At 36.4% G+C, this 57,148-nt stretch carries 63 protein-coding genes and 1 tRNA gene (1 of these 64 cut by a window edge); 44 read left to right on the forward strand and 20 right to left on the reverse strand.

The annotated features are described in order from the left end of the window. Positions 1–154 precede the first annotated feature (154 nt). From M2306_RS13045 to M2306_RS13070, 6 genes are all read left to right on the forward strand, one after another. A complete protein-coding gene (locus M2306_RS13045; RefSeq protein ID WP_259187639.1) occupies positions 155–610 on the forward strand; it encodes a hypothetical protein in 456 nt (151 codons plus the stop codon). 197 nt (positions 611–807) lie between these two features. Then, positions 808–1,329, forward strand: coding sequence for a 30S ribosomal protein S16 (locus tag M2306_RS13050; RefSeq protein ID WP_002989422.1), 522 nt, complete (start codon positions 808–810; stop codon positions 1,327–1,329). A gap of 12 nt (positions 1,330–1,341) precedes the next feature. Next, positions 1,342–1,872, forward strand: coding sequence for a ribosome maturation factor RimM (gene rimM, locus M2306_RS13055; protein WP_259187638.1), 531 nt, complete (start codon positions 1,342–1,344; stop codon positions 1,870–1,872). 280 nt (positions 1,873–2,152) lie between these two features. After that, the gene (locus M2306_RS13060) at positions 2,153–2,848 is read left to right on the forward strand and encodes a DUF1003 domain-containing protein (protein WP_115092306.1); all 696 of its coding nucleotides are present in this window, start codon (positions 2,153–2,155) and stop codon (positions 2,846–2,848) included. A 113-nt stretch (positions 2,849–2,961) separates the two neighbouring features. After that, entirely contained in the window at positions 2,962–3,501 is a 540-nt protein-coding gene (locus M2306_RS13065; protein ID WP_115092305.1) for a P-loop NTPase family protein, read from the forward strand. Positions 3,502–3,877: 376 nt separating this feature from the next. Then, on the forward strand, positions 3,878–4,807 hold the full coding sequence (locus M2306_RS13070; RefSeq protein ID WP_115092304.1) for a hypothetical protein: 930 nt from the start codon (positions 3,878–3,880) through the stop codon (positions 4,805–4,807). Between the two features lie 55 nt (positions 4,808–4,862). Here the strand turns inward: M2306_RS13070 and M2306_RS13075 are convergent, their stop codons facing one another. Both M2306_RS13075 and M2306_RS13080 read right to left on the reverse strand, forming a co-directional pair. Next, positions 4,863–5,063, reverse strand: a complete 201-nt coding sequence (locus M2306_RS13075) for a helix-turn-helix transcriptional regulator (protein ID WP_115092303.1) — start codon at positions 5,061–5,063, stop codon at positions 4,863–4,865. 3 nt (positions 5,064–5,066) lie between these two features. Further along, positions 5,067–5,531, reverse strand: a complete 465-nt coding sequence (locus tag M2306_RS13080) for a hypothetical protein (protein WP_115092808.1) — start codon at positions 5,529–5,531, stop codon at positions 5,067–5,069. Between the two features lie 216 nt (positions 5,532–5,747). Between M2306_RS13080 and M2306_RS13085 the strand changes: the two genes are divergently transcribed. The 14 genes from M2306_RS13085 to M2306_RS13150 all read left to right on the forward strand — a co-directional run bounded on the left by M2306_RS13085 (position 5,748) and on the right by M2306_RS13150 (position 19,373). Then, positions 5,748–6,455 carry a tRNA1(Val) (adenine(37)-N6)-methyltransferase gene (locus tag M2306_RS13085; RefSeq protein WP_002989411.1) on the forward strand — a complete coding sequence of 236 codons (708 nt, stop codon included), beginning with the start codon at positions 5,748–5,750 and terminating at the stop codon, positions 6,453–6,455. A 306-nt stretch (positions 6,456–6,761) separates the two neighbouring features. Continuing rightward, the gene (locus M2306_RS13090) at positions 6,762–8,039 is read left to right on the forward strand and encodes an O-acetylhomoserine aminocarboxypropyltransferase/cysteine synthase family protein (protein ID WP_259187637.1); all 1,278 of its coding nucleotides are present in this window, start codon (positions 6,762–6,764) and stop codon (positions 8,037–8,039) included. Positions 8,040–8,071: 32 nt separating this feature from the next. Next, positions 8,072–9,037 (forward strand): alpha/beta fold hydrolase, encoded by a 966-nt coding sequence (locus M2306_RS13095; protein ID WP_259187636.1) that lies wholly within the window; start codon positions 8,072–8,074, stop codon positions 9,035–9,037. 12 nt (positions 9,038–9,049) lie between these two features. Further along, on the forward strand, positions 9,050–11,452 hold the full coding sequence (gene thrA, locus M2306_RS13100) for a bifunctional aspartate kinase/homoserine dehydrogenase I (protein ID WP_259187635.1): 2,403 nt from the start codon (positions 9,050–9,052) through the stop codon (positions 11,450–11,452). A gap of 270 nt (positions 11,453–11,722) precedes the next feature. Beyond that, complete coding sequence (locus M2306_RS13105; protein ID WP_259187634.1) at positions 11,723–12,538, forward strand: DUF4349 domain-containing protein; 816 nt, start codon at positions 11,723–11,725, stop codon at positions 12,536–12,538. A 138-nt stretch (positions 12,539–12,676) separates the two neighbouring features. Further along, a complete protein-coding gene (locus M2306_RS13110) occupies positions 12,677–12,817 on the forward strand; it encodes a hypothetical protein (RefSeq protein ID WP_498882880.1) in 141 nt (46 codons plus the stop codon). A 243-nt stretch (positions 12,818–13,060) separates the two neighbouring features. Further along, positions 13,061–14,239, forward strand: a complete 1,179-nt coding sequence (locus tag M2306_RS13115) for an acyl-CoA dehydrogenase family protein (RefSeq protein WP_115092300.1) — start codon at positions 13,061–13,063, stop codon at positions 14,237–14,239. Positions 14,240–14,329: 90 nt separating this feature from the next. Then, positions 14,330–15,100, forward strand: a complete 771-nt coding sequence (locus tag M2306_RS13120) for a DUF3050 domain-containing protein (protein WP_115092299.1) — start codon at positions 14,330–14,332, stop codon at positions 15,098–15,100. 28 nt (positions 15,101–15,128) lie between these two features. Beyond that, entirely contained in the window at positions 15,129–15,848 is a 720-nt protein-coding gene (locus tag M2306_RS13125; RefSeq protein WP_002989395.1) for a 3-ketoacyl-ACP reductase, read from the forward strand. Positions 15,849–15,967: 119 nt separating this feature from the next. Continuing rightward, on the forward strand, positions 15,968–16,666 hold the full coding sequence (mtgA, locus tag M2306_RS13130; RefSeq protein WP_259187632.1) for a monofunctional biosynthetic peptidoglycan transglycosylase: 699 nt from the start codon (positions 15,968–15,970) through the stop codon (positions 16,664–16,666). An 81-nt stretch (positions 16,667–16,747) separates the two neighbouring features. Further along, complete coding sequence (locus tag M2306_RS13135; protein WP_115092297.1) at positions 16,748–17,215, forward strand: hypothetical protein; 468 nt, start codon at positions 16,748–16,750, stop codon at positions 17,213–17,215. 161 nt (positions 17,216–17,376) lie between these two features. Then, positions 17,377–17,850, forward strand: a complete 474-nt coding sequence (locus tag M2306_RS13140; protein WP_259187631.1) for a Dps family protein — start codon at positions 17,377–17,379, stop codon at positions 17,848–17,850. 88 nt (positions 17,851–17,938) lie between these two features. Beyond that, positions 17,939–18,544 carry a DUF1684 domain-containing protein gene (locus M2306_RS13145; protein ID WP_259187630.1) on the forward strand — a complete coding sequence of 202 codons (606 nt, stop codon included), beginning with the start codon at positions 17,939–17,941 and terminating at the stop codon, positions 18,542–18,544. Between the two features lie 73 nt (positions 18,545–18,617). Next, a complete protein-coding gene (locus M2306_RS13150) occupies positions 18,618–19,373 on the forward strand; it encodes an SDR family oxidoreductase (RefSeq protein ID WP_259187629.1) in 756 nt (251 codons plus the stop codon). A gap of 82 nt (positions 19,374–19,455) precedes the next feature. Here M2306_RS13150 and M2306_RS13155 read toward each other — a convergent pair whose 3' ends face one another. The 5 genes from M2306_RS13155 to M2306_RS13175 form a co-directional block, all read right to left on the reverse strand. Continuing rightward, positions 19,456–21,576, reverse strand: a complete 2,121-nt coding sequence (locus M2306_RS13155) for a prolyl oligopeptidase family serine peptidase (RefSeq protein ID WP_259187628.1) — start codon at positions 21,574–21,576, stop codon at positions 19,456–19,458. 112 nt (positions 21,577–21,688) lie between these two features. Then, positions 21,689–22,225: a DUF4625 domain-containing protein gene (locus tag M2306_RS13160; protein ID WP_259187627.1), complete on the reverse strand. Its 537-nt coding sequence runs from the start codon at positions 22,223–22,225 to the stop codon at positions 21,689–21,691. Between the two features lie 67 nt (positions 22,226–22,292). Next, positions 22,293–22,616 (reverse strand): hypothetical protein, encoded by a 324-nt coding sequence (locus M2306_RS13165; protein WP_115092294.1) that lies wholly within the window; start codon positions 22,614–22,616, stop codon positions 22,293–22,295. Continuing rightward, positions 22,616–24,982 carry a TonB-dependent receptor gene (locus M2306_RS13170; protein WP_259187626.1) on the reverse strand — a complete coding sequence of 789 codons (2,367 nt, stop codon included), beginning with the start codon at positions 24,980–24,982 and terminating at the stop codon, positions 22,616–22,618. Before M2306_RS13170 ends, M2306_RS13165 begins: the two co-directional genes overlap by 1 nt. 69 nt (positions 24,983–25,051) lie before the next feature. After that, on the reverse strand, positions 25,052–25,408 hold the full coding sequence (locus tag M2306_RS13175; RefSeq protein WP_259187625.1) for a DUF2946 family protein: 357 nt from the start codon (positions 25,406–25,408) through the stop codon (positions 25,052–25,054). Positions 25,409–25,955: 547 nt separating this feature from the next. On the opposite strand from M2306_RS13175, the gene M2306_RS13180 reads away from it, so the two are divergent. Genes M2306_RS13180 through M2306_RS13195 form a run of 4 tightly spaced genes read left to right on the forward strand, consistent with a single transcriptional unit; the run spans position 25,956 to position 31,036 of the window. After that, positions 25,956–27,149, forward strand: a complete 1,194-nt coding sequence (locus M2306_RS13180) for an aromatic amino acid transporter (RefSeq protein ID WP_259187624.1) — start codon at positions 25,956–25,958, stop codon at positions 27,147–27,149. Between the two features lie 36 nt (positions 27,150–27,185). Continuing rightward, positions 27,186–28,334 (forward strand): BamA/TamA family outer membrane protein, encoded by a 1,149-nt coding sequence (locus M2306_RS13185; protein WP_259187623.1) that lies wholly within the window; start codon positions 27,186–27,188, stop codon positions 28,332–28,334. A gap of 10 nt (positions 28,335–28,344) precedes the next feature. Further along, on the forward strand, positions 28,345–30,066 hold the full coding sequence (locus tag M2306_RS13190) for a phosphoethanolamine transferase family protein (RefSeq protein ID WP_259187622.1): 1,722 nt from the start codon (positions 28,345–28,347) through the stop codon (positions 30,064–30,066). A 4-nt stretch (positions 30,067–30,070) separates the two neighbouring features. Next, a complete protein-coding gene (locus tag M2306_RS13195) occupies positions 30,071–31,036 on the forward strand; it encodes a PCMD domain-containing protein (protein WP_259187621.1) in 966 nt (321 codons plus the stop codon). A 112-nt stretch (positions 31,037–31,148) separates the two neighbouring features. On the opposite strand, the gene M2306_RS13200 is transcribed toward M2306_RS13195, so the two are convergent. From M2306_RS13200 to M2306_RS13215, 4 genes are all read right to left on the reverse strand, one after another. Next, positions 31,149–31,532, reverse strand: coding sequence for a DUF805 domain-containing protein (locus tag M2306_RS13200; RefSeq protein ID WP_259187620.1), 384 nt, complete (start codon positions 31,530–31,532; stop codon positions 31,149–31,151). Positions 31,533–31,718: 186 nt separating this feature from the next. Beyond that, entirely contained in the window at positions 31,719–32,333 is a 615-nt protein-coding gene (locus M2306_RS13205; protein ID WP_259187619.1) for an FAD-dependent oxidoreductase, read from the reverse strand. An 8-nt stretch (positions 32,334–32,341) separates the two neighbouring features. Beyond that, on the reverse strand, positions 32,342–32,536 hold the full coding sequence (locus tag M2306_RS13210; RefSeq protein ID WP_002989350.1) for a hypothetical protein: 195 nt from the start codon (positions 32,534–32,536) through the stop codon (positions 32,342–32,344). 375 nt (positions 32,537–32,911) lie between these two features. Next, a complete protein-coding gene (locus M2306_RS13215; protein ID WP_259187618.1) occupies positions 32,912–33,916 on the reverse strand; it encodes an OmpA family protein in 1,005 nt (334 codons plus the stop codon). Between the two features lie 309 nt (positions 33,917–34,225). On the opposite strand from M2306_RS13215, the gene M2306_RS13220 reads away from it, so the two are divergent. Beyond that, complete coding sequence (locus M2306_RS13220; protein WP_002989345.1) at positions 34,226–34,795, forward strand: DUF3109 family protein; 570 nt, start codon at positions 34,226–34,228, stop codon at positions 34,793–34,795. A gap of 2 nt (positions 34,796–34,797) precedes the next feature. On the opposite strand, the gene M2306_RS13225 is transcribed toward M2306_RS13220, so the two are convergent. Further along, a complete protein-coding gene (locus M2306_RS13225) occupies positions 34,798–35,235 on the reverse strand; it encodes a retropepsin-like aspartic protease (protein ID WP_002989342.1) in 438 nt (145 codons plus the stop codon). A gap of 80 nt (positions 35,236–35,315) precedes the next feature. Here M2306_RS13225 and M2306_RS13230 point away from each other — a divergent pair, with 80 nt between their 5' ends. The 4 genes from M2306_RS13230 (at position 35,316) to M2306_RS13245 (ending at position 38,383) form a co-directional block, all read left to right on the forward strand. Continuing rightward, positions 35,316–36,086, forward strand: coding sequence for a TatD family hydrolase (locus M2306_RS13230; RefSeq protein WP_259187617.1), 771 nt, complete (start codon positions 35,316–35,318; stop codon positions 36,084–36,086). A gap of 53 nt (positions 36,087–36,139) precedes the next feature. After that, positions 36,140–37,276 (forward strand): 1-acyl-sn-glycerol-3-phosphate acyltransferase, encoded by a 1,137-nt coding sequence (locus M2306_RS13235; protein WP_115092284.1) that lies wholly within the window; start codon positions 36,140–36,142, stop codon positions 37,274–37,276. Continuing rightward, the gene (locus M2306_RS13240; protein WP_259187616.1) at positions 37,266–38,294 is read left to right on the forward strand and encodes an asparaginase; all 1,029 of its coding nucleotides are present in this window, start codon (positions 37,266–37,268) and stop codon (positions 38,292–38,294) included. The genes M2306_RS13235 and M2306_RS13240 overlap by 11 nt, the downstream gene beginning before the upstream one ends. A gap of 4 nt (positions 38,295–38,298) precedes the next feature. Then, positions 38,299–38,383 (forward strand) — tRNA-Ser (locus tag M2306_RS13245). Positions 38,384–38,703: 320 nt separating this feature from the next. Here the strand turns inward: M2306_RS13245 and M2306_RS13250 are convergent. After that, on the reverse strand, positions 38,704–39,042 hold the full coding sequence (locus M2306_RS13250) for a hypothetical protein (RefSeq protein WP_259187615.1): 339 nt from the start codon (positions 39,040–39,042) through the stop codon (positions 38,704–38,706). A 530-nt stretch (positions 39,043–39,572) separates the two neighbouring features. Here M2306_RS13250 and M2306_RS13255 point away from each other — a divergent pair. Beyond that, positions 39,573–40,109 (forward strand): hypothetical protein, encoded by a 537-nt coding sequence (locus tag M2306_RS13255; protein WP_115092281.1) that lies wholly within the window; start codon positions 39,573–39,575, stop codon positions 40,107–40,109. A gap of 16 nt (positions 40,110–40,125) precedes the next feature. Here the strand turns inward: M2306_RS13255 and M2306_RS13260 are convergent, their stop codons facing one another. Next, positions 40,126–40,332 (reverse strand): hypothetical protein, encoded by a 207-nt coding sequence (locus M2306_RS13260; protein WP_236594079.1) that lies wholly within the window; start codon positions 40,330–40,332, stop codon positions 40,126–40,128. A 290-nt stretch (positions 40,333–40,622) separates the two neighbouring features. Next, entirely contained in the window at positions 40,623–41,171 is a 549-nt protein-coding gene (locus M2306_RS13265) for a GNAT family N-acetyltransferase (protein ID WP_115092280.1), read from the reverse strand. Between the two features lie 303 nt (positions 41,172–41,474). Here M2306_RS13265 and M2306_RS13270 point away from each other — a divergent pair, with 303 nt between their 5' ends. The 9 genes from M2306_RS13270 (at position 41,475) to M2306_RS13310 (ending at position 49,269) form a co-directional block, all read left to right on the forward strand. Beyond that, positions 41,475–42,146 (forward strand): 4'-phosphopantetheinyl transferase family protein, encoded by a 672-nt coding sequence (locus M2306_RS13270; RefSeq protein ID WP_115092279.1) that lies wholly within the window; start codon positions 41,475–41,477, stop codon positions 42,144–42,146. Between the two features lie 307 nt (positions 42,147–42,453). Next, complete coding sequence (locus M2306_RS13275) at positions 42,454–42,585, forward strand: hypothetical protein (protein WP_498882882.1); 132 nt, start codon at positions 42,454–42,456, stop codon at positions 42,583–42,585. After that, positions 42,554–45,568, forward strand: a complete 3,015-nt coding sequence (locus M2306_RS13280) for an amino acid adenylation domain-containing protein (RefSeq protein WP_498882883.1) — start codon at positions 42,554–42,556, stop codon at positions 45,566–45,568. The genes M2306_RS13275 and M2306_RS13280 overlap by 32 nt, the downstream gene beginning before the upstream one ends. 112 nt (positions 45,569–45,680) lie before the next feature. After that, positions 45,681–46,256: a hypothetical protein gene (locus M2306_RS13285; protein ID WP_259187613.1), complete on the forward strand. Its 576-nt coding sequence runs from the start codon at positions 45,681–45,683 to the stop codon at positions 46,254–46,256. 11 nt (positions 46,257–46,267) lie between these two features. Then, on the forward strand, positions 46,268–46,903 hold the full coding sequence (locus tag M2306_RS13290; RefSeq protein ID WP_259187612.1) for a hypothetical protein: 636 nt from the start codon (positions 46,268–46,270) through the stop codon (positions 46,901–46,903). 54 nt (positions 46,904–46,957) lie between these two features. Beyond that, positions 46,958–47,644 (forward strand): DUF4919 domain-containing protein, encoded by a 687-nt coding sequence (locus tag M2306_RS13295; RefSeq protein ID WP_259187611.1) that lies wholly within the window; start codon positions 46,958–46,960, stop codon positions 47,642–47,644. A 38-nt stretch (positions 47,645–47,682) separates the two neighbouring features. Continuing rightward, entirely contained in the window at positions 47,683–48,243 is a 561-nt protein-coding gene (locus M2306_RS13300; RefSeq protein ID WP_259187610.1) for a DUF4240 domain-containing protein, read from the forward strand. 138 nt (positions 48,244–48,381) lie between these two features. After that, complete coding sequence (locus tag M2306_RS13305; protein ID WP_259187609.1) at positions 48,382–48,633, forward strand: hypothetical protein; 252 nt, start codon at positions 48,382–48,384, stop codon at positions 48,631–48,633. A 234-nt stretch (positions 48,634–48,867) separates the two neighbouring features. Next, complete coding sequence (locus M2306_RS13310; protein WP_259187608.1) at positions 48,868–49,269, forward strand: hypothetical protein; 402 nt, start codon at positions 48,868–48,870, stop codon at positions 49,267–49,269. 332 nt (positions 49,270–49,601) lie between these two features. Here M2306_RS13310 and M2306_RS13315 read toward each other — a convergent pair whose 3' ends face one another. Beyond that, positions 49,602–49,724 carry a hypothetical protein gene (locus M2306_RS13315; RefSeq protein ID WP_498882884.1) on the reverse strand — a complete coding sequence of 41 codons (123 nt, stop codon included), beginning with the start codon at positions 49,722–49,724 and terminating at the stop codon, positions 49,602–49,604. Positions 49,725–49,796: 72 nt separating this feature from the next. Between M2306_RS13315 and M2306_RS13320 the strand changes: the two genes are divergently transcribed. Genes M2306_RS13320 through M2306_RS13330 form a run of 3 tightly spaced genes read left to right on the forward strand, consistent with a single transcriptional unit; the run spans position 49,797 to position 52,147 of the window. Further along, a complete protein-coding gene (locus M2306_RS13320) occupies positions 49,797–50,555 on the forward strand; it encodes a hypothetical protein (protein ID WP_259187607.1) in 759 nt (252 codons plus the stop codon). 16 nt (positions 50,556–50,571) lie between these two features. Continuing rightward, positions 50,572–51,285, forward strand: a complete 714-nt coding sequence (locus tag M2306_RS13325; protein WP_259187876.1) for a hypothetical protein — start codon at positions 50,572–50,574, stop codon at positions 51,283–51,285. Between the two features lies 1 nt (position 51,286). Next, the gene (locus tag M2306_RS13330; RefSeq protein ID WP_259187606.1) at positions 51,287–52,147 is read left to right on the forward strand and encodes a hypothetical protein; all 861 of its coding nucleotides are present in this window, start codon (positions 51,287–51,289) and stop codon (positions 52,145–52,147) included. Between the two features lie 20 nt (positions 52,148–52,167). Here the strand turns inward: M2306_RS13330 and M2306_RS13335 are convergent, their stop codons facing one another. Beyond that, entirely contained in the window at positions 52,168–52,821 is a 654-nt protein-coding gene (locus M2306_RS13335; protein ID WP_115092270.1) for a carboxylesterase family protein, read from the reverse strand. Positions 52,822–53,100: 279 nt separating this feature from the next. Here M2306_RS13335 and M2306_RS13340 point away from each other — a divergent pair, with 279 nt between their 5' ends. Continuing rightward, positions 53,101–53,973 (forward strand): hypothetical protein, encoded by an 873-nt coding sequence (locus M2306_RS13340; protein WP_259187605.1) that lies wholly within the window; start codon positions 53,101–53,103, stop codon positions 53,971–53,973. Between the two features lie 43 nt (positions 53,974–54,016). Here the strand turns inward: M2306_RS13340 and M2306_RS13345 are convergent, their stop codons facing one another. Together M2306_RS13345 and M2306_RS13350 are read right to left on the reverse strand one after the other, a co-directional pair. Further along, positions 54,017–54,514: a DNA-deoxyinosine glycosylase gene (locus M2306_RS13345; protein WP_115092268.1), complete on the reverse strand. Its 498-nt coding sequence runs from the start codon at positions 54,512–54,514 to the stop codon at positions 54,017–54,019. 17 nt (positions 54,515–54,531) lie between these two features. Continuing rightward, complete coding sequence (locus M2306_RS13350; RefSeq protein WP_259187604.1) at positions 54,532–55,341, reverse strand: helix-turn-helix domain-containing protein; 810 nt, start codon at positions 55,339–55,341, stop codon at positions 54,532–54,534. 110 nt (positions 55,342–55,451) lie between these two features. Between M2306_RS13350 and M2306_RS13355 the strand changes: the two genes are divergently transcribed. Continuing rightward, positions 55,452–56,363, forward strand: a complete 912-nt coding sequence (locus M2306_RS13355; RefSeq protein WP_259187603.1) for a GNAT family N-acetyltransferase — start codon at positions 55,452–55,454, stop codon at positions 56,361–56,363. Positions 56,364–56,393: 30 nt separating this feature from the next. Here the strand turns inward: M2306_RS13355 and M2306_RS13360 are convergent, their stop codons facing one another. Beyond that, on the reverse strand, positions 56,394–57,148 hold the 3' portion of the coding sequence (locus M2306_RS13360; protein ID WP_259187602.1) for an SDR family oxidoreductase. Its footprint extends 316 nt past the window's final position; only the last 755 of its 1,071 coding nucleotides appear in the window; its start codon lies off the right edge, out of view; the stop codon is at positions 56,394–56,396.

Consider the following 57,148-nt stretch of genomic DNA (forward strand, 5'->3'; position numbering starts at 1 on the left):
ATTCCTACCCTAACTTCAACTAATCTCCCAAAAACAAATAATACTTCTATTTTTATTCTTAGAAACAAATGCTGTAAAATAAAGATAATTAAAATTCACATTTGCCAATATACTTTGTTTTAACTTTATTTGCTTTTTTTTAACAAAAAGAATTATGAAGAAACCTTTACTTCTCCTTTGCCTTATTGCAAGCATGTTAACGATAAACAGTTGTAATTCAACTGATGATAATGATGGCCCACCAGCAACAAAAGAAGCCTTGAAAAAAAAATTACAAGGTCGATGGGAACGCTACAAAGTTGTAAATATATACACCCAGCAAGAACTAAGTGTTGAGGAATACGATTTTAATTCACTTTTTTTTCTTGATTTTGGTACCCTAAATACCATTTTTTTTAAATGGGACACGGGTATATATAACGAAGAACATCCCATTGAATCAGGTCGTTACACTATTTGGACTTCTGGTTCATTTTATATCAATCCAAAAGATTCAAAAGAAGAAGAAGAAATTCAATATATAATTGTGAAAATAACGAAAAATAATCTTGTTCTTTATAGAAGTCCAAATGAAACAGGCATTGCAGAACACTTTAAACGTGTCAAATAATTTCTTTTTTCTTGCATTGCGTCGTTGATTCACATCAAAAAGACCTCATCATTTTGAGTTATCAGCGGTAATTCACTTAGAATCAAGGAGATTAAAAGACATATTTTTCCACCTAAATACGGTGTTGCATTAAAAAAGTTAGTATCTTTGCGCAAATTTTTAACCGAGGTCGGGTACCTCAAACAAAACAAATTATTATGTCTGTAAAAATTAGATTACAAAGACACGGTAAAAAAGGAAAACCTTTTTACTGGGTAGTAGCTGCTGATTCACGCGCTAAAAGAGATGGTAAATACTTAGAGAAAATCGGTACTTACAATCCTAACACTAACCCTGCAACTGTTGAAATCAATGTTGATTCAGCTGTTAAATGGTTATTCAACGGTGCACAACCAACGGATACTGCTAGAACATTACTTTCTTACAAAGGTGCTTTATTGAAACACCACTTACAAGGTGGAGTGAACAAAGGTGCTTTAACTCAAGAACAAGCAGATGCTAAATTCACTGCTTGGTTAGAAGAGAAAGCAAACAAAATCAACGCTAAAAAAGATGGTTTAACATCTTCTAAAGCGAATGAGAAAGCTCAAAAGCTTGCTGCTGAAAAAGAAGCAAACGCTAAACGTGCTGCTGCTCAAGTTGCTAAAGTTGCTGCTGAATCTGCACCTGCAGAAACAGAAGAAGTAGCTGAAGAAAACAACGAAGAAACTCAAGCATAATTTCTGAGCGATATGCGTAAACAAGATTGTTTCTATTTAGGCAAAGTCGCAAAAAAATTTAGCTTCAAAGGGGAAGTTTTGGTCTATTTAGATACAGATGAACCTGAGTTATACGAAAATTTGGAATCAGTGTTCGTTGACTTTAACGGACAACTGGTTCCTTTTTTTATTGAAGCCGCTTTTTTGCACAAAAATGATTTCTTAAGAGTCAAATTTGAAGACTGCCAATCCGAAGAGGATGCAGACCGTATTATTGGTTCGGAATTATATTTGCCCTTAAATTTATTACCTCCATTGAAAGGGAATAAATTCTATTATCACGAAGTGGAAGGTTTTGAAGTAATTGATACAACCCTAGGTTCTGTTGGAACTTTAATCCGTATTAATGACAGCAACTACCAAGTCCTATTCGAAATTGATCACAACGGAACTCAAATCTTAGTTCCAATGATTGACCAATTCATCGAACAAGTTGATCGCGAAAACAAAAAATTAATCCTTCATATTCCTGCTGGTTTAGTAGATTTATATTTAGATAATTAATTTTTAACGTTGATAATTTAAAAAAAACGCCAAGAGGTTTCCTCTTGGCGTTTTTTTTAGTTGAGGAGGTGATGAGACGATGAGGAGGTGAGGCGATGAGATACCTCACCAAACTCACCAATCTCACCAAACTCACCAATCTCACCAATCACACCCTCTATCTCATGGGCTTATATTTGTTTTCGTATTCGATGAATCTACACTGCGTTCCGATTTCACCTCCCCAAAAAAACAATTCCGCATTTTCACAAAAAATTCTCTATTTTTAATAGAAAAAAAGATGAAGATCAGTGCTATAAGTAAAACAACCATCAATCTAGGCGAAGACATTCGAGCCAAAGATATTAGGAAAGGGATTTTTGAGCTCATTCAGCGAGATTACCCTGCTATTACCAAGGAGGATTTTATCACGTTAAGTGAACTCAACCGATACAGACGTTTGTATCTAACCGAATTAATGATGCAGGAAAAAGGCGAATTGGCTCTGTTGGATCGGGATGTCATGAATGCGATACAGAACAATGCAATCTTATCTGAGAATATCCAAGATGATATCGAAACGAAGTTAACACTTGGCCAGAAGATTGCAGACAAGGTGGCTGCTTTTGGGGGTAGTTGGACTTTTATCATCACCTTCTTTACCTTCCTCATTATTTGGATGGCTATTAATATCTGGGTGTTTACCGCCAAGCCGTTTGATCCTTATCCTTTTATTTTACTCAACCTAATTCTGTCTTGCTTAGCTGCTATTCAAGCACCTATTATCATGATGAGCCAGAATAGACAGGAACAAAAAGACCGCCAACGAGGGGAACACGATTATAAAATCAACCTCAAAGCGGAATTGGAAATCAAATTACTCAGTGAAAAAATAGATCATTTATTAGTTCACCAAAATAAAAAGTTACTAGACATTCAAGAAGTTCAAGTGGATTATTTAGAAGATTTAATGAAGGAAATTAAAAAGAGTAAATAGGCTTTTTTGTTTCTTCGCTTTTTTGTTTTTTTGCGCATTTCTAGGTTTAAAGAAAGTCCTTCTCATTTTTAGAAAAAACATCAACAACCAACAACAATCATAAATCAATAAAAATGATCCCACTAGAAGCTTTAGGAACCCGTATCTGCATTATTGGCAATAGTGCTGCTGGAAAATCGACTTTAGCGCAACACCTAGCGAATCACCTCAACATAGCCGTTTGTCATTTAGATCAACTTGCGCATGTCCCTCATACCAATTGGCAACCGAGGGATCGTGAACTCATGCGATTGGACCATCATTTTTTTTTAATTCAGCACGAATCATGGGTGATAGAAGGAAATTACAGCTATTTAATGCCTGAACGATTTCAACAAGCAACAACTATCATTTGGTTGGATTTCTCGCGTTGGGGATCAGCGTATCGCTTTATCAAACGGAGTATTCAAAACAACGAGAACCGAGCTGGTAACCTTGAAGGAGCACGCCAACAATTCAACTTTAAAATGCTCAAACACATTTTATTTACCGTTCCCAAGAACAAAGTCAAATACCAGCAATTAATCGAAGCAAGTGGTGTTCCTTGTATTCGAATTCAATCGTTTAAAGCTTTGCTGGATTTTTATAAAAAAATGGAGTTATATACGAAGTAATTCCAAAACCCTACTCTTCCCCCTACCTACTATTGAAGAGAAGAAAAATATATCCTTTTCTCTTCTTTTACTCTTATTTTCGTGTATCTTCCTTCGACAATCCTTGGACAATGCTAGGAGTTTCCTTGGAAAAAAGGCCTTTTTGTCGAAGGAAACTCCAACCAAACTCCAACCAAACTCCAAGAAAGCTAGTATCAATCATGGATTGAAACAAGTAGTCTTTCGTACATTCAAATTACATCTTTTCGCGATTTGAAGCAATAGTATAAAACTTGGGAATCATAATTTTACGTTCTATCTCTTACTTTCAAAAAATATCAAAATGCAAACAAAAAAACACATTATATTTATAGCCAATAATCAACCTAACTAATCTATGTTATTTCCTAAAGCTAAAAAAATAGCAAAACAGCAGAACTGGTTTGCAACAAACCAGCTTGTGTTTGGTTTATATAAAAAATACCTCTTTCAAATTGGCGACGCTAGTTTACTAACAACACCATCTTCTAAGTTCGTTATTTCTGATATAACTTTAATTTCAGAGGAACAACGTAACATGGTTGAACAAACACTAACAGCAAATAAAAAGGCTTTGAAATTTTCAACTTATGCCTTTCAAAATAACACAATTGTATTCACTTTCAACGAACATCTAGCTTTAACTAAAATAACAACAATCTACGCCCTCCTCGATTTCTTAACCGATTTATATACGCGTATTGATTTGCCTATTTCCAATTATTGTCAAAACTGTAAAGAAACCAGTCCTATTAACTTCTACAATTTAAATGAAAAGGGCATTCAGCTCTGTTCTCTTTGTACGAGTGATTTTAAAAAGCGATTCTATCGCCATGAAAGTGATGAAAGAAGAATGAATTCAACGTATAGCAAAGGAGTTATTGGAGCATTACTATTTTCTATTCCAGGAATTATAATGTGGATTATTGTTGCTTGTTACTTTAATACGATCTATTCCGCTTTAGCATTAGTACTAGCTGTATTAGGCTATTTAGGCTATATTAAATTCAACGGAAAAAAAGGTTCAAAAACATTATTTGTCCTATCTATAACGAATTTTACAACGGTTATCCTTGCAAATCTCATTGTCTTTTTAATAGAACTAAATTCCGCAGGTTACTCCTTAAGTGAATCTTTTCATGCCTTATTATCAAAAGAACTCTTCATAGAATATACGCGTTTGCCTTTATTTCTATCCACCATCTTTTGTATTGTAGCCACATTATTTTTGGTAGGTTTAGTAAAAAAAGGTCCAAGTATCACGCCAGCCGTTAAAATTAAAGGCTAATTTCACACTATTGGTCGAAATGCTACTGTACGATGCAGTAGCATTTGCATACTTCCTAATCCGTTCCCTCCAACATAAATAAATCTTCAACAGTTACCTCGAAATAGCGCGCCAATTTTAATGCTAACACGGTTGACGGCACATACTTATTTTTCTCCATTGCATTAATGGTTTGTCTAGTTACTGAAATAATAGTAGCTAACTCTTCTTGTGTTACATTTTTTATTGCACGATGTATCTTTAGTGTATTCTTCATGATTTATTTTTTATGGAGCAGTAATAAATAGTGAAAACGGAAAATAAACAAAATCAACATAGTAAACATATTGTAAATCATAACATAAAAAAATTCCATTCCATAGATCAATACAAAGGTAAAAAACAATAAAATGTAATTAATAAGAAAGGCCCATTGAAAAGATTGTAAACGCAATTTGGCTATAAATTCATCTTCGATTCTTTCCTTTGAAAACACAACGAGTAATCCACCTATTAAAAATAAACTTCCGACTAAGGTTGAAGTAATATTTGCTCTAATAACAGTAAAAAAAGCGGCATCATCTGTCAAAAAATAACTTCCTGCAACAGTAAATACAGGGGTTTCCAGAAAAGACAATTCATCTTGACCTGTTAATGTCAAATAGAGCCATAGTAGCGTACTGCAAGTCAAAATAACCCAGCCTACTTTCTTGTAGCTGTAGGGTAATAAAAATTTTGTGTCCATCGTTTTTTGATTATAAGGTTCAATCAAATGTAATAAAAACTTTTCATTATGTATGAAATTCTTTACATTTTGATTAGTATTTTTTACATTATAAAAATAGACCAACTAACTATAAGGAAGCTAAATATCTTCAAAAAGCAGGCGCTTAAAGGAAGATCAACACTAGAACACCTGCATTTTTTTGTACTTTTGCCGTTCAAAATTATACATATCCCTATGTTTCAATTCAAACAATTCACGATAGAACAAGATAAATGTGCCATGAAAGTAGGTACAGATGGCGTGCTTTTAGGTGCTTGGACCCCCGTTGACCATTATCCTACAAAGATATTAGACATTGGTACAGGTACAGGATTAATCGCTTTGATGCTTGCACAACGCACCGATGCAGAACAAATTGATGCGGTTGAAATTGATGCGGATGCCCATGAACAAGCCATTGAAAATTTTGAAAATAGCCCTTGGGGCGATCGTTTATTCTGTTACCATGCGGGTTTAGAAGATTTTGCCAATGGTATGGATGAGGAATATGATTTAATTGTTTCCAATCCTCCTTTTTATAGTGAAGATTACCGTACCCAAGACGAGAAAAGAGACCAAGCGCGTTTTCAAGACTCACTTCCCTTTGATTTACTCATGGAGGCTGTTGAATACTTTTTATCCGAAAAGGGAGTATTTAGTATCATCGTTCCTGCTAAAGAAGAAGAACGCATCATGTACCTCGCTGCCGAGTTTGACATCTACCCGCTACAGGTTACACGTGTAAAAGGAACGCCTACTAGTGAGATTAAACGCAGTTTACTTGCCTTTTCCAGAACACGCATAGAGAAAATTCCTCTAAATGAACTGGTAATTGAAGAAAAAAGACACTGTTACACCCCTGAATTCACCACCCTTGTTCAGAATTTTTATCTAAAATTATAGTATTTCAAGTTTTTATAACTGCTATTCAAAATATTTTACAGAAATTTGCTCTACAATCAATCCAAAAAAGGAAGCTGAAAAAATAATCTTTTTTACATTGATTCAGTAAAAAAACCAAACCATGATTTTAAAAGTTAACCAAATGATGATGCCTATGAATATGAACATGATGATGTTCATATCTCGTCATGGCCGAAAGTCAGCAAGTTAACCTCTTTTGTAATAGGATAAATTAGTTGAAGTCTCATCGGTCTGCCGGTGGGGCTTTTTTTTATTTCATTTTTTCCATTCTTTAATACTAATCTTATGAGCAATTTTCATTTTTCAACCCAAGCTTTACACGCTGGACATCAAGTAAATCAAACCGCAGGATCGAGAGCCGTTCCTATTTACCAAACTTCTTCGTATGTATTTGACAATGCAGATCATGCAGCAGGAGCTTTTAATCTATCCATTCCTGCGTTTATCTATACCCGATTAAACAATCCAACCAATGATATCTTAGAGCAGCGCTTAGCTGCACTTGAGGGCGGAATCGGCGCAGTCGTAACCGCTTCAGGTGCTTCGGCAATTAGCACAACCCTATTAACCTTATTAAAAGCAGGAGATCACCTTGTGGCATCGAATAGTTTATACGGAGGGACGTATAATTTACTCAATGTTACATTACCTCGATTGGGCATTCACACGACGTTTGTCGATCCAACTGACTTGGCGAATTTCAGTCAGAATATCCAACAAAACACCAAAGCTATTTTTGTTGAGAGTCTCGGTAATCCCAAGTTAGATGTAATTGATCTAAAAGGTGTTGCTCAAATTGCTCAAGCCCATCATATTCCTTTTATTGTGGACAATACTGTCCCTTCTCCTGCTTTACTCAGACCCATTGAACACGGAGCAAATATTGTAATTCACTCCCTAACTAAATATATTTCAGGCAATGGTACGGCCTTAGGTGGTGCTATCATTGATGCCGGTACTTTCGATTGGAGCAATGGAAAGTTTCCGGAATTCACTGAGCCCGCAGCCGGTTACCATGGGTTATTTTACCATGAAGCCCTTGGAAAAGCAGCCTTTATTGGCAAGATACGTTTAGAGGGTTTACGCGATTTAGGAGCAGCTTTGAGTCCCTTTAATGCTTTTCAAATTATCCAAGGCTTAGAAACCTTAGCTATACGTTTAAAAAAACACAGCGAAAATGCATTAGCCCTAGCGGAATGGCTAAGCAAACAAGATGCAGTTGCATGGGTAAATTACCCTGGGTTATCCTCAAGTCCGTATCACAAACTCGCTCAAATTTACTTACCTGAAGGGCAAAGTGGGGTTATCACATTTGGGTTGAAAAAAGGATTTGAAGCGGCTAAGACAGTAGCCAATGACACACAGCTTTTTTCTTTAGTCGCGAATATAGGAGATACAAAATCACTTATCATTCACCCTGCTTCTACAACACACCAACAACTAACTGTACAGGAGCAAAAGGCAACGGGAGTAACGCCTGATTTAGTTCGCCTTTCTGTCGGCATTGAATCCGTAGAAGATTTACAGCAAGACTTGGCACGTGTTTTCAAAACCTTAGTATAATTATTGTTTCGCCTTTACAGTTTCATTTCATCATGCATCACTTACACACCATCCAACTTACAGCTTATCGCTTACCCGATCAAACTGCGCAAACCTTGTATTTGAACTATGAGATTTTTGGTCAACCCTTGCATCAAGCTCCCGTTATCTTGGTTAATCACGCTTTAACGGGAAATAGTACTGTCACGGGAGAGCAAGGATGGTGGAATCAAGTGATTGGTTATGATCAAGTGATTGATCTAAATCGATATACTGTTTTGGCCTTTAATATTCCAGGCAATGGTTATGGAAACAAACCGGAGCAATTACTCCTCAATTATACTGCATTTACCACGGCTGTGATTGCGGATGTATTTTGGAAGGGATTGGATTTCCTTCAAGTTCCCCAACTCTATGCGGTCATCGGTGGGAGTTTAGGCGGCAGTATTGCTTGGGAAATGGCCTTACAACGACCAGAAGCGATTCACCACTTGATTCCCATTGCGACCAATGTACAAGCCTCAGATTGGTTGATTGGTCAGGTTGTTGTACAAGAAGCCATTCTCAATCACTCCAAACATCCGTTAGAAGATGCGCGCAAGCACGCCATGCTGCTCTATCGAACGCCTGAATCGATCAATCAGAAATTTACTCGAGAGCAGCAAAGCATGGATCAAATTCACCCCGTTGAACAATGGCTGACCTATCATGGTCATGCCTTACAAAAGCGCTTCCAATTGGCTGCTTATCAACTGATGAATCACTTGCTCCAAACTATCGGTAAAGCGTTGACGGAAGAACAAGTCAAACAATTCGCCTTAACTACCACTGCCCAGATTACCATGATAACGGTGGACAGTGATGGGATGTTTACACAAAAAGAACAACGAGAAACCTATTGTAAATTATACGCTTATGGCGCTGATATCCAATACAAAGAGATACAATCCATACACGGTCACGATGCTTTTCTCATAGAATACCAACAGTTACAAACCTTATTACAACCTCTTTTTTAAATCTATACAATCATGAAAATTCTAAAGTTTGGAGGAAAATCACTTGCATCAGGACAAGCTTTCGACCAAGTCATTCAAATTATAAAAGATAAAACGGAACAAGACACCATTGCTGTCGTCGTTTCTGCTATTGGCGATACCACAGATGTTTTAGAAGCCATCTTAGATTTAGCTAAAAATCAAGCTGATTACCACACCCCTTTCCTTGCTTTTCAAGGGAAGTCCTATCATCAAACTATTGATTTAAAAGAGGAGTTTACGCTGTTGCAAAAATTATATGAAGGTGTTTCTTTACTTGAAGATTACAGCCTAAAAATCAAAGATTTAATCTTGGCTCAAGGGGAAGTCATTTCAAGTAAAGTACTAACCCATCACTTACTTCAACATGGCATTCACGCTGTGGCTGTTGATAGTCGTCATTTCTTTGTGACAGACTCTACTTTTGGTCAGGCTCAAGTGCAAGAACACTTATCGAAAGCAAAGACTTCCATCTACTTCAAAGGGCTCTCTCCTCAAACATTTGCTGTGGTGACAGGTTTTATTGGAGCCACAGAAAAGGGAGAAACGACAACCTTGGGCCGCAATGGCAGCAATTATTCTGCTGCCCTTCTTGCTAATTTTCTTCAAGCAGACGAATTGCAAAACTATACCCATGTTGATGGTATCTATACAGCAAATCCGGATTGGGTTAAAAATGCGCAAAAGATTGATGAGTTACATTTTGATGATGCCAACGAATTAGCACACTTTGGTGCTTCCATCCTCCATGCCAAGACGATTCTTCCGTTAGTAGAAAGCAATATTCCACTGCGTATTTTAAATACCTTAAATCCAAAAAATACAGGAACCCTTATTTCTTCACGTCCCACTGCCGCAGGAATCAAATCGATTTCCGTTCAATCTGATATTGCGTTGATTCAGCTAGAAGGACGTGGTTTATTGGGAATTGTTGGTATTGATGCGCGTATTTTTACTGCCTTGGCTCAAGCGGGTATCAGTGTGGGTATAATTTCGCAAGGATCTTCAGAACGTGGATTGGGTTTTACAGTAGAACAGAAAAAAGCCAGCCGTGCTGTCGAGGTACTACAGAAAGAATTTCAAGCGGAATTTCAAACCAAAGATGTTGACACCATTCACCTCTTACCTGAAGTGGCTATTCTGTCTATCATTGGACAAGATCTCACTACGTTTGACAAGCCGTATACAGCTTTGGTCAAAAATAAAATTACGCCCCTACTCTTTCACAATACGGTGACTGGTAAAAATATTAGTTTAGTTGTTCGTCAAGAAGATGCAAAGAAAGCTTTGCATGTTATTCACGGTCAGATTTTTGGTATAACTAAAAAAATCAATTTGGCTATTTTTGGTCACGGACTTGTGGGAGGTACATTGATTGATCAAATCTTGGCTTCTGCCACAGCTATTGCAGCTAAGAAAAATATAGCCCTTCATATTTTTGCAATCGGAAACTCCAAAAAAGTATGGTTCACTGAAACGGGAATTACAGCCAATTGGCGTCAAGAAGTAGCACAAGAAGGAGTTCCTTATACGATTGAAGAAGTGATTTCCTTTGCCAAAGAGCATCACTTAGAAAACCTCATCGCTATAGATAATACAGCTTCTCAGGCGTTTATTGAACACTATATCCCCTTGGTTCAACATGGTTTTGATTTAATATCATCCAACAAAATCGCCAATACCGTTTCTTATGACTTTTACAAGACCTTGCGAAAGGAATTAAAGGCCAATCACAAAGAGTATTTATACGAAACCAATGTAGGAGCGGGATTGCCGTTAATTGACACCATTAAACTCCTGCATCTATCTGGAGAAAATATCACAAAAATCAAAGGGATATTTTCAGGCAGTCTGAGCTATATCTTCAATCAATACTCCGTTCAAGACAAACCTTTTAGTACGGTTTTACAAGAGACGATTGCCAAAGGCTATACAGAACCCGATCCACGAGAAGACTTATCAGGCAATGATGTTGGGCGCAAATTATTAATCTTAGCACGAGAACTAGATTTACAAAATGAATTAGAAGAAATTCAAATTGAGAATCTCATTCCATTGGAATTACAATCCATGGATACACCAACTTTTCTTGCTCAATTGGAACAATTAAATCCTTATTTTGAAAAAATAAAACAGGCATTACAACCTGATACGGTGTTGCGCTATGTGGGGGAATTATCTGGTGATTTACAACAAGACAAAGGTATTTTAGAAACCAAACTAATCGCAGTTCCCCTTCATACTGCGCTGGGGCAATTACAAGGATCAGATAGTTTATTTGAAATCTATACCGAAAGTTATGGTGAAAACCCCATCATTATCCAAGGTGCAGGTGCAGGTGCATCCGTCACAGCAAGAGGGGTATTTGGTGATATTCTCCGCTTAGCAGATAAGTAAAACGAAATCTATTTATTCTTATTTTATAGTTAACCATGGAAAGCGTTTGATTCATTCCACTTTCCTGGTGGTTGTTTATTCTAAATTTCAAATGAAAATGTCCTTCGGTATGAAGGACATTTTTTCTTTCCCTTTCCTCCCTAAAACTAGTGATTTACCTCAAAATCCGTAGTTCCTTTCACAACTGTAGCTATCTTTTTTATACCTTTAATCCAGCTAAGTTGGATGTATGCTAGGCAATCAACCTCCTATAACTTAAATAAAAACGCTATGAAAAAAATAGTATTCCACACCGTAATAGGCGTAATCTTCCTACTAACACTCGCTTCTTGTGATAAGAAATATGACAGTGTAGCGGCTGAAACGGCAGATTATCTCAGTCTTGCTGATACCGATTCATCTCCTGCTAAAAATTTAGAAGCTGGGCAAACGGTTGAGCGTAAAATCATCAAAGAAGGAAGTATTCGCTTTGAAACAGCTAATGCTGCAGCAACGCGCAAACAAATTACAGCAGCCTTGGCCACTTACAAAGGATATCTTGCACAAGACCAATCCGAAACTTATGCTAGTCAATCCGTTTATACCCTCACGCTGCGCATTCCTGCTGAAAACTTTGAGAAACTACTAACAGAGATTACCACTGCAGCACAAAAAGTAGACAACCAAGATATTAAAGCGTTAGATGTTACAGAGGAATTTATTGATGTAGAATCGCGTATTCAAACAAAAAAAGAGCTAGAAAATCGCTACAAAGCTTTATTGAGTAAAGCCAATAAAGTAGAAGAAATCTTAGCGATTGAAAAAGAAATTGAAGCACTGCGTTCAGATATTGAATCCTATGAAGGACGATTGAACTACTTAAAAAGCAGTATTGCCTATAGCACCTTAACGGCTGTATTTTATGAGAAACAGACCGCAACCACAACATTTGGTTCAGAATTTTCTACCGCTATTGGAGAAGGATGGGACAACCTTGTTTCCTTTACCTTAGGTCTTTTCTATATCTGGCCGTTTATTCTAATCCTACTAGCTATTCTCTTCTTTGTGAGACGAAAAATAAAACGCAGAAAACTTCAAAATAAGTAAGATTTCTCCTTTCATTAGATTTTATATTAAAACCATATAAATCAATACATTATAAAAAAATGAGCCGATTAGTATTTTTAATCGGCTCATGACTTGCATTATTCAAATTAGGTATAGGTCTTGTACAAGTCGGTAGGTATGTCAGCCAAGAAATACATGTCCCTTACAAAAACGTCTAAAGCTACAGCAACCCGTGATTTACAAGATTTAGTGGAGAAAGGTATCTTTGCCGTAACAGGAGCAGGTCGTTCCATTCGTTACCACTTATTACTAACGTAAAATTTTTCAATCTACAGACATCTAGTTTATTTTACGAGGTTCCTTTCAATAAGGTTTCAAAATCTTCTGGGAGTTCATCATAGATGGCCAACAACTTGCCGTCAGGATTAAACAAGAAATAATGCGGTGATTTCTATTCTCGCGTAAAACAAAGGCAATTTAGCTATACTTTCACATGCAAAAATTGCACATCTATAAATATTACTTATTTTTGTTGTCACAACTGATAAACTTAAGAATATTATGAAACCAGATTTATTTCAGGCGCCAGATTACTATCTTTTAGATGATTTGCTTACAGAAGAGCATAAATTGATTCGCGATGCAGCGAGAGCATGGGTTAAAAGAGAAGTATCTCCAATTATTGAAGAATATGCTCAAAAAGCAGAATTCCCAAAACAAATTATCAGTGGATTAGCTGAAATTGGAGGATTTGGTCCTTATATTCCAACAGAATACGGAGGAGCAGGATTAGACCAAATTTCGTATGGTTTAATTATGCAAGAAATTGAAAGAGGTGATTCAGGTGTACGTTCAACATCATCTGTTCAATCTTCATTAGTAATGTATCCGATTTGGAAATACGGAAACGAAGAACAACGCAATAAATACTTACCAAAATTAGCAACTGGAGAAATGATCGGTTGTTTTGGTTTAACTGAGCCAGACCATGGTTCAAATCCATCTGGAATGATTACCAACTTCAAAGATATGGGTGATCATTATCTATTAAATGGAGCAAAAATGTGGATTTCAAATGCACCTTTCGCTGATATCGCTGTAGTTTGGGCGAAAAACGAAGAAGGTAGAATTCACGGTTTAATCGTTGAAAGAGGAATGGAAGGTTTCACAACTCCAGAAACGCACAACAAATGGTCATTAAGAGCTTCTGCAACTGGAGAGCTTATTTTTGACAACGTAAAAGTTCCAAAAGAAAACTTATTACCAAACAAATCAGGATTAGGAGCACCACTAGGATGTTTAGATTCTGCACGTTATGGAATTGCTTGGGGAGCTATTGGAGCAGCAATGGACTGTTATGATACAGCTTTGCGTTACTCAAAAGAGCGTATCCAATTTGACAAACCAATTGGAGCTACACAATTACAGCAAAAGAAATTAGCTGAGATGATCACTGAAATCACTAAAGCACAAATGTTAACTTGGCGTTTAGGTGTTTTGAGAAACGAAGGAAGAGCAACTTCAGCTCAGATTTCTATGGCAAAACGAAACAACGTAAATATGGCATTAGAAATTGCTCGTGAAGCACGTCAAATGTTAGGAGGAATGGGTATCACAGGGGAGTATTCTATTATGCGCCACATGATGAACCTTGAATCAGTTGTAACGTATGAAGGAACACACGATATCCACTTGTTAATTACAGGTATGGATGTAACGGGATTCCCAGCATTCAAGTAGTCTAGCTTATAACAAAATAGATAAACTTTATATAAAGAGCTTCTCCTTACCGAGAAGCTTTTTTATTTTTGTATAAATCTTTTAATCATTATGAATATTCAAACCGTTAATCAACTGATTACTCCAGAACGTCAAGCTTTATTAGAGCATCCATTATATCAAAAAATTACTACTGTTGCCCATTTACAAAAATTCATGGAAGGCCATGTATACGCAGTATGGGATTTTATGTCCCTGTTAAAAGCCTTACAACAAAAGCTTACGTGTACAACTACGCCTTGGTTCGCTTCTCCTTATCCACAGACGCGTTATTTAATTAACGAGATTGTCTTAGCGGAGGAATCCGATTTAGCTATGGACGGACAGCGTTTGAGTCATTTTGAAATGTATGTCGATGCAATGCGCGACGCCCAAGCAGATGTGCAAATCATGGATGCTTTTTTAGCTCAACTACAAGAGGGAAAAAGCATCGAACAAGCGATTACAGCATTAGCTGTGGATCAAGATATTAAAGACTTCTTGACTTTTACTTTTGACATCATTGCGCAAGGAAAACCGCATGAAATTGCAGCGGCATTTACTTTTGGTCGTGAAGATTTGATTCCTGAAATGTTTACTGCTATCCTAAAAGGGTTTCAACTTAACTTTCCAGAAACAGATTTGTCCAAATTAATTTATTACTTTGAGCGACACATTGAATTAGATGGCGATGAGCATGGACCCATGGCAATGCAAATGATTACGGAACTATGTGGTTCAGATGAACAAAAATGGCAAGAGGTGATTCGCGTATCCAAAGAAGCTTTAATCAAGCGATATGGCTTATGGAATGCAATCGAACGCGCGATTGAAGCAAATTAATTAATTCTATTTATAAAAACACAAGGCTATGAGTCCATTAAAAGGAAAAAATGCAATTATCACAGGTGGTGGTAGAGGATTAGGAAAGGCTACAGCACTTGCCTTTGCAAAAGAAGGAATTAACGTGGCAATCACAGGTAGAAACGAAGAACGCCTGAAACAGACGGTTGAAGAATTAACAGCATTGGGCGTAAAAGCAACGTATGCTGTATTTGATGTCGTAGATAAACCAGCCGTTCACACGGAAATTGCAAAAGTTATTGATTTCTTAGGTGGAATCGATATTTTAGTCAACAATGCAGGTATCTCTGAATTTGGAAAATTTGTAGATATGCCCGCTGATCGTTGGGAAGAAATCTTATTGACAAATGTGATGGGGGTTTACAATGTAACCCGTGAAGTATTACCGCATCTGATTCAACAAAATGAAGGAGATATCTTCAATGTGGCTTCTACAGCAGGGCTAAATGGAAATCCAACCACTTCAGCCTATTCAGCTTCTAAGTTTGCAGTTATCGGTCTATCCGAATCCCTAATGAAAGAAGTTCGCAAAAACAATATCCGCGTGTGTACCTTAACACCAAGTACCATTGCTTCAGATATGTCTATTGAACTAGGTTTAACAGATGGTAACCCAGATCATATCTTACAACCGGAGGATTTTGCAGAGCTACTGGTAGCAACTTTAAAATTACCGAGAAGAGCGATGTTGAAAACCGCTTCTTTGTGGACAACAAATCCCGTATAATATCACTAAAAAAGCTACCTCAATGAGGTAGCTTTTTTTCTTACATTTTTTTTACTTCCATGAATTGCATTTCGCAATATGTTAGTACATTTGTACCAGTTTTTATACGTTATAAATCTATGGTTCGCAAACTTTTACGCTTTATTCTAAAGCTTGTGTTGTGGTTCTTTGCATTAAGCATCTTTTCTGTCATCTTTTTTCGTTTTGTTCCTGTACCTTATACACCCTTGATGTTTATTCGGTTATACGATCAAAAGAAAGAAGGCAAATCTTTTACATTGAAACACGATTGGGTGTCTTTGGATAAGATTAGTCCTAATTTACAGAAAGCTGTTATTGTAAGTGAAGATGGGCATTTCTTAAGCCATAATGGTTTTGATTTCAAAGCGATTGAAAAGGCGATGAAAAACAATGAGAAGGGAAAACGCATCAAAGGCGGTAGTACTATTTCACAACAAACTGCTAAGAATGTATTTTTATGGCCGGGTCGAAGTTATATTCGCAAGGGGTTTGAGGCTTATTTTACGGCCTTAATCGAACTGCTATGGTCAAAGGAGCGCATTTTAGAAGTGTACCTCAACAGCATTGAAATGGGTGATGGTGTTTATGGCGCTGAGGCAGCTGCACAACATTGGTATAAGAAAAGTGCGGCGAAACTGACGGTTAATGAAGCAGCTGGACTAGCGGTAATCTTACCGAGTCCGAGACGTTATAATCCAGTAAAGTCTGGTCCTTATGTTAGCAAGCGAAAACAAACCATCTCTCGTTATATCAAGGGGTATGGCCCATTGGATTTGAATAAAAAGAAACAGAAGTAAAAAATAATACGTTTTTAGTTAAAAATTTTCATTTAAACTAGATTTTTCCTAACTTGTAGTCAAACTTAAATTATTTTTGTTATGAAAAAAATTGTATTATCGTTAGCTATTGGTGGTTTACTGTTCGCTACATCTTGTAAAGACACGAAGTCAGGAGCTGTAGATTCAGAGACTACTCCAGCAACAGAATTAACAGAAGCGAAATCCGAAGCTGAGCTTAAATTTGATGAAGCGAAAAAAGCAGTAGAGGACGCAGTAAAAAGTGGTGACAAGGCAGCTGAAGAAGCGGCTAGAAAAACACTAGACGAGGCACAAAAAGCATGGGAAGCTACTAAAAATAAAACAGAAGAAGTAGTGAACCAGGTTGGTGATAAAGCGGAAGAGTTGAAAAATGACGCTGCAAAATCACTAGATGAAGCAAAAGGCAAAGTGAATGAAATGAAAGATGAGGCGAAAGAGAAAGCAGACAAAGCCAAAGAAAATGTAAATGATGCGGCAAAAGAAGCTCAAAAAGGGTTAGAAAATGCTGCTGATAAATTGAAAAAATAATCATGCGAAAAGGATCTGGAAACAGATCCTTTTTTTATTTACACCCTACAGAAACACTATCCTTTTATATAAAAAAGGTTATTTTATCTTTTATTTATCATACAAAACAGGGATTAATCCCTACTTTTTTTGTAATTTGTAAGCAACTAAAATCAAATACTATGAAAACAAACATTGGTTTAAAAGACGACGTAAGACAACAAATCACAGACAAGCTTGCTAAACTACTAGCAGATGAATTCGTGCTTTATACTAAAACGAGAAATGCACATTACAACGTGGAAGGAATTGACTTCCATTCCATGCACTTATTCTTTCAATCACAATATGAAGCTATTATTGTAGACGTGGATGCTATTGCAGAGCGAATCCGTCACTTAGGACATTATGCGCCTAGTAGCTTAAAAGAATATCTTGCTTTGACTCAACTATCTGAATCAAGAGATAATCAAGGAAACGACAGTGCCTCTTGGATTAAAGACTTGTGCAAAGATCACGAATCGATTATCATCTACTTAAGAGAGAACATTGATGCCATTGACGATATGCACGATCAAGGTACAGCTGATTTCTTAACGGGATTATTAGAAAAACACGAAGAAGCAGCTTGGATGTTACGCGCACACATCAAGTAATCTTGCTGTTCTGATTTATTATAAAGGTTTGTCTTTTAAAGGCAAACCTTTTTTGCTATTTTTACAGCCAACCCAGAACAACAAAACAATGAAACGATTGATTATGCTTGGTGCTGTCATTCTATTACAGTACGCTTGTACGTCTTCGCCCCAAACTGAGACAGAAAAAGCCCTTTTATTTCAAAAAAGCTTAAATAAAGAATTCGGAAATAAAGAAACTTCTCCTTTAGTGCCAGATGCATTAAATAAATTTGTTAGCCTCGAATTTTTCCCCGTTAATGAGCGCTTTATTATTGAAGCTCAATTCACCCGTACTCCAGGTGAAGTGCCTTTTGAGATGCCGACAACCACAGAACGCAAACCCATTTATGTCAAATACGGTGAGGCTTCTTTTACTTTTAATGGCAAACCTCAAAAATTAGATTTATTTCAGGATGTGAACTTGCGCAACCAGAAAGAATATGAAAAACATTTATTTCTGCCTTTCACTGATTTAACTTCAGGCGTTAGTACCTATGGTGGAGGTCGATATATCGATTTAGAGATTCCCGAAGGAGAAACTATTATTTTGAATTTCAATTTAGCGTATAATCCATACTGTGTGTATAATCCGAAATTCTCATGTCCTATCCCACCGCCACAAAATGATATTAATGCGGAGATTAATGCAGGGATCAAAGATTATAAATACTAAAATCAGAATAGCAAGAAACGGATTGTAGCGCTTGTATCATCCTCCTACTTTTGGTCTTTTAAAAGATAGAAAGATGAAATTAAAAGGAAAGATTGCCCTTGTTACGGGTGGCACAAGCGGTATAGGCAAAGCAACAGCTCAATTATTCAGTGATCAAGGGGCTCAAGTTATCCTCACAGGTCGAACGAAAGAAACAGTGGAACGCACAGTCGCTGAAATTGGTAACAACGCCCTTGGGATTGTTTCTGATGCAGGGTCTATGACAGATTTACTCCAATTACAGCATTTGATTAGTCAACAGGTATCTCATTTAGATCTTGTATTTGTCAATGCAGGGTTTGGAAAATATGCTCCATTGGAATACATTGATGAAGCGCATTACAATGAGATGTTTGATGTGTTAGTAAAAGGAACCCTATTCACGGTACAACAGGTACTCCCTCTTTTACGTCCGAATAGTTCCATTATACTAAATACGTCTATTGTTACGGAAATTGGCATGGCCAATTCTAGTGTTTACTCTGCTGCAAAAGCAGCAGTACAATCCTTTACAAAGACCTTTGCTGCGGAACTCATCAGCAAAAACATCCGAGTAAATGCAGTTTCACCTGGTCCAATAGAAACCAACTACTTTGACCGTTCGAATCTATCCGAAGAGCAAGTGAAAGCGTTTACGACTTCCTTTGCTCCTCAGGTTCCGATTAAGCGCTTTGGACAGGCCCATGAGGTTGCTCAGGCCGTTCTTTTCCTCGCTTCGGATGATTCTTCCTTTATTGTAGGAACAGAAATCAGCGTAGATGGTGGTTTTCCGAAAATAAAAACAAGTTAATTCCATCGACACAATGTCGCTTTATAGCATAAAAAAAGGCTATCTCCACAAAGAGATAGCCTTTTTATTTATTCTAGTCTGTTTATTTCAACTTCTTTACTCCCATACTGTATAACGTGAATGCTTGTAAGTCAACATGCTCTTGAATTTGTTGAGCAATTGATTTTCCAGCTCCATGTCCAGCATTTGTTTCAATGCGAATTAACATTGGATTATGTCCGTTGTTTTTCGCTTGTAACTCAGCAGCAAATTTAAAACTGTGTGCTGGTACTACGCGGTCATCATGATCTCCTGTTGTAACCATTGTTGCAGGATAAGCTTCTGCTTTTACATTGTGTAATGGCGAATATCCTTTCAAATACTCAAACATCTCTTTGCTGTCTTCCGCAGTTCCGTAATCATACGCCCATCCAGCACCTGCTGTAAAGGTATGGTAACGCAACATATCCAATACTCCTACTGCTGGTAAAGCTACCTTCATTAAGTCAGGACGTTGTGTCATCGTTGCTCCAACTAATAAACCTCCATTTGATCCTCCTTTAATAGCTAAGAAATCAGATGATGTATATTTATTGTCAATCAAATACTGAGCAGCAGCGATGAAATCGTCAAATACATTTTGCTTTTGCATTTTTGTTCCTGCTACGTGCCAAGCTTTTCCATACTCACCACCCCCTCTTAAGTTTGGTACTGCATATACTCCACCGTTTTCTAACCAGATTGCATTTGCAATGCTAAATGATGGTGTTAAGCTGATATTGAATCCTCCATACGCATATAACATTGTTGGGTTTTTACCGTTCAATTCAATTCCTTTCTTATACGTGATAATCATCGGTACTTTTGTTCCATCTTTTGAAGCATAGAACACTTGTTTTGATTCATATTGAGAAGAGTCGAATTTCACTTTTGGTTGTTCATACACTTTAGAAGCTCCATCTTTTACATCTAATGCATAGATTGTTCCAGGTGTAATGTAGTTTGTAAAAGAATAATACAACGTTGTATCTTCTTTTTTACCTCCAAATCCACTTGCTGTTCCAATTCCAGGTAATTCGATTGTTCTGATTTCTTTCCCTGTGTAATCGTATTGTTTCACCATAGAAACCGCATCTTTTAAATAGCTAGCAAAAATATAGCCTCCTCCTTTAGTTGGTGACAATACATTTTCTGTCTCTGCGATAAAATCAGCCCAGTTTGCTTGTTGTGGTTTAGTTGCATCCACCGTTACTACGCGTGAATTCGGCGCATTGAAATCAGTTTCAATATACAATTTACCGTCTTTGCTGTCTAAAACACTACTGCTACTATCGAAGTTATTTACCAACGTTACAATTGGACTATTCGCTTTTGTCAAGTCTTTGATGTACAATTCATTTCCGTATGTAGAATTCGCAGCAGTAATCACTAAGTATTGATTATCTCCTGTTACATATCCACCTACGTATCTTCTTTTTTGGTCTTTACCAAAGATTAATGCATCTTCTTTTTGAGCAGTTCCCAACTTGTGGTAGTACAATTTATGTTGATCTGTTTTAGCAGACAACTCACTTCCTTCAGGTTTATCGTAACTTGAATAATAGAATCCTTCATTTTTAAACCAAGAAACACCACTAAATTTTACATCCACTAAAGTATCACCGATAACTTCTTTCGTTTCTGTATCAATTACAATTACTTTTCTCCAGTCGCTTCCTCCTTCAGAAATAGCGTAAGCTGCTTTGCTTCCATCTTCTGAGAAATCAATACTTCCTAAAGAAGTTGTTCCATCCGTAGAGAATTTATTTGGATCTAAGAATACTTCTTCTTTTCCAGCTTCATCTTTACGGTATAAAATAGATTGATTTTGTAATCCATCATTTTTGAAAAAATACGTGTATTTTCCTTCTTTGAATGGAGCACCGATTTTTTCATAATTCCATGCTTCTTCCATTTGTTTTTTCAACTGATCTCTAAATGGAATTTGAGCTAAGTAACCATTAGTTACTTCATTCTGTGCTTTTACCCAAGCTGCAGTTTCTTCGGAACGGTCATCTTCTAACCAACGGTAAGGGTCAGCTACTTCAACCTCGAAGTATGTATCAACTACATCTCCTTTTTTCGTTTCAGGATATTGAATATCCGCCACCTGTTCCTTTGCTCCTTCATTTTTACATGAAATAATCAAAGTTGCTACAAGAAGTGTCATAAACGATTTTCTCATAATAAATATTTCTGTTTTAAATTTCTGTGAAAGTAAATATATTAATAATAAATACAAAAGCAAGGCATTACGCCTTGCTTTTCTACAAATATAAACCAATTAAGGCGGCTACTTAATGTGCGTGGTCGTGATCATCATGGTCGTGATCGTGGTCATGTCCACCATCTCCTTCTCCTGCTGCTACAATTTGGATATTTCTAAATTCCATGGTTTGATTCCCTGATTTATCCAATACTTTTACCACAAAGTGATAGTTTCCTGGTTTAGCATTTGCGTCGATGATGATTTCATGGTGGTGAATTTTATCATTTTTCACCCCTCCTAAATCCCATGTTTTGTTAAAGGCAAAAGGTTTCCCGTCAGCTGCAACTTCTTTTACAGCCAAGGCATGCGTATGGTTATCCCCCCCTGAATGGTTATGTCCATCAAAATTATTGTGGATATCTACGTTATACGAAGCCAATCCGTCATTATCGGATACCACCATATCAAAGTGAATATCCTTTCCTACTTCTAACTTAGCTCCTTCTGCAGGTGCTACTAAGTCAATGACTGGTTTTTCTGTGTCTGTGCTGTCATCACTTGAACATGAAGTAAAAGTAAATACACTTGCTATTGATGCTATTGCTAAATATTGTAATTTTCTCATTGTTTTAAATTTTAATCGTTTACGTATATATATATGTTGTTGTTTCCTTCTTTTCTTCTTTTCTTCTTTATACAAATGGCGGTCCACGATTAAAATAAAAACAACTTACTCGTTGTTCTATAAGTTTACAAATTAATAAAACAGTTGTTTCGTATAGAACTAGGGGGACAATATCAATAGAAAGTTGTGGTACTTCAATGGCTGGGTGAATCTTGAATAAGTATTGATCGCAGTAGTGTACTTTACTACCGTCGATCCATTCTACCTCGTGATTTCGCTGTCCAAATTCATGTTCAATGATAACATAATGCAGTAAATTACTAATTAGAGGAATAAAAAATACAACAACTAAAAAAGCATATTTACTACCATTGATGTTAACGTTCTTCATTAAAATGGTATTTGAATCATTAATTGAATAGATCTACCTAATTCGGGTATCCCCAGTGGTCGATAAAAACTCATGTGATTCAATATTTTTGCATCAAAAATATTGGTTGCGGTTAAACTTGCTTTGGCTGCTACACTACCCAATCGAATCGTTGAAGAAAGTCCCAAACCATAGCTTTGTGAACTCGGTGTGACATCTTCTCCTTGTGCAATTCGCTTTTGCTCTGCGTACCATTTTCCGTTGACAAATACTTCAGGTTGTTGGAATACTTTCCAATCATTCAAGGTATAACTTAACTGCCCAAAGAAATTAGCAGGTGTTGAAAAGGGCAAAGGATAATTTCCCTTTTTACCGTTATCTAATTGTTTGTTATAGATAAATTCAAACACCCCTTCTACTGTCAAGCGATCCCATAAGCGTTGCTCTGCTTTCCACTCAAACCCTGTAATTAAGGCTTTTGATTGCGTATACTCGTAAATCTGTCCACTATCGGGTAAGATTGAAAACGTTCCGCTTGGCTTTAAGAAGATATAATTGGTAAAATAGTAAGCATAAGGACTTATCGTCGTACTAAACGTTGACGTTTCATAGGTTGCTCTAAAATCAAGAGCAATTCCTTTTTCAGGATCTAAATCGGGATTTCCTTTTTCGTGGCGAAAAGCACCGTGATGCACTCCATTTGACGCTAGTTCAATTGCTGTCGGAAAACGGAAGTTTGTACCTACCGTCGCTGCAATATTAAAATGTTCTGTCCAATCAAATTTAGCTCCAATCATTCCATTGAAACTACTAAAATTACGGTCTTGCTTTTGACTGCGTTGGGCGTAATTCTCAGCGGTTTCTACGGATTGTCCTCGATCGATTAAATAGTCATAGAGAATTTCATCGTAAAACGGTTTTACGTGTACACTTGCATAATCAGCGCGAATACCAGCTTCCCAAGTTAAGCGATCATTGACAAAATACTCATACATACCAAATGCACCAACTCCAGACTTATTGAACTTTGGTAATAAGAATCCATATCCACCAATGGTATTATTTTGGTAATTCTGTTGAATCCCAACGGTCAACTTATGTTCATTGCTAAAAAGGTGCTCGTATTTTACCGCTGCGTCAAACGTATTCAACACAAACTCTAATTCTAGGTTTGGATTATTTGCTGGAGGCGTTTGATTAGAAAAATGCGAGTGAAACAAACTGTTTTCTTGTCTTTTATTATTTTGAAAAGCCAATAAAACGCTCAACTTTCGATTCGCATCGAACTCCCAAGTAGCCGTATTCGTTACTTTAAAGTGATTGACCGATTGGTTTGGCAATTCTACATTTCTGTGATTTCCATCATCTTGAACCGCTGCAATATTTGGAATACCGTGTGCTCCTGGAAAGAAACCACTTTTATCGTATACGTTACTAATGCTCAAGATATTTTTAAACTGCGTACCTACATACCCGATTTGACCATAAAGCGCCAAGTTATTTCCGGCTGTATTTTTCATACGTCCCCCTTCAATAGGGATAATCGTATTGAGGTAATCAATTTGTTTGATGGGTACGCGATAATCAGCGTAATCCTGTCCTGTTACTTTTAACTTATAGAAGAAGCGTTCTCCTCTTTGCTTGATTTGAACTGAAGCCCCTAGTGCATCATTAACTGATTTTCCATACACAATCGCTTTTCCATCAAAGGAATGTACTTGCGGGACTTTTTCATTGTTAATCTTAATTACACCACCAATTGCATCACTCCCATATTCAATGGCCCCAACTCCTTTGATTACTTCAACCTCTTCTGTACTAAACGCATCGATTTCCAATCCGTGATCAGCACCCCATTGTTGTCCTTCTTGTTTGGCTCCGTTTTCTGCCACGGCTACTCGATTAAAACCCAAACCGCGAATTACGGGTTTAGAAGCTCCGGCACCAATATCCATGGAGTTAACTCCTGCTACAGATTCTAGGGTTTTCGCCAAAGAACCTGCGAACTTCTCTACTAATTGCTGATTGGATACTTTATCTACGTGTTGTACGCTGTGTTTCGCATGACTAGAAACAACTACCTGATCCAATAGCGTTGAACTTTCTTTTAAGTGTAGATCCAAATCTTGATCTGCTTCTACTTTTACGTTCATTGTTAACGTCTCATATCCGAGGTAAGACACGACTAGTTGATAGGTTCCTTTTTCAATAGGTTTTGCTTGAAATCTCCCTTTTACATCTGCCATAAAAGCTTGATTTTCAAAAGTAATTGTTGCGCCAATTAAGGCTTCTCCATGATAGTCCGACACTCTTCCTTTTAAGGTAAACGCTTGTGCAAGCATACTAAAAGAGCACAACAGAACCATCCATGTACATAGAATTCTCATTGTATCTTGTATGTTTTAATTAATAAAATAGCAGTCAGACAATACATTGTCTAACAAAAATCTAAATAATTAAACCCATACTGGAGGGGCGCGAAGGGAATAGTAAACGTGAGATAAAGGGGTAAACAACAACGTTACCTCTTCTTGTACTTCTTGAATGTTTTGGTAGGCAACTGCATGCCATTCCATTTGAACAGGCTCTAATCCTGAAGTAGGAATAAAATCACAAGCAAAACAATGGTCCATGTGACTGTGATCTTCAGTAAGTTGAACGCCACCATGATCACTTCGTCCTTCTGTGTAATGTGCATGCGTGTGATGCTCTTGTTCATAAGCAACTGCAGTAGAAATATGTTGATAGCTATGTACCAATTGGAATACGGTGGTAAACAAAAAAGCTACCACTAACAATACTCTCGCTATCATTTTTTTTCTACTCATAAGCGACAAATATAGTACAGAATATTTAGTTAACGCTTTTTTTATGTTTTTTTTAGTGCTTTTTAAACAACCCTATTTTTATTCTTTTGAATGACTTCTTTGATATTTCACCCCAAATAAGCCTTGACCTATTGGGTTTCCTTCAGTTTATTTCATTAAATGCAGCACTTCCCATTTTTTAATCTAGGACGAACTAATGATTTGGTAACGATTCGTTGATTTTACGCCAACACTGGTAAAAGATGACTTGTTGAACAGTCTCAACAATTTTACCAAAAATTCAAGCTTTAAGTCACAATAAGAATAGTGAATTCTATGCTAGAAAGAGAAAACCTCACCTTATTCTTCAAATAAATAACAGATTCCAAAACACAATACAAGATACTCTTTTTTAAAGAGAACGCATTTCAATCAATCAAATGTTGTATTTTTAACAATTAACGCATTTTTATAAAACAAAATTATCTTAACATTAAAATAATAAGCCAAAAAGCTTTTTTATCTTTGTGTTTCGTCTAAATTTTTCAACGTAATGAACAGTAAATTGCTTGGTAGCATCTTAATTATTGCAGGCTCTTGTATCGGAGGAGGAATGCTTGCTATGCCCATAACATCAGCAGGTGTTGGGTTTTGGGGAACCACCTTATTGCTGTTTATTATTTGGTTCGCCATGTGTTATACTGCCTTGCTCATGGTTCGCATCTACGACTACAACGAACCAACAGATGGATTTAATACCTTAACGAAAAAATATACAGGTCCCTTTATCAACAAGCTAGCAGGATTTAGCCTGATGTTTTTGATTTATGGACTTACAGCGGCTTATATGTCTGGAGGAGGAACCATCCTCAAAACAAATATTGATTTGTTGTTGGACACCAATTTTGATACACGCACAGCTATCTTGCTATTCTCCCTCCTTTTTGGGGGCATTGTCATCATTGGAACCCATTGGGTGGATTGGTTAACCCGAGGCTTATTTATTGCCAAACTGATTTTCTTAGTTTTGCTGGTTGCTTTGTTGTTTCCTTTTATTCAACAGGCTAATTTACTACATGCTCCTCTATCTGTGGGTATTACGGTAACAGCACTTCCTGCTATTTTTACTTCCTTCGGATTTCACGGTAGTATTCCTAGCATTGTCAATTATCTTGGAGGAAATAAAAAACAACTGCATCGCGCCTTTATTTGGGGAAGTTTACTTCCCTTAATTATCTATTTGATTTGGCAGGTTGTTGTTCTGGGGAGTATTGATCAAACTCGATTCATGCAAATTTTAAATGAAAACTCAGAATTAAGAGGGCTCATTTTGAGTGTCCGCGAAATGACACATTCTGCACATATCGAAACACTGTTTAGCTTATTTGCAGCTACTGCATTGGGTACTTCATTCTTAGGGGTGAGCATCGGTCTTTTTGATTATTATAAAGATGTATTAAAACCTAAGACAAAAGGTTTTGTAACGACTAGTGTCGCCGGATTATTAACCTTTATTCCGCCTTTACTATTTGCTTTATTTTACCCAGAAGGGTTCATTCTTGCTCTAGGTTATGCTGCAATTGCAGGGGTAATCTTAGCTTTGTTCATTCCTCAGTATTTATATCTAAAGGCTATGAACTACCATAAACAACGCATACCGATTGCACAAATTATCTTGATTACCCTCATTTTTATCCTGGCAGCTATCATTATTTATGCGCAGATAAAAATTGCCTTACAGCACTAAATAAAACAAACATATTACAAACACTTTACACAGATCATGAGAAACATACACTATATCGTTTTCTTACTGATTTTATTTAGCAGCCTAGGTGCCTTTGCACAAACGGAGCTAGATAAAGCAAAAGATACGCTAGAAAAGAAAAAGTTTTTTGAGCGGATTGTTCACTATTTTGAAGAAGCCAAAAAAGATAAATCCCAAAATAAATTTGACATCTCCTTTATTGGAGGTCCAAGTTATTCTGTCGATACTAAATTGGGTTTAGGGCTTGTAGCTTCTGGTTTATATCGCCTGGATCAAGAAAACATGGAGCTATCTCCTTCTAACGTTTCTATTTATTCTAATATTACCACCAGTGGTTTCTTTTCCATTGGGATTGAAAATAGCACTATTTTTCCAGAGGATAAATTCCGCATCAATTCGGATATGTCCTTTAACTATATGCCGAGTAAATACTATGGCATTGGGTATGATGCAGGGGCATCAGGAGAATATTCAAAATACAATGAGTATCGTTTATCCCTTAAAGCAGATTTCTTAGCCGAAGTGATAAACAACGGATATGTAGGGTTCACCTTTGCGGCACAGAATGTAAAAGGAAGTGATTTTGAAAAAGCAGCATTTGAACCACAAGAAAATTTGACGACTACGCTTGTTGGGAGTGGTTTTATCTTTTCGTATGATACTCGAGATTTTATTCCAAATCCGAGTAAAGGGATTTTTCTACAATACCAACAAACGTTTTATTCGCGTACCCTAGGAAGTAATATTCATTTCAGTCGAATCGAAACAAGTGCTCGTTATTTTCAACAACTAGCGCCCAAGACTATTTTGGCATTTGATGCGAATGGAATATTCAACAATGGGGATATTCCTTGGAATATGATGGCTCAACTAGGAGGGGCTAGACAAATGCGCGGGTATCTTTCTGGACAATACCGCGATCGAAAAGAACTAAACACACAAGTTGAACTTCGTCAAAAAGTATACAACCGCCATGGGTTAGTTGTATGGGGTGGAGTTGGTACTATTTTTGATAAATTCAAAGACATGAACTGGGCAGAGGCTTTGCCTACCTATGGAATTGGTTATCGCTGGGAATTCAAAAATCGAGTAAATATTCGCTTGGATTATGGAATTGCCAAAGGACAAAGTGGCTTCTACTTTAATATAAACGAAGCTTTCTAAGACACTATTTATGCAAGAAAAAATACAAAGAAGAAGTCTATTAGGTAGACTGAGTACAAATCTGGTGGCCCTATTCTATATTTACTTAGTTGTCAATATGGTGCCCTCCCTTTATTTTGCTTTATTCCAACCGCTCAATTTCTTGGGAAAAGCAACGGTATTCTTATTTCCTTTGAGTTTATATCTTCTTGTTTTTTCTCTGTTTAAAAATATGGGGCGCACACAGATTCTCTTGTTTCCTGTCTTGTTTATTCACGCCTTTCAAATTGTTTTATTCTATTTGTTTGGAGAAGATGTCATTGCGGTTGATATGTACTTAAATGTCGCTACAACCAATACCTCTGAGATTACAGAACTATTGGGAAGTTTACTTCCTTCGATTGCTTTTGTTTGCATCTTATATATTCCAACTATTGTTTGGGCCATCCTTCAATGGAAGCGAAAAATATATGCACCAAAACTATTTAGACACAAAGCGTTGATTGCTGGTGTAGCTATTTTATTTGGTTCACTATTGATATCTTTAGGAGCAAAAAACACCAATCGCAATGCTTTTGCATTTACTGTTGATGTATATCCCATCAATGCGTATTACAATTTAAATTTTGCCATCAATAAATGGAAAAAAGTTCAGGCATATCCTGAAACATCCAAGGATTTCACCTTCAACAGTACCTCAGCTTCAACTAAAGATCAGCGCGAAATTTTCGTGCTCATTGTAGGCGAAACGAGTCGAGCGCATAACTGGCAAGTCTATGGGTATAACCGTCCGACAACCCCCCATTTATCACAACAACAAAATACAGTATTCTATCAAGACGCGTTGACTCAATCCAATACCACACACAAAAGTGTGTCGATGATTTTATCTGATGTCAATGCAACCAATTACGAGGAGATCTATCAGAGAAAAGGAATCGCACAAGCGTTTAAAGAAGCTGGATTTACCACAATCTGTCTATCCAACCAATCGGAGAATAATTCCTTTATTGAATATTTCACCAAAGAGGCAGATATCTATCAAACGATTCGCACAACAGATCCCAAAACACGATTAACGGTGAATCGCCCTGATGAGGATTTGATTCCGATTATGATGAATTTAATTGAAAAAACAACGGGCAATTTGTTCATTGTTTTACATAGCTATGGTTCTCACTTCAATTACAAAGAGCGTTATCCTTTGGCATATCAAAAATTCACGCCTGATAATTTAACAGCTGTGAGTCGCAGACAAAAAGAGCAGTTAGTCAATACGTATGACAATAGTATTTTGTATACGGATTATTTTCTCTCCTCGACTTTACAGGCTTTACAGCAGGTTAATATTCCAAGTTTGGTTTTGTACACCTCTGATCATGGGGAAGATTTGTTTGATGATGATCGCGGTTTGTTCTTGCATTCCTCTCCGACACCATCATACTATCAATTGCATATTCCCTTTTTCTTGTGGTTTTCGGATTCCTTTATTGAAGAACATCCTGAGCAATATCAACTTGCACAACAACGCAAAAAAGAGCCCATCAGTACCCATGTTATTTTTCACACCTTATTGGATGCAGCTGAAATACAAACCCCTTACTTAAAACGAGAATTTTCTCTTGTTCATCCGCAATTTAAGGCAATACCTCGACAGTATCTCAATGATCACGACCAGGCCGTTCCTTATCAACAGATGAATTTGAAAGAAGAAGATTTTGAACAAATAAAAAAATTGAATTTAAAAAAATAAAAATATGAAGACTTATTTACGACTGATCCCTATTCTAGTTGGCCTTTTGTTATCCACGAGTCTTTGGGCACAGAAAGAGCGTTTCGAATTACTTCCTTTTGGAAATATGAACCAATGGCAAGTACGTGAGATTAAAGAATCCCTATTGATTGGAGGAAATACGCGTTACCTCTATTCCATTAATGATACTAAAGACACCCTTAAAGATAACACCCCATATAAGAACACGCGTTCCCCTTGGGCGACGTCTTCTGTATTGGCTGTTGTAAGTGGAATTACCAAAGGTAGTGTTACCGTCTTCCCAGAAAAGAGAAGCGGTGGCTATGCGGCTCGTTTAGAGACAAAAATAGAACGCGTTAAAGTATTAGGCGTAATCAATATCAATGTTTTAGCTAGTGGAACGATTTTCTTAGGTGAAATGATCGAACCTATTACTGACACGAAGAATCCACAGAGTAAACTCGTAACAGGAATTCCCTTTACCAAAAAGCCGAAGGCTTTACAATTTGACTATAAAGTAACGACAGGCGGGACTTCTAGTCGCGTGAATGGCATGGGAAAAGGAACGGTTTTAAATCAAAAAGACAAGGCTGAGATTCGCATCTTATTGCAAAATAGATGGGAAGACAAGGATGGTAAAGTACATGCAAAACGCATAGGAACAGCTTGGTTGAACCTAACGACAACGGAAAAAGAATGGAAAAACAATTTCCAACTTCAAATTAATTATGGCGACATCCGAAATCAAGCCATCTATAAAAAGGAAATGGCTCTTCGCACCGGTGAATTCACAGATTACACCCGCAATAGCAAGGGAAAAATGACACCAATTATTGAGGAAGGCTGGGGAAATGCTGATGATCCGGTTACCCATCTTATTGTTCAATTCTCTTCGAGTAACGGAGGTGCTTATATCGGAAACGAAAATAGCAGGCTGTGGATTGACAATGTAGGATTGGTTTATGAGTAACAATTAAAAAGATCTACATAGGACATAAAAAAAGGAAGGAGTTTTAATCAAAACTCCTTCCTTTTTTATAGAAAAATTACGTATTACTCACCTTCCCTCACACCATATGATTTTATCTCTCTCCTGCTTTAGGATCAGCACCATATTCATTTTGTCCTACCGTACCATCAATACAAGCAAAATAAAGTACGACAAGAGCACCAATTCCTGTTAACCCTAACAACATCCACCAGCCACTTTTTCCAGTATCGTGTAAACGACGAGCTAAAAGTCCTAATGAAGGAAGTAAAACCGCTAAACTATAAATATAGCCTGTAAAGCCTATTCCAATCGTTCCTAAGAGTGAATCAACGATTCCGAAAGCAATTGAAATGATCACACTAACCAATGTAAATGACCAAAATTCTTTACGTCTAACACGTCCATTAAAATCTGTATAGTGATTTTTTAAAATATTGATAAAGTTTTCTTTTAATGTAGTAAAATTCAGTTCCATCTTTTTTTTATGTTTTATGAGAACGAATGTAAAATTCTTTCTTGAAACTAGTGTAAAAAAGAAGAAAAGTTCACTATAAATGGGGAGTTCTGGTTTACTGTGAACTGTAAACTAAACCGTGAACTGTAAACAAAAAAAGGACATTCCGAAGAATATCCTTTTAGGTACTAAAATGATCTAATATTATTATTTTCTAATGCTGTCATGGCTATGCGTTTCAACACCATCATTCCACAGGGTCAGGATATCTGTTGCAACAGCAGCACCACTTCCAGCTGCAATAGCAAGTTGACTGCGGTGTCCCGCTAATGTACCTGCTACATAAATCCCCTCGGCTACAAGGTGATCTATATTTTTCAATTGAATTCTATTCTTTGTGGGGATAGACTTTTTGTGGGGTTCCACATAGTCCATCAATCCCTCAATGGCAAACGTATTACTTGAATTAACAGCTACGACTACCATCCGTGCTACATATTCGGCTTTATTCGTCTCTACAACAAACAGCTGTGCTGAATTTCTTCGTACACGGCTTACCTTCTCACCCTCAATTTGAGTCACGTTAGCATAGATTTTCAAATTCTCTTTGGCTTGTGTAAGTAAATCACTTCCTAAAGTGCCTGGTTGAATACCAAAAGCATTATTAAAAACGGCATCTTGAAGCATACTTGCCTTTTGGTGTATCACAATACCAATTGTCTTTCCTTCCATGAAAGCTTTTTTGGCAGCGCTACCTAACACTTGAGCACAAGAAACGCCAGAAACGCCTCCTCCAATAATTAAAACATCATAAACCAACATCTTTTGATCTATTTTGTTTTCTCGTCAATTAACTTTGAAGTTCTGTAAATCAACAGAATACAAACTGCGCATAAAAGTGCTACAATACCAATTATAGCAATCAAACTGTCCCCTTGAAATAAGTTATTAAAATCAAGCATTGTGATATTTAATACAATTAAGGCAACAACAAATGCAATAATAATGTAACTGAATATTTTCATTATTTCTAAAAAGATTTTAATTCTATTGTCCGAAAGTACAAAATAAAAATCACGTAGAAGCCTCTTTAACATTCCTACTATATAATTTAACAACGCCATCGTTTGCAACTTTCCCTCTCCTTCTTGTTTGCAAAACACACAAAAAGAGAACTTTCCGTTTTCTTTCCTCCCCTTTAGAGAAGTTTCTCTTCCTCGTTTTCCTGACCTTTATATCCTGTTATTTTATAACTGATTGCTTTTCTTTCTGATTGAACCTGCTCATTATTTTATCTTACATAAAAATTAACGCCCGCAAAAAAGGAGGTTTTAACATAAGTCAAGGCTATTCTTCCTTTTATCATTAAACAAAGGCTCCCTTTGGAGGAGCCTTCGCTATTAATTTGTCTTTCTTAATTCAACCCTTCTGTTTTTAGCTTTGTTAGCCTCTGAATCATTTGCCACTAGAGGACGTTCAGCGCCAAATCCTTCAGCAGTTAAGCGAGTAGCCGCAATCTTTTGTCCGATTAAAGCTGCTTTTACGGCTTGTGCACGAGCAGTGGATAACTTCTTATTGTGAGCCGCATCACCTACATTATCTGTATGCCCTTCAATAGCAATCGTCAATTGACCATTTTTTTGTAGGGCCGCAGTAATTTCATTGACTACCTCTTTGCCTTCTGGAGTAATCGTCGATTGATCGTGGTCAAAGTTGATATACAAAATCGACTTTCCTGTTTCCGCAAGTGATTTAGCAATTTCATCTGCTGTAATCTTGGTCATGGTTTGTTCAAACGCTTTTGTTTGAAGTACATTCAATTTAGCTGCAGCATTATTTGCCGTATACTGAATGTAAATATCTCCTTGTTCTTTATGGCGAATGATATAAAACTTAATGGGCTCGCCTGCATATCCGATATCTCCTTCATCTCCTTTATGCGGATCTAACTTATTGTATCGGTCATATTCTTCTTGTGTAATACTTCCATCAAAGATCTCTACTGCTCCAATTGATTTCAAATAGTCGTCCATGCTGCGTCTAAAAAAGCGTTCTGAAAATTGCTCCCCACTTTCAGCTGTTAAGTTGGCTTTATACAATCTACCTTCTACTTCAGTCATCACGCCATTTACAGGAAACAGACAAACGTCAAACGCACTCAACAAAGGCTTATTTAGTTCTTTTATTCCCTTTGGTAAAGCTAAATATGGGAAATCCCCAATATCTGCTGTAGTGTAAGGAATTTTAGTTAAATCAAGGGTGGTCTCTACCGTTGTTGTCGTTTCAGTTGCTGTTGTAGGAACCTCTTCTTGTTGTTCCACCACAGGAGTATTCTCTTCTTTTGGCGTTTGTTTACACGAGATAAAAGCTACTCCTGCAACAAACAATAACGCTATTTTTTTCATGTTTTTATAGTCTTTAGTTTATCCATTAAAAGTCGATTTAAATTTTGAAACATGCAATATATTCTGGTTTAAGAAATCATTTTTTTTAATTTCTTTGTCTCATCTTCTTATGAAAGTCAGTCGTCTTACGGTTTTTATTCTGCTCTTTTTCTTTTTGTTTGACTTTTATTCCTTTCAAAACCGCTCTAAATAGGAGCTCAAAATCAAGCAGTTAATTTAGTATCATTATAAAATAGCGGTTGAACGAGCAGAAGCGGTCAACATCCATGAAAGATTCGTAATTTTGTAGCCTCAAAAAAATAAATAAACATGTTTCAAATTGGTTCAGCCTTAGTATCGGAAGATATTTTAGAAAAAGAATTTGTGTGCAATCTAACGGCTTGTAAAGGTCAGTGTTGTATTGATGGAGATGCGGGAGCGCCCGTAGAGAAGGAAGAAACGGCTATTTTGGATGAAATATTTGAAACGGTAAAACCTTATTTACGTCCTGAAGGTATTGCGGCTATTGAACAACAAGGAACCTATATCCTAGGTGAAGATGGGGAATTTGAAACTCCTTTAATTCACGGCGGAGAATGTGCCTATGTTATTTATGATAATGGCATGGCTTTATGCGGGATTGAAAAGGCGTATTTGGAGAAGAAAATCGATTGGAAAAAACCGATTTCTTGTCACCTATACCCTATTCGAATCAAGGAATATTCTTCTTTTTCAGCAGTGAATTACCACAAATGGCATATTTGTAGCGATGCTTGTGCTTTAGGAAAAGAACTAGAAGTTCCAGTATACAAATTTTTAAAAGATCCTTTGACGCGAAAATACGGTTCTGAGTGGTACGAAGAACTGGAATTAGTAGCCAAAGAATACTATAAGAAATAGACTTACTTCACGTATAGGGTCTGTTGTCCGTAGTCGAGAATTGCTTGACCTAATGCGAACACATCAGACCCTATAATTCCGTGGACATTTTTGGTTTTATACTCTGTGAGTGCGGTATTCACATGGCTCAAATCCAACAAGACAAAATTGAAATTATCTTTTTTCCATCGTCCCATTTGAATTTCATTATGGTAGCTCACCTGAGTCAACATCCCATTTGCTCCAGCACCAGACGCTCTTGTTTCTGATTCTGAAGTAGTTAAATTAAAATGGTCGATACTTTGAAAATCGATACAGCTATTAGATGCGCCCGTATCTAAGATAAAATCTCCCCATACTCCATTTACTTTTACACGTACAAAAAGGTGGTTTGTTCGCGCTATTTTGAAGCGGATTTGTTTATAGCGTTCTTTTTTTAACCAATCTTTATAGTTTTCCATCAATTAAGTTTAGTTTTAATACTTTTTATAAGGTACTTTTGTAGTTTGAAAGATACTACTTTGTAGAATATTACCAAAGCATGATTTTTACCGATACTCATACACATCTCTATTCAGATGCATTTGCGGAAGATCGCAAAGAAACAATAAATCGCGCAATATCAAATGGAGTTACGCGTTTTTTTATACCTGCTATCGATTCAAGCTACGCTCAAGCGATGTTTGATTTGGAAGCGGCGTTTCCTGATTGCATCTTTTTGATGATGGGCTTACACCCTACGGATGTAAAACCAGAGACGTATAAACAAGAGCTTGCTTTTGTAGAACAAGAGTTAGCACGTCGGAAATACTATGCTGTTGGGGAAATTGGCGTGGATTTATATTGGGACAAGACCACATTATCCATCCAACAAGAAGCTTTTCAGCAGCAGATTCAGCTAGCGAAAAAGCATCAGTTACCGATTAATATTCACTGTAGAGATGCTTTTGACGAAGTTTTTGAAGTCTTAGAACTAGAAAAAGACCAGGCACTTCGGGGTATTTTTCACTGCTTTACGGGAACGGAAGAGCAAGCCCAGCAAGCCATGAGTTACAACCTCAAACTGGGAATTGGCGGTGTAGCTACTTTTAAGAACGGAAAAATTGATCAATTTTTAAACAAAATACCGTTAGAGCATATCGTATTAGAAACTGATTCTCCGTATCTTGCACCAGTGCCTTTTCGAGGCAAAAGAAATGAAAGCGCTTATATTCTCAACATAGCAGAAAGGCTATCAGAACTATACGAGCTTCCATTGGAAACAATTGCAAACCAAACGACTGCCAATTCAAAAGCAGTTTTTGGAATCTAATTGTACAACATAGAAACATAACATTTAAGTTTACATAAATATTTAAAACACTAATGTCTAAGTTTGATTCAATACGCCATTACCATGATCACGAGGTCAATGAGGTCCTACAAAGAATCTCTAAGCACCCTATGGTCAAAGCGTTAATGGGTTTTACTTTTCCAAATAAAACCGAACAGCAATGGATGGAAGATTTGAGCAAAGTAACCTCGATACAGCAATTTCAAGAGGAATTTGCCTATTATTCTATTCTGCGCATCTTAGAAAAAAGTTCGAATGGACTTTCAACTTCTGGTTTTGAGAAGTTAGAAAAAGATACGGCTTATTTATATATATCCAATCACCGTGATATCATCATGGATACGTCTTTACTGAATGTAACCTTAAAAGATCACGGCTTAACAATGACTGCTTCTGCCGTTGGAGACAACTTGGTACAGAAGTCTTTTTTATTGGCTTTAGCCAAAGTGAACCGAAACTTTTTAGTTCGTCGTAAAGTAACACCAAGAGAATTGTTAGAAAGTTCTCGTTTGATGTCAGAATACATTCACAGTCTTATTGTAGAAGAGAATCGTTCGGTGTGGATTGCACAGCGCGAAGGAAGAACGAAAGATGGCAATGATGCCACACATACAGGTGTTTTAAAAATGCTTGGTATGGATGCAGGTGATGAAAACTTAATGGATTATTTCAAACAGTTGAAAATCGTACCTGTTTCTATTTCTTATGAATATGATCCTACAGATGCCTTGAAGATGCCTCAATTATTAGCTATCGCGAATAATGAAGCGTACATCAAGGAAAAAAATGAGGATTTTGTCAATTTATACAGTGGAATTATTGGTCAAAAGAAAGGAATTCACATTCACGTTGGGGATGTGATTGATACGGAATTAGACCAAATCAAAGCCATTGCAGATAAACCCAATAAACAATTACAGGCCTTAGCTCAAGTGATTGACCATTCGATCATCACCAATTACCACCTATGGCCGACCAATTATATCGCGTATGATATTCTAAATAATACGAACAAATTTGCAGATCGCTATAGCGAGAAGGAAAAACAGTTGTTCGAACGTCGTTTAGAGCTACGCGTAAACAAACAGGAGCAAAAAGTAGTCGATAACTTCTTAGCGATGTATGCAAATCCTGTAGTGAATAAATTAAAGTTACAAGATGAACAATAAGCCAGCTATCTTACTAATCTATACGGGTGGGACAATCGGTATGGTTAAAGATTTTAAAACGGGTGCTTTGCGCGCGTTTAACTTTAATCAATTGGTTGAACGCATTCCCGAATTGCATTTGTTGGATTGTGCTATAGAAACCTATTCGTTTGATGTACCGATTGACTCATCGGATATGCAACCGGATTTATGGGTACAAATGGCGAGCATTGTAGAAGATAATTACGACCGTTTTGATGGATTTGTGATTTTACATGGTTCAGATACGATGTCGTATTCGGCTTCAGCTTTGAGTTTTATGTTGGAGAATGTTCACAAACCTGTTATTTTAACGGGTTCTCAATTGCCTATTGGAGATTTGCGTACGGATGCAAAAGAAAATCTAATCACGGCTATTCAAATTGCAGCTTTACAAGAAAACAATACCCCTGTCATTCAGGAGGTTTGTTTGTACTTTGAATATAAATTATACCGCGGAAATCGCACATCTAAAGTAAGTGCAGAGCTATTTAATGCCTTTACCTCTCCCAATGTTCCGCATTTAGCAGAATCAGGGGTGAATTTGCGTATCAATCATTCGTTATTGATACAAAAACCGCTATCTTTGCCGCTGACCGTTCATAAAAAAATGTCGCGCAATGTGATGATTTTGCGCTTGTTTCCAGGTATTCAACAACAGGTTTTGGAGGCTATATTGGCCATCCCAAATTTAGAGGGAATCATACTAGAGACTTATGGTTCAGGGAATGCTCCTACAGAACCGTGGTTCTTAGAAACATTGCGCTGTGCCACACAGAAAGGACTTAAGGTGATCAATGTGACCCAGTGTTCTAGTGGTAGCGTTATGATGGGGAAATATGAAACGAGTACAGAATTGAAAGAGATTGGCGTTATTTCTGGGAAAGATATTACAACAGAAGCAGCGATTACCAAATTGATGTTCTTATTGGCTCAACCCGATATTGTAGATTTTAAATTAGCTTTCGAAACGCCGATTTGTGGCGAAATGGAAGTATAAATAGAGAGAGGTGGCCGAGTGGTCGAAGGCGCACGCCTGGAAAGTGTGTATACGGCAACGTATCGAGGGTTCGAATCCCTTCCTCTCTGCAAGGAAAACCACCAACGGATGTTGGTGGTTTTTTTATTTGTATAAGGCTCGTGGAAAGCTCTGCTTTTCTAAGAGGCGTTACAAATAAAAAAACAAGCAGGAGTGCAACGAATGCGTGGTTTTTCTTGTGAAAAAGCCAATTATTAGGGAAAACCGAAGCATAGCGGAGGTAATCCTTTTATGATATTCCTCGCGCAAAGCGCTGATTTTCTAAAAAGCTATAAACAAAAAAACCAGCAAAGCACTGCAATACTGGTTTTTCCGTATTTATATAAATTCTTTTATTATAGAGCAAAAGTCTAATTTTTAAAAATACTAGTTATGCATCACCTAAAGCGATAAGGTATTGAACTAAAGCAAACCCCACAATATCTTGTGTTGCTGTATAACCTCCATAATCTGGTAGACCTACTTTCTCTAAAAAGGCTTTCGCTATTTCCAAACTTGTATCTCCATAAAGGAAATCATCCATACTGATAACATTATCTAAAAAATCAATATATAATCGCTTAAAATTTTTAAATTCAACGGAGTCTTGAATAGCATTAGCATTATTTTCAACTGAAAAATTAAATTCTGATTGAATCATTAGAGCATTACTATAACTACTAGCAACAAAAAACACTCCCATTGCTAATACAAACATTTTTTTCTTCATACTTTTATAAATTTTAATGTTAAACTAAACATAAACTTAACTTAAATAAATACAATAAGCAATGTTTTTTATCCAAAAATAATAAGTAGTAGGCAAAAAATTAACCATAACTATCCGAATTAAAAGTCCGAAAAACACTTTCAAATGCTCATAAACTAAGGAAATACATCAATTAAATTTGTTGTTTATTATTTCTAGGAGTAGAACAAATGAATAAAGCTTAGTCCTTATTACGAATACGTGTAGGTTGAACTAGAAAGAAGGAAGAAAGCAATTTGCTACAGGACTATTCATAAAACCTATACACTGGCAAAACTCTAAACAGAGAGCCCATCCTCCCAATGAGGAAAACAATTTTATTGATAGTGTAGTTTTACTAAAAAAACCTTATAAATAAAAATCGAAACATAACAGAGGTAATCATGATTTATCACAACCGATTTTGTTTCTTATAATCATGTTATTATCTAAGAATATCATGTAAATTTGTGCCAATATTACAAAATACTATTAAAGTAAACCTAACAGTTATGAATAGAATCTTACTATTTTTTTTATTTTTTATTTTATTCACATCTTGTGCTACCACAACCGCTACAAAAATTCCACAACATTTTGAAAGTTCAACTGAGGGTATGATTGTTGGTACATTCGCTTTTGAAAATGAAAAACCGATTTTTAATCAATACTTCTATCATTATCAAGCTGAAGGAGACAAAAAATTAAGACAACGCAGGATGATGACGATACGTCCTCATCAAATATGGAAGATGAAATTTGAACCTGACTTTGCGGATAACACTAAAGCTGTTTACTTTTTTTCAATTAGAGAAGTAGAAGGAAAATATGCTTTTACTCTTCTACGATTACATAGCAATAGAGGTTATATACAAAAAATGGCTAACATCCCTTTAGAAAACTTAGATTTTACCATCGAAAAAGGAAAAATAAAATATATAGGAGAGATTTACTTTAATTATCATCAAGGAATTATTTCACTTACGGATCAAAGAGAAAGAGATTTACCTAAATTTAAAGAACGATTTCCCAACCTTACTATTGAATAATCATATTCCTACTGAATTATTTTAGTAGAATTGGTGCATTTTTTGTTTCATTGGCATCTAAATTAATTCTAAGGCTATCAAACTGTTTCAATACATGTTCTTGGTCTAAAGGAACCGATGAATGGACAATGGCATCTCTTGTCTGTACTATACTATAATGCTTCATTGTAGCCTGACACGAACAGCATAATACCCTAAAGAATAGTAAAAAAAACTTCATCATACCCAATATTTCAACTGATTGCAAGTATACCATCAAAACAAAAATTCATTAAAACTGGTGTAGTCTCACTGGCATTGGAAAAAAGAAATCCCATTCCAAATAAAATTAAAATTAACTTTTTCATGACTTAAATAATTAGAATTACTATTCTAACACAGTAACAAAAAACAGTCCAAAATGTAAAAACATTTGCATTTCATTTGGAATGACTTATTTCTATTTCAATACTGAAACTGATGACCTAGATAACGATCTTTTATCTTTTGGTGCACTTGATTAAAGTTGGTAATTTATCCAGCCACTATCGAGTAAACAGCTGTATCCACAAACTTACCGTTATGAAATTCATTTTCTTTAAAATAAGCTTCACGTACAAAGCCACATTTTTCTAGTACCCGTTGTGAACCTACATTATCTGGGTAAATGATTGCTTCAATGGAATGGAATCCAAAATCATCAAATCCGTACTCAACTAATCGTTGTACTGCTTCTGAAGCATAGCCCTTGCCATAGTATTGAGGAAGTAACATATACCCCGTTTCCGTTCGATAATGTTGTAATTTCATACGATAAAACCCTATTGTTCCTATCATTTCACCATTCTCTTTTAAGGTGATGGTCCAATTGACACATTCCTTATTTTCCATTCGTTCTTGTAGGGAATTGATATAATCTTCCGCTTCTTTGAGTTCCGTTGCTAATGGAACGGGAATATATTGCATCACTTCTGCACTGGAACGCATCGCAAACATGCCTTGAGCATCTCCTAAATTGGTTTGACGTAGGATTAAACGTTCTGTTTCTAATATAGGAGAGGTAGTAAAATTAAAATCTAACATAAATAGTTATTCTAGTCTAAAAGTTAAAAGTAAGAAAAAAAGAAGTTGACTTCTTCTAAAAAAACAACATACTAAAAATTGAGAACTTTCCTTTATCCATCCCTTTGTTTTGCTACAAAAAGCGATAATTATCAAAAACTAAATTTACATTATTTGTATTTTTTACCACACAATCTATTGTATATAAGTAAATTAATATTTACTTTTAACCTAATAAATTGACAATTTCATACTGCAACGATTTCAATTTATTACGTTATTTGATGAAGCGGTATATTTCATTTTTACAACGAACCCAGCGTCATGATTTATGCTTTTTATTTACAACGCTCTAAACTATGTTTAGAATTTGAACAATTAGAACGAGAAATCAACAGTTTTCCAACTGTTATTCGAAACGCTATTTTGAAGTATAAAAACAGAGCTGATCAAGAAGCCAGTATTTTAGGAAAATTACTCCTCAAATATGGTTTCATCCAACTTGGTTTTGATGGTAATGCGCTCCTTCAACAGCTAACAACAGATACCAACGGCAAGCCATCTATTGCTCAAAGTAGTCTTTCTTTTTCAATTTCGCACTCCGATGATTTCATCATTTGTGTGCTGACTTCTAATCCTAGTATTGGCGTCGATATTGAAAAGGTAACTCCGATTCCCCAAGAAGATTATACCTTTCTATTGCGAAAGGACGAACAGATTCAAATTGCTCAATCCTCCCAAAAGGATCGTGCATTTTATCAATTATGGACCCAGAAAGAAGCTTGTCTAAAAGCAGATGGAAGAGGTTTATCCTTCCCCTTGGAAAACGTTTTCATCTCTCATGATATAGCCTCTGTGGATACCACTATTTGGTACCTAGAGGAACTTTTGCTCTCTGATGTTTATTGTTGTACAATCGCAACCAATACAAAGAGGCAAAATGAAATAGTAAAACAACAGATCCATGATATTAATTCGTTACTATCATCCTATTAAGTTAGACTAACCTCATGATAGTGGTATGCTATACTAATAGTCGCACTGATTTATTAATCCTCAGCCCAAGACGTATGAATCTAAAACCGACCTCCTTCATACGTCATTTTTCCCCTTTTCCCCTCAATATTCAGGAAATCATATCTTCCACCTCTTCTTTATCTCAGAAGTAGGTAAGGTCTATTATTTCCTCTGATGCTCCTAATATTTTTCATAGATACTGTAGTTCTTTTATTCCTATTTAATCCTGGGATGACTTTAAGGTCTTATCATCTTTAAAATGAATATCAACCAATTACAATGTATTATGAACCAAAATGTATACACCGATCCACTGACGATCAACGAACCAACGCTTACAGCCAAACAATTAGAACAGATTTTATCCTTTAATCAAACCGCTAATCATGCCCATCCATTTGATCAAAACCCTTATTGATTTAATTGAAGAGCAAGTACGATTAACACCAGATAAACAGGCTCTTATATTCCAAGACAAAACGCTGACCTATCGCGAAATGGATCAATTAGCCAATCAATTGGCCCATCACCTGTTGCATTCAGCCACAATCAAACCTGATGATCGTATTGGATTAATCATGGATCGCAGTGAAAAGCTCATTATCTCTCTTTTAGCGATTATGAAAACAGGAGCTGCTTACGTACCTATGCCTCCCTTATATCCAGAAGACCGACTAAATCACATTAGCCAATCTGCTCAGCTTTCTCTCTTATTAACCGAAGAAACTTATAAAGAAAAAGCGCATCAAATTTTAGCAAATACTGTCACTTGGGAAGAAGTTGACTGGCTCTCTGCCTCAAAGGAAACTCCATCTAGAGTCCTTAAACCGCATCATTTAATGTATGTCATGTTTACTTCGGGGTCGACAGGAGGACCAAAAGGCGTAGCTGTGGAGCACAAAAGTGTGGTGAACGCCTTAAGTTATTTTACTAACAATGTTATTCATCAATCAACGGGGAATATGTTAGCCCTAATTACCTATGCTTTTGATGTTTCCGTACTGGATATTTTCTCTGTGCTACTTACAGGCAATACGCTTGTAGTGGCTTCACAAGAGGATCAGCTCAACCCAGAAGCATTAGCTGAGCTTATTATAAAACACAATATTACAGTTGCTCAGGCCACCCCAAGTACTTGGTCTATGATTATAGAAACAGCACCTTGGGCTAGAGTAAAACCGCTGACCATTATCTGTGCTGGGGAATACCTTTCCACTACCTTAGGAAAAGCCTTGTTAGCAGGTAAACATACAATCTGCAATGTTTATGGACCTACAGAAACTACTATTTGGGTTACGTGTAAGATGATTTATTCCGAGGCAGATTTACAGACCATCGGCATTCCTATTGACAATACTGATATTTACATCCTCAATCAAGAGCATATTCAACCGGTGAATGAAGTTGGAGAGATTTGTGTAGGGGGCATTGGATTAAGTCGTGGTTATTTTGGTCAACCTAAACTCACTCATGCTAAATTTGTGGACCATCCACTGAAAGTAGGAAAGAAAATCTACCGAACGGGTGATTTAGGGCGTTGGTTAAGCAATGGAGAGATTGAATATTTAGGGCGAATTGACGACCAGGTAAAGATTAGAGGGTATCGTATTGAGCTTCAAGAAATAGAAGAAAACCTAGCCAATATGGAAGGGGTAGAACGAGCCGTAGTACGCGTTAAATCCGATCACGATTACGATAAAAAACTCCTTGTTTTTTTAGAATGTCCTGACTTGCGTCTTGATGAAAAAGGAAGACATGCCCTTATTAAACAGTTTAGAGAAGCTCTTACCCATCGTCTACCTGTTTATATGATTCCTCACGATTTTATCATCCTAGATAAATTTCCAATCAACAGCAATGGAAAAATCGATAAAAAAGCATTAGAGAATCAGTATACCAAAACTTCCGTTCAAGGAGATGATACGAAAGTATTCAAAGATGAATTTGAAAAAACAATCTACAAAATCTGGACAGAGATTTTACAATATCCTTTTATTGAAGTACAAGATGACTTCTTTGAATTGGGTGGGCATTCTTTACTATTAGCTAAATTGTATAATCGATTGCCTGATTCTTATCGAAAAGGTATCAAACTACAAGATTTACTAGTTCACAAGACTATTGAATCACAGGCTCAAATTATTCAAGAGAACATGTTCAACAGATTGGTTAATCAGGAAGGAGAAGCCCATGAGATTATGCGTGCGCAACTGTTAGAAGATGCTCAATTAGTTCCAGAAATTACGATTAAAGGAACAGTAGATGCTTCGACGATGGATTCGCCTAAAAACGTTTTATTGACGGGGGCTAACGGATTTGTGGGTGTACATGTGATTGATGAATTAATGAAGCAAACGGAAGCTACGGTTTACTGTGTAGTTCGTGCCGAAAATGAACAAATTGGATTCAAACGTTTACGTCAAGCCTTTGAGCAATTCTTAATTCCTGTACATTGGTTTGATACTGGTCGAATTCAGGTGGTGACTGGAGATTTAAATAAGCCTTTATTAGGATTTAGTGAAGCACAATTCAATGTACTAGCAAATAAAATAGATTGCGTGTACCATTCAGGCAGTGCAGTTAATTTCATTGAACCTTATTCTATTATACGAAAAGCCAACATTTTAGGGCTTCAAGAAGTTATTAAATTCGCTGCTGCTGGAAAAGTAAAACCAGTATCCTTGTTTTCTACTTGTGCCGTTTTCAGCTTTGGTCATCAGTTTACCAACCAGCGATTTGCGATGGAAGATGCCGATCTTCATCAAGATTTGGATGCAGTTAGTCGCGATTTGGGTTATATACAGAGTAAATGGGTAATGGAACAAATCATGGAGAAAGCAGAAGAGAAAGGGGTACCTGTTATGGTCTTCCGTTTGGGATATGCCTTGAGTAATTCACAGACAGGTTCTACTGCCGTATATCAATGGTGGAGCGCCTTGGTTCGAAATTGTATTGCCAATAAAGCCTATCCGTACATTACAGGATTCAAATCTCAACTTGTTCCGGTAGATTATATGGCTAAGAGTATTGTGCGTATCTCTCGCCAAAAAGAAGCCTTGGGTAAAAAGTTTCACCTAACTCCACTTCCTGAGGGTGATGTTTCTATCCACGACTTTTTTGATAGACTAAATGAATATTTTGGATTTGAAATGAAACCTGTTCCGTATACGGAGTGGCTCAACCAATGGAAAGATAATGAAGATGATCCATTATATCCGTTATTAGGGATGTTTATGGACAAAGTACAAGGAGAATCCACACTGAAAGAAGTCTTTCAAGACTCCTATTTTTATGATTCACAGAACACCTTGCGTTTTATTAAAGATAGTGATATGCCTTCTCCGCCTTTTATCACCAAAACCATGCTAGAGCCTTATTTGAGATATTTAGCTGTTATTTAATTTCTAAAAAAGCAAAACAAAAAGCGCAGTAAGTTACTGCGCTTTTCTTTTTAAAATCACAATATTTTATGCCGTATCTTTAGCATTAAAAATAGAATTCTTCTTTACGCTTATGAAAAAAATTGCCTCTACCATTCTTCCTTTGCTCTTTCTATTTCTAGGGTGTACACATAAAGTTACCATTGACAATAAATATCTAACGGTTACTATACCGATGGAATACCGAAATTTGACAGATTATAATGAAATGGATGTTCTGTATTTGGATTGCAACAAAAAAGATGGATTGCAAAGTATCGTCTCGATTGACAATATCGTTGATTTAACTATTCAACCCAATAGTCAAACGATTTCAGAAGATACACCTGTAGAAGTTTTATCCCGTCGTTTCCGTTCAATCAAAGATTCGGTAGACAATGACTCCACCTTTAGTTGGAAAAAATTTAGTATTATCGAAGAGCCCAAAGCTACAACCTTTAAAGGATTACCTGCAGCAGAAGGTGTATTTGAAGTCGAGGAATATATAAAAAGCACTGATCGAATGATTCAAAAAAGAGTCAAACGCATGGTTGTTTTCGTAGATCATGACTTATGGAATATTGTTTTAGCTCCATCACAACTAAAACATTACGAGGATGAAATGCAAATCTTTGAGCAAATCCTTGCAAGTATTGAGATTAAAAAATAAAGCGTACGCTAATGGTTCATTTTGACAATCTAAAAACCCATGCTACTGATTTTCCCAAGACTTGGACTTTTCTATGGTCCCCTGAAGAAGCTGCGGATATTCCGCAGACCCATAAAGACCAAATTTTCTTCCTCGATGCAGCAGCGACAACTTTTGTGCAACAGTATATAGCGAGTGCTAAAATGGTGACAGGTCCATTGTGGAAACCCTTTAACGAGCGCTATTTTAAGACTGTTGAAACCTTTGAGATTACAACGGATACACAGGAGCACGTCAAAAAATGGTTGTATGAAAAGCCTATTCCCTTTGATCACTTTGTTCTTGTTGATGCTGATCGCAGTGGGCAAGCCATATTACTCACATGGAAAATGGTACTTCACTATTGGGAAGGTCTTTTCTTTGCTGATGATCTACTGATTTTTGATGCTTCTCTTACTTGGGGCTTGTTCTATTTTCACGAAGATCAGCTGTATTTTGGAAGCGATAAAATCTACGATAAAGAATTTGAATATGAGAAAACAAAAGCGCTACAAGAATTAAAAAAACAATTCTTTACGCCCAGCAACTTAAACTTCACCCAAGAGGAAAAAAGAAAAGCGATTCAAGCCTTTAAAACCAAGTACGATACGGATTCATTAAACGATTAATTTCTTTTTTCTATTGTTTCGGTACACATTGTTTTATCTTTAAACAAAAAAGGCATGCTACAAAAGACAATTACCATTTGTTTATTACTCCTATCTATTGTAGGCTTTAGTCAAATTACGGACTTTAAAGCTCCTGATTATTCATCCATTGAAAAGGATATACAAGATACGCAATCGGACTATTACTATCCTCAATTGATGCAACAACTGAAAACAGGAACTACTGTTCTCACGGCAAGTCAATATGAGCATTTGTATTATGGTTATGTTTTTCAAACAGCCTACAATCCCTATGCAGTATTCTCAAAAGATGAAGAACTTGATACGTATTATAAAAAAGAACCAGACATGGAAGATATTCCTCGTCTACAAATTCTATTGCGAGAAGCATTGGATGAATTTCCTTTTGATTTTACCGCTATGATGTTTCTCTCTTATATTTATCACCTCAACGGGGAGGAAGAAAAATCAGAATTACTATCGAAACACTTTGAAGGGTTTGCAAAAGCAATTATGGCTTCTGGTGATGGGTTAACTTGTGAAACAGGAATACACGTTATTGCGGTTGAGCATGAATATCACATGCTTCAACTTTTTGACTTACAGTATATCAGTCAAAGTTTTGATGGTACGTGTGACTTCTTAACTCTTGATCCAGAATATTATACCTTACCTGGAATTTATTTTAATGTGAGTCAGTTGCAGAAAAAGAATCCAGCAATACTAAAATCCAACAAATAGAAATCCTTTTTAATCCAGTACCTCTCAAAAAAAGTCCTATGAAAACAATAGAAAAAACAGCAGAAATGCTCGATGAAACTCAATTTTGGACTATCGTTGAAGCTTCTTTACAACACAGCGATTCCCAAGACACACAAGAAGCTTATTTGATTCAAGCCTTAGAGAAATTAACGCCAAAAGAGATTATTGGTTTTCGTCTGAGAACGGACAAACTTTTATATGACACCTATAATTCTGCTATGTGGTGTGCAGGATATTTGATGAATGGCGGTTGTTCAGATGATGGTTTTGAATACTTTAGAAATTGGGTAATTTCTAGAGGAAAAGAAGTGTATGAACAAGCAAAAGCCAATCCCGATACGCTTATTAGTCAAAAGGATAAAGCGGAAGATGATTTATTCGACTTTGAGAGCTTTTGGTATGTAGCCTTAGAAGCCTTTGAAAATCAAACGGGAGAAGAATTATACGATTATATCGATGAAGATAATTTTGATACAAATGAAGGCAACTACCCTTCTTTTGAATTTGATTGGAGCGATGAAGAACCTGCAAGTATGCAAAAGCTTTGTCCTAAATTATACGAGCATTTTTGGAATTAATATCGGAGGTGAATCATGTCAATACAAAAAACATATTTCATTTTTTTATTCTTTATCACAAGTAGTTGGTTGCATCTCGCTTTGGCACAAAAACTAAATAAAGGCAAACTTTAAATTAGCTCTCTAGTTGTGTAAAAAATGATTAACACCTATCCTAATCCTTGGAATTTTTCCAATACCGATCTAAATCTCATTTCGCCTAATCAGCAAAATAAAATTGAATATGGCGATTTATACGAAATCGCCATGGGCGCGCCTATAGGGGGTAGTTGTTATCTATATCAGAAAAATAAAAAGATAAAAATAAGTAATTGGGCGGGAGGCCCAATCATTTGGGATGAAACCAGTACACGACTAGCTCTTCCCTTGTGGACTTCTGAAAGAAAATAACAAATCGGAATATTAGATTTAATTAATTCTACCTTAACTATTTACCAACAACCATTTCGCGTATTACAACTTTCTCATTTTGATGACAGCTGCATCATAGGTCTTGATAGCCCCATTTATCAAAGTAAAGCGGTTCATTTTGATTACACAAAAGAAGTAATTGAAAAAGTTCAGACTTTACCAGAGAAATGAAATTCTATTTTTTAAATTTAATTAAGCTTTATAGTAAAAAGAATGAATCCATCCCATCAAAAAATAATAGATTTATTAAGTGAATATATGGAACAACATCCAGAGCAACGATTTGCACAGATTCTCTTCAATTTAAGAATTAATGAATTCAAAGAAGGAACTGACTTTATTCTTCGCGATATTTATAATGATAGTGATGAAGCTATTCAAAAGCGCATGCAAGACCAACTTATTTGGTTTGAACTACAACAAAAAGTAAATCGAAATATAAAAGAATTTCGAGATTCGTTGCCTGGTATGACAGTTAACGAAAGGCTCTATCTAACAAATCTTATGGATGATTTTGATATTTATCGCTTGTCAAATAAAAAATTTGCTGCCTATATACTGAGAGAATTAGGAGTAGATCAAGAGGCTATTGATCAAATACTATCCTCAAAATAAACCTCGCTATGACCGTATTCTCCTATCATCTAACACAAGTTTCTTTTCTAACTGCTCTTCGATTATTATTTTGTCCTCTCAAGGCAAAAAACATTCCGGGTTTAGTTCATGCCGATACCATGCATAGTATGATATTGGGATCGCCTGTTGTTTCACCCGCACGATTTCTAATACGTCAACTTGTTGTATTTGCTCAATGGGAAAAATAAAGAAGCAAGACTTACTTTGCTAATCGGGACTACACAGGTACAACACAGCAATTAGCTATTTTGCGTATAAACATATCTACACGAACAATCTTTTAGCTCATTTTTAGCGTTTTGAATTTAACATCATTTACCAAAAATCAAGTGATTGGAATTGACAACCTTATTTACCACTCTAAACCAATTTTCTTTAATCTCCAACAAGAAAGCATCAATAGTACCAAAAAGACAATTTATCTCCAACATCATTATCTTTCATTTTATGTTGGTTTCGGTATTCTTATTCGGTATTTTTGAAATCTAAACAACCTAAAATAACTAATGAAATATCTCAAACTAAGTTTCATTCTTTTTGTACTTTCATTCTTCACAAGCTGTAATCTTCTAGTAGATTCATCAAGCTATGAAACCACAACCTCAGCCTTTGTTGAAGCCTTAAAACAAGATGATTTTGATACGTGCATCTCCTTGATGCAATTGGAAAACACACAAGGACAACGTTTACATGCTGATACCTTACGAGTAGAATTTGATCACTTTAAAAAGCTTTTACATCATAGTTTTGGCGAAAAGCCTTACGAATACAACTTTGTCAAATGGCAAAAAAACATCTACTCCAATCAGGATTATAAAGATAACACACCTCCCAACACGACCAGAGTTTTTATAGAATTTAATAATGGGAATGAATTAGGTGTCTTCCAACTTTTATTTGATGACTCCACAAATAAAATCCTAGATATTCGTACTTTAGACATTAAAGTAGAAAAGCCTGATATTTACTTGTTTTGGTTGTCTGCTATAATACCAATAATAGTACTGCTATTTAACCTTTACGTTATACGAGAAATTAAACGAAGTAAATTATCGAAAAAATGGATTAAATACTTAGCCGTAATTCTATTGAATGTTCCTTCATTCACCTATGCAGCTATTGGAGGTCTAACTGTTAACTTCTTGAGTTTTCAACTTCTTTTAGGCGTTGGTTTTAGTGGCAATGGTATTATAGAATCCGCTTGGACTATTGGTATTCCACTTGGAGGACTCTATTGGATTTGGCAACTTAAAATGTGGAAATAAAAATAGGGCCACTTATATGACATTTTTTTCTTATCATTTAGTACGCGTATCTTTCATTACTAGTTTACGCCTCTTATTCTTTCCCCCTAAAGCAAAAAACATTCCGGGTTTAGTTCATGCCGATACCATGCATAGCATGATATTGGGATCGCCTGTTGTTTCACCCGCACGATTTCTAATACGTCAACTTGTTGTATTTGCTCAATGGGAAAATGAAGAAGCTTTAGAACGCTATCTTAAGACGAATACCTTAGGAAAAAAACTGGCTCAAGGTTGGCATACGCGTTTGCTATTTGTCAGACAATGGGGAACACTTTCTAACTATAAAATCCCCAACGAAGGTGTCGCGTTAAACAGTGAAAATGAAGCCGTCATTGCTGTGACCTTAGCTCGGATGCAATACTTTCAAATTCCCCGATTTATTCGCTGGGGTCGTCCAACCGAAAAACTTGTCCGCGATCATCCTGCTCCGACATTAGCCTTAGCATCGTTTAAATTTCCGACTACTATTTCTACCTTTTCGATTTGGCCTTCTGTAAAAAGTATGACCGACATGGTTCATGGGCATAGCCAAGTTACTGAACCACATAGACACAAAGAAGCCATGAAGGAAAGAAATCGAAAAGATTTTCACATCGAATTTAGCACCTTGCGCTTTAAGCCTATTGCTGAGTATGGTACTTGGCAAGGTCAACAAGACTATATTCTTCGAGCAAACCAAAAAAATTAATATGCAACGCGTATCAATTAAACAAAATATTCAAGATTGGTTTACCCAACAATGGGTTATCACATGTGGAAACAAATTTAATCCATCAGTATCTCCTTGGTTAATAGGTCCCTTTGGACAAGTGGGTGATACCGGAGAAGATTTTATTCATCAATTAGCACAACAAGAACAATTACTCCTGAAACGCAATTGCACAGATGCAGGTTTATTATCCTCCTTTAAAATATTGGGATTATCTCACGAAGAAGAATCAAAAATAGCTCCAGCTATTATTGATTTTTATGAACAAACATCGGCCTACAACCTAACACTTACTTTGCGTTGGAATCCCTTTTTTAAAGGGTTTGGTCACCTTGTGAACCTCCTGTTTAGCAATCGACTCAACCAATTACATATCCCCATAAACAACCAATTAAGGAACGCACCTATAACGAGTGAGATTATTCAATTAATCACACCAGATACAAAAGAAGTGCGTTATACTTTTTGGCTGAGAACCCTTCCATCAACAGGTATAATTATATTTTCTGGCGTTTATGGGGCCTGTCAATTACCCTCAGGCAAACAAGCCGTAAAAGCCGTATTTCCATTACCAAATGGCAATGCTACTGTACTAATGGAACCACAAGTGGGTGCACAAGGAGAATTTATCCTGTATTCTAGTGGAAAAAAATGGGGGGATGCGGGTTTTTATTTTTTATTACAAGATACTCACAAAAATTATTGGTCTCACTTTATCCCTTCATTTAAAGATAAACTTGTCGTACAAACCCATTCTGATGGATTAACAGCCAATCAACAACTAAAACTTTTGGGGCTAACTGTCTTAACTATTTCGTATTGCATTACACCTAAAACATAAAAAAGAATAACGCAACAACGTTATTCTTTTTTGGTATACTGAAACAACCAGTTATATAAATCTAAATGGCGATATAAGTCCTCTACACTACCGTGATTTCCCCCTTTGACTACTTGTAATTCAACAGGCGCTTTTGCACTACATTGTTGTATAGCCGTCATGATTTTTTTCGACTCCTTCAGCGGTACAATAAAATCTTTATCCCCGTGGATTAATTTAATCGGTAAACTGGTTAAGTTACAAGCATCTTGTGTTTCTCCACCCCCACAGATAGCGATAGCAGCAGCAAGGCGATTAGCATACTTACTGGCATATTTCAATGTGCCATAGGCGCCCAAACTCATCCCTGTAATATAAATTCGACTTTCATCAATGGCATAATGTTCAATCATGTACTGTACCACCTCATCTATTTTATCGGGATTCCACGGTCCAGAGGGTAATTGAGGAGCAACCAAATAAGCAGGTAATTTTAGTCCTTTCTCAATACCTCTTAGTGGGCCATAACGCTTCACTCGGTCAATATTCGTTCCTGACAAACTTCGCCCGTGTAAAAAGATAACCAATGGATTTTTCTCTTGTACTGCACTGGGTTCATTGACCCAAAATTGATACGAGGTTTGATCTAAAACAGCTTGGGGTTGTGCAGATAACGTAAACGAAATCAACCCCATAAGTATACTTATTAAACGCATAGAATTTTTACCTAAATATAGCTGTATTCTAGAAAAGCACACAGAAAAAAAATAGAGCCCTTATTTTTCTTCTCTTAATTTAAGCGCACCCCAATTAAAGCATTAACATCCAATACCTTACAATTAACACACTGACAATACTTTATCATTGATTCAAAAACGATATATTATTTTAAGTTAATTATAACGAAATTAATTTAACATTTAAATAAAATATTCTATTTTTAATCAAAAAATAAAAATATATAACACAACTAAATGAAAAAACCAGTAAAGACAACATTATTCGCCAGTCTTGGCTTATTCTTATTCAGCTGTAATTCGGATGATAGTACCCCAATAAAAATGGAAAAAGTATACCAACTTACTTCCATAGAACAAAACTATTATGATGAAAACGAGACCACTGATGAAAAACATTTACTTCATGTGACCTATCAATTAAAATACGATGCTGATTTTAAATTGAAAAAAATCTTATATGAAGATACAGGCTATATCAATAAGAAGGTAGTTAGAGAACAATCCTTTGAAATGCAACACGTCTTAGATGAAAAAGGAAGGTTACAAACTTTTATGATTAAAAAGCTTCCTACCCTTTTAGATGAGTATACCTATACGTATGTAGATGATTTAATCCAATCAACAACCTTTAATTTTATACAACAAGGTAAATCCGTTACAGCAACGTTTAGTCATAATGAAAACAAACAAATGGTTAACAATGACTCACAAGAAGCAGATTCACCAGGAGATAATATACGTATAGATTATACCTACAATGAAAAAAATCAAGTGAATCAATTTAAGGTTAACCGTAAAGCGAATAATAGTCAAACTGTTCAATTAACATATGACGATAAATTATCGCCCTTCTATAATCTTCCGTATGACTTGACTAGTTTACTACTCAATTTTAATCACACATTTCCTTACAGCTATAAATTTCCCAACAATATAACTTCATTAACAGAAGGCAAAAAAGTTAATGAGGCTGAATTTACTTATAATGAGGCTAATTTACCTACGAAAGCCATCTACTATGATGGACCCAAAGCAGATAATCTAGTAACCTCCGACATTACCTATTCTTATATCGTTAGAGAAGTCGAAGCAAAAGCAAAAAAATAAACTCAACATACCTTACAACCGATTAGTAACCTAATCGGTTTTTTTATTCGCACCAAGTCTTTAAACTACGCCAAGCTTTTAATTTTTCATCAAAAGTCATTCTTGCATTTGCTCCGCTAGGAGAAGGTAAGGTTACCATTGGTATCCCAACTGCTGTTCTGATGTATTTTTTGAAGTATTTTGCTGCGTTTTGGCTAGAGAACACGATCAGTTGAATACTGGGATAATCCTGAAGTAATTGCTGGATGTTATTCGGATATTCCGCCTTAATTGCGCTATCTAAACTCCCTTCTCTTTCACACGATTGTAAAACATCCCAAAGCGCTAGGTGATGATTTTGAATCAACTTCACTTTATCTGCATATACAGTTGATAGAGGTACCTCAAAAACAGCAAACAAAAGCTTCCAAAATACATTCTGCTTGTTGCCATAATATTCTTGTTGTTCTAAAGATTTCACACTAGGCATCGTCCCTAAAATTAAAACTTTAGGAGTAGCACTGAGCAAAGGTTGAAAAGATTGAATACGCCCTGTTTCCATTTGTTGATCTTCTTGTTTTATCTATACGCTAAGCGATGTTGCATAGGGCTCTGCCCTACATAGGTTTTAAAATAACGGCAAAATGTAGTCGAATCAGCAAAATGCAACTGTTCGGCAATTTGATAAATCGGCAATTCTGTTGCGGTAAGGTACGTTTTAGCCTTGATGATAACTAATTCCGTAATAACTTTAGAAATAGATTTCCCAGTACGTTGTCGTATCAAAGTCGTCAAATACTTCGGCGTCAACTTCAATTGATCCGCATAAAAACGCACGGACTTCTCCACAAGATAATGCTGATGCAGTAAGTTATAGAACTGAAACACAATACGATCCTTTCGCGAACTCGGTTGCATGGCTTGTTCTTCTTGCTGATATACTCGATTGATATGGGCAATCAAGGAATACAATAGATAACGCAACGCATCGGGTTTAAAAATAGATTCAATAGACAGGTGTTGCTGAAAAAGAGCGAGATATGATTCAAAAAGAGCTTGATCTTTTTGCTGTAAAACAAGGAGAGGTTGCTGAACCAATACACTTAAAAAATTGTAATTGGTAGGCAAAATCATCTCATCTATGGTTTGAAAGTTAAACACCAAATGAATACACTCAAAATCAGTACTGCGTTGTTGCGTAAAAACTAAACTTTGAGGCAATAAAGTGATTAGTGTTCCCTGAGTTACATTATACGCCTGCGTATTGATAGTTACACTTGCCGTTCCGGAAATACAATACGAAAGAATAATTTGCCCTTCTTGCTGTATTGCAGTAGGGTTCCACAAATTAAAGAGTTCTTGAGAAGTTAGCACTTGAATATTCTTCATCTATCTATCGTATTTCATTTACAAATATAACCTTTTGCACATTAATCCACATAAATCATCGACACCTATTCAAACTGAAATAGAGTACTTTGCACTTTATATTCGTATTTATGCAGACCAAACAGATTACAGTAAACGACAAAACATACACTTTGCACATTGCTTATCAAGGAAATGAAACGCTGCGAACAGCGTTCAATGCGATGACGTTTGATTTTTGGGAATTTACATTTGAATCCTATTATCAATCTGGATATTGGGATGATACCTGTATTGTTTTTTCTTTATTTGACGGAGAAACGATCGTTGCTCATACAACTTTGAGTCTATTTCAAACACAAGTACAAAATCAATCGCTTTGCCTTGGTCAATTGGGAACTGTTATGACCCAGCCTACACATACCAAACAAGGATTATCTCGTTTCTTAATGGAGTACATCGTTGAGGCGTATCACAATACATTAGATGGTTATTTCTTATTTGCCAATGATACCGTCTTGGAGTTTTATCCCAAATTTGGTTTTATCGCTGTTCCTGAATTTCAAGCCACAAAATCATTTCAAAAACAAGCGAATGCTTATGAAGTAAAACAACTCAATCTCACACACAAAGAGGATTTAGCCTTATTTCAGCATTACCTAAAAAATGGACAGACAGCTTGCCGTTTTGATACTCAAAATTTCGGATTAGCGCATTTCTATTGTTATGCCAATCCTGAATTCGGATTTGCAGATGCAATATTTGTACTACCTGAATTAGAAACGTTGGTTGTTGCACAACAAGAAGACGATACTTTACGGGTATTTCAAGCCTATTATTTACAGCAGAATCACATAGAAGAAGCAATAAATGCCCTAGCAACAGCACAAACAACCTGCATTGCGTTGGGTTATACCCCCACAACAAGTGGATATGACTTTATCCCATATGAAGAGGAAGACCTAACACTCTTTGTTACACCGTCTCTTGTTCCTTATTTTACGGAACAACAAACCATGATTCCACTACTATCGCATACCTAAAAAAGGAGAGCTCTCGCTCTCCTTTATAATTTAAGGAATGATTTGTTCGTCTCTCAACTTTTGAAACAACGTGTAAAAAGAATCTCGTGTAGATTGATAGGTTGTAAATCCCAATTTTCTACTTTTAGACATATCGGTTACCACTTCCAAAGGGCGACCCAAATCTAAATCTGTATGCCAAGGCGAGATGACTTGATGCAAGGGCTGTCTCTTCAATTGATGAGCCGTAACTATGGTTTCCCATAACGCTTCCTTTCCTTGTATTTGTTCTTCAAGCGGTTGTGGTTTCTCTTCATAACCTACCGCTTCTACTCCAAACCAAGACGCGAGTTCAAACCACAATTGATTCCATCGGAATACATCGCCATTGACCACATTAAATGCCTGATTAGCTGCTTGCGACGTTTCGCTCGCCCAAACGAGTTGCTTAGCCAAAATTTTCGCATCAGTCACATCAGACAACCCCTTCCACTGTGCTTCAGAACCAGGCCAAACCATAGGTTTTCCTTCTGCTTTACACAAACTCGCATATACTGCTAAGGTTGTTCCGATATTCATTAAATTAGTTCCTTTCGCGCTTCCAACGATTGTATGCGGTCTGTGAATACTCCAAGTAAAACCATCACGGCTAGCAGCTTCATACACCTCATCTTCTTGAGCATAATAAAAATTAGGTAAATCTAAACGAGGGTGTTCTTCTTTCACTGGAGTTAAAGGCAGTTTCCCACTTTTTGCATAAGCATCAAAAGGACCTAAATAATGTTTCAGTCCAGTAACCAAAGCGA

It is taken from the genome of Myroides gitamensis, assembly GCF_029894455.1.
Taxonomy (GTDB): Bacteria; Bacteroidota; Bacteroidia; order Flavobacteriales; family Flavobacteriaceae; genus Flavobacterium; species Flavobacterium odoratum.

Excerpts from the sequence above, each read along its gene's own strand:
- M2306_RS13045 (WP_259187639.1), top strand. The coding sequence starts at position 155 with ATGAAGAAACCTTTACTTCTCCTTTGCCTTATTGCAAGCATGTTAACG.
- M2306_RS13050 (WP_002989422.1), top strand. The coding sequence starts at position 808 with ATGTCTGTAAAAATTAGATTACAAAGACACGGTAAAAAAGGAAAACCT.
- rimM (WP_259187638.1), top strand. The coding sequence starts at position 1,342 with ATGCGTAAACAAGATTGTTTCTATTTAGGCAAAGTCGCAAAAAAATTT.
- M2306_RS13060 (WP_115092306.1), top strand. The coding sequence starts at position 2,153 with ATGAAGATCAGTGCTATAAGTAAAACAACCATCAATCTAGGCGAAGAC.
- M2306_RS13065 (WP_115092305.1), top strand. The coding sequence starts at position 2,962 with ATGATCCCACTAGAAGCTTTAGGAACCCGTATCTGCATTATTGGCAAT.
- M2306_RS13070 (WP_115092304.1), top strand. The coding sequence starts at position 3,878 with ATGTTATTTCCTAAAGCTAAAAAAATAGCAAAACAGCAGAACTGGTTT.
- M2306_RS13075 (WP_115092303.1), bottom strand. The coding sequence starts at position 5,063 with ATGAAGAATACACTAAAGATACATCGTGCAATAAAAAATGTAACACAA.
- M2306_RS13080 (WP_115092808.1), bottom strand. The coding sequence starts at position 5,531 with ATGGACACAAAATTTTTATTACCCTACAGCTACAAGAAAGTAGGCTGG.
- M2306_RS13085 (WP_002989411.1), top strand. The coding sequence starts at position 5,748 with ATGTTTCAATTCAAACAATTCACGATAGAACAAGATAAATGTGCCATG.
- M2306_RS13090 (WP_259187637.1), top strand. The coding sequence starts at position 6,762 with ATGAGCAATTTTCATTTTTCAACCCAAGCTTTACACGCTGGACATCAA.
- M2306_RS13095 (WP_259187636.1), top strand. The coding sequence starts at position 8,072 with ATGCATCACTTACACACCATCCAACTTACAGCTTATCGCTTACCCGAT.
- thrA (WP_259187635.1), top strand. The coding sequence starts at position 9,050 with ATGAAAATTCTAAAGTTTGGAGGAAAATCACTTGCATCAGGACAAGCT.
- M2306_RS13105 (WP_259187634.1), top strand. The coding sequence starts at position 11,723 with ATGAAAAAAATAGTATTCCACACCGTAATAGGCGTAATCTTCCTACTA.
- M2306_RS13110 (WP_498882880.1), top strand. The coding sequence starts at position 12,677 with ATGTCAGCCAAGAAATACATGTCCCTTACAAAAACGTCTAAAGCTACA.
- M2306_RS13115 (WP_115092300.1), top strand. The coding sequence starts at position 13,061 with ATGAAACCAGATTTATTTCAGGCGCCAGATTACTATCTTTTAGATGAT.
- M2306_RS13120 (WP_115092299.1), top strand. The coding sequence starts at position 14,330 with ATGAATATTCAAACCGTTAATCAACTGATTACTCCAGAACGTCAAGCT.
- M2306_RS13125 (WP_002989395.1), top strand. The coding sequence starts at position 15,129 with ATGAGTCCATTAAAAGGAAAAAATGCAATTATCACAGGTGGTGGTAGA.
- mtgA (WP_259187632.1), top strand. The coding sequence starts at position 15,968 with ATGGTTCGCAAACTTTTACGCTTTATTCTAAAGCTTGTGTTGTGGTTC.
- M2306_RS13135 (WP_115092297.1), top strand. The coding sequence starts at position 16,748 with ATGAAAAAAATTGTATTATCGTTAGCTATTGGTGGTTTACTGTTCGCT.
- M2306_RS13140 (WP_259187631.1), top strand. The coding sequence starts at position 17,377 with ATGAAAACAAACATTGGTTTAAAAGACGACGTAAGACAACAAATCACA.
- M2306_RS13145 (WP_259187630.1), top strand. The coding sequence starts at position 17,939 with ATGAAACGATTGATTATGCTTGGTGCTGTCATTCTATTACAGTACGCT.
- M2306_RS13150 (WP_259187629.1), top strand. The coding sequence starts at position 18,618 with ATGAAATTAAAAGGAAAGATTGCCCTTGTTACGGGTGGCACAAGCGGT.
- M2306_RS13155 (WP_259187628.1), bottom strand. The coding sequence starts at position 21,576 with ATGAGAAAATCGTTTATGACACTTCTTGTAGCAACTTTGATTATTTCA.
- M2306_RS13160 (WP_259187627.1), bottom strand. The coding sequence starts at position 22,225 with ATGAGAAAATTACAATATTTAGCAATAGCATCAATAGCAAGTGTATTT.
- M2306_RS13165 (WP_115092294.1), bottom strand. The coding sequence starts at position 22,616 with ATGAAGAACGTTAACATCAATGGTAGTAAATATGCTTTTTTAGTTGTT.
- M2306_RS13170 (WP_259187626.1), bottom strand. The coding sequence starts at position 24,982 with ATGAGAATTCTATGTACATGGATGGTTCTGTTGTGCTCTTTTAGTATG.
- M2306_RS13175 (WP_259187625.1), bottom strand. The coding sequence starts at position 25,408 with ATGATAGCGAGAGTATTGTTAGTGGTAGCTTTTTTGTTTACCACCGTA.
- M2306_RS13180 (WP_259187624.1), top strand. The coding sequence starts at position 25,956 with ATGAACAGTAAATTGCTTGGTAGCATCTTAATTATTGCAGGCTCTTGT.
- M2306_RS13185 (WP_259187623.1), top strand. The coding sequence starts at position 27,186 with ATGAGAAACATACACTATATCGTTTTCTTACTGATTTTATTTAGCAGC.
- M2306_RS13190 (WP_259187622.1), top strand. The coding sequence starts at position 28,345 with ATGCAAGAAAAAATACAAAGAAGAAGTCTATTAGGTAGACTGAGTACA.
- M2306_RS13195 (WP_259187621.1), top strand. The coding sequence starts at position 30,071 with ATGAAGACTTATTTACGACTGATCCCTATTCTAGTTGGCCTTTTGTTA.
- M2306_RS13200 (WP_259187620.1), bottom strand. The coding sequence starts at position 31,532 with ATGGAACTGAATTTTACTACATTAAAAGAAAACTTTATCAATATTTTA.
- M2306_RS13205 (WP_259187619.1), bottom strand. The coding sequence starts at position 32,333 with ATGTTGGTTTATGATGTTTTAATTATTGGAGGAGGCGTTTCTGGCGTT.
- M2306_RS13210 (WP_002989350.1), bottom strand. The coding sequence starts at position 32,536 with ATGAAAATATTCAGTTACATTATTATTGCATTTGTTGTTGCCTTAATT.
- M2306_RS13215 (WP_259187618.1), bottom strand. The coding sequence starts at position 33,916 with ATGAAAAAAATAGCGTTATTGTTTGTTGCAGGAGTAGCTTTTATCTCG.
- M2306_RS13220 (WP_002989345.1), top strand. The coding sequence starts at position 34,226 with ATGTTTCAAATTGGTTCAGCCTTAGTATCGGAAGATATTTTAGAAAAA.
- M2306_RS13225 (WP_002989342.1), bottom strand. The coding sequence starts at position 35,235 with ATGGAAAACTATAAAGATTGGTTAAAAAAAGAACGCTATAAACAAATC.
- M2306_RS13230 (WP_259187617.1), top strand. The coding sequence starts at position 35,316 with ATGATTTTTACCGATACTCATACACATCTCTATTCAGATGCATTTGCG.
- M2306_RS13235 (WP_115092284.1), top strand. The coding sequence starts at position 36,140 with ATGTCTAAGTTTGATTCAATACGCCATTACCATGATCACGAGGTCAAT.
- M2306_RS13240 (WP_259187616.1), top strand. The coding sequence starts at position 37,266 with ATGAACAATAAGCCAGCTATCTTACTAATCTATACGGGTGGGACAATC.
- M2306_RS13250 (WP_259187615.1), bottom strand. The coding sequence starts at position 39,042 with ATGAAGAAAAAAATGTTTGTATTAGCAATGGGAGTGTTTTTTGTTGCT.
- M2306_RS13255 (WP_115092281.1), top strand. The coding sequence starts at position 39,573 with ATGAATAGAATCTTACTATTTTTTTTATTTTTTATTTTATTCACATCT.
- M2306_RS13260 (WP_236594079.1), bottom strand. The coding sequence starts at position 40,332 with ATGATGAAGTTTTTTTTACTATTCTTTAGGGTATTATGCTGTTCGTGT.
- M2306_RS13265 (WP_115092280.1), bottom strand. The coding sequence starts at position 41,171 with ATGTTAGATTTTAATTTTACTACCTCTCCTATATTAGAAACAGAACGT.
- M2306_RS13270 (WP_115092279.1), top strand. The coding sequence starts at position 41,475 with ATGATTTATGCTTTTTATTTACAACGCTCTAAACTATGTTTAGAATTT.
- M2306_RS13275 (WP_498882882.1), top strand. The coding sequence starts at position 42,454 with ATGAACCAAAATGTATACACCGATCCACTGACGATCAACGAACCAACG.
- M2306_RS13280 (WP_498882883.1), top strand. The coding sequence starts at position 42,554 with ATGCCCATCCATTTGATCAAAACCCTTATTGATTTAATTGAAGAGCAA.
- M2306_RS13285 (WP_259187613.1), top strand. The coding sequence starts at position 45,681 with ATGAAAAAAATTGCCTCTACCATTCTTCCTTTGCTCTTTCTATTTCTA.
- M2306_RS13290 (WP_259187612.1), top strand. The coding sequence starts at position 46,268 with ATGGTTCATTTTGACAATCTAAAAACCCATGCTACTGATTTTCCCAAG.
- M2306_RS13295 (WP_259187611.1), top strand. The coding sequence starts at position 46,958 with ATGCTACAAAAGACAATTACCATTTGTTTATTACTCCTATCTATTGTA.
- M2306_RS13300 (WP_259187610.1), top strand. The coding sequence starts at position 47,683 with ATGAAAACAATAGAAAAAACAGCAGAAATGCTCGATGAAACTCAATTT.
- M2306_RS13305 (WP_259187609.1), top strand. The coding sequence starts at position 48,382 with ATGATTAACACCTATCCTAATCCTTGGAATTTTTCCAATACCGATCTA.
- M2306_RS13310 (WP_259187608.1), top strand. The coding sequence starts at position 48,868 with ATGAATCCATCCCATCAAAAAATAATAGATTTATTAAGTGAATATATG.
- M2306_RS13315 (WP_498882884.1), bottom strand. The coding sequence starts at position 49,724 with ATGATGTTGGAGATAAATTGTCTTTTTGGTACTATTGATGCTTTCTTG.
- M2306_RS13320 (WP_259187607.1), top strand. The coding sequence starts at position 49,797 with ATGAAATATCTCAAACTAAGTTTCATTCTTTTTGTACTTTCATTCTTC.
- M2306_RS13325 (WP_259187876.1), top strand. The coding sequence starts at position 50,572 with ATGACATTTTTTTCTTATCATTTAGTACGCGTATCTTTCATTACTAGT.
- M2306_RS13330 (WP_259187606.1), top strand. The coding sequence starts at position 51,287 with ATGCAACGCGTATCAATTAAACAAAATATTCAAGATTGGTTTACCCAA.
- M2306_RS13335 (WP_115092270.1), bottom strand. The coding sequence starts at position 52,821 with ATGGGGTTGATTTCGTTTACGTTATCTGCACAACCCCAAGCTGTTTTA.
- M2306_RS13340 (WP_259187605.1), top strand. The coding sequence starts at position 53,101 with ATGAAAAAACCAGTAAAGACAACATTATTCGCCAGTCTTGGCTTATTC.
- M2306_RS13345 (WP_115092268.1), bottom strand. The coding sequence starts at position 54,514 with ATGGAAACAGGGCGTATTCAATCTTTTCAACCTTTGCTCAGTGCTACT.
- M2306_RS13350 (WP_259187604.1), bottom strand. The coding sequence starts at position 55,341 with ATGAAGAATATTCAAGTGCTAACTTCTCAAGAACTCTTTAATTTGTGG.
- M2306_RS13355 (WP_259187603.1), top strand. The coding sequence starts at position 55,452 with ATGCAGACCAAACAGATTACAGTAAACGACAAAACATACACTTTGCAC.